General features: G+C 62.7%; 53 protein-coding genes, 2 tRNA genes and 1 pseudogene. 29 read left to right on the top strand and 27 right to left on the bottom strand.

Features of this window, described 5'->3' with window-relative positions; genetic code table 11:
- Positions 1–181: 181 nt before the first annotated feature.
- Positions 182–934, top strand: coding sequence for a 1-(5-phosphoribosyl)-5-[(5-phosphoribosylamino)methylideneamino]imidazole-4-carboxamide isomerase (gene hisA, locus FYC77_RS03710; protein ID WP_149080165.1), 753 nt, complete (start codon positions 182–184; stop codon positions 932–934).
- Between the two features lie 99 nt (positions 935–1,033).
- Here hisA and FYC77_RS03705 read toward each other — a convergent pair whose 3' ends face one another.
- Entirely contained in the window at positions 1,034–1,708 is a 675-nt protein-coding gene (locus FYC77_RS03705; RefSeq protein WP_149080164.1) for a hypothetical protein, read from the bottom strand.
- 444 nt (positions 1,709–2,152) lie between these two features.
- On the opposite strand from FYC77_RS03705, the gene FYC77_RS20925 reads away from it, so the two are divergent.
- The gene (locus FYC77_RS20925) at positions 2,153–2,557 is read left to right on the top strand and encodes a helix-turn-helix domain-containing protein (protein ID WP_338016482.1); all 405 of its coding nucleotides are present in this window, start codon (positions 2,153–2,155) and stop codon (positions 2,555–2,557) included.
- Positions 2,558–2,600: 43 nt separating this feature from the next.
- Here the strand turns inward: FYC77_RS20925 and FYC77_RS03695 are convergent, their stop codons facing one another.
- A complete protein-coding gene (locus FYC77_RS03695; RefSeq protein WP_149080163.1) occupies positions 2,601–4,130 on the bottom strand; it encodes a TrkH family potassium uptake protein in 1,530 nt (509 codons plus the stop codon).
- A gap of 87 nt (positions 4,131–4,217) precedes the next feature.
- Positions 4,218–4,484 (bottom strand): hypothetical protein, encoded by a 267-nt coding sequence (locus tag FYC77_RS03690; protein WP_149080162.1) that lies wholly within the window; start codon positions 4,482–4,484, stop codon positions 4,218–4,220.
- 284 nt (positions 4,485–4,768) lie between these two features.
- Here FYC77_RS03690 and hisB point away from each other — a divergent pair, with 284 nt between their 5' ends.
- Positions 4,769–5,356 carry an imidazoleglycerol-phosphate dehydratase HisB gene (gene hisB, locus FYC77_RS03685; RefSeq protein WP_149080161.1) on the top strand — a complete coding sequence of 196 codons (588 nt, stop codon included), beginning with the start codon at positions 4,769–4,771 and terminating at the stop codon, positions 5,354–5,356.
- A gap of 82 nt (positions 5,357–5,438) precedes the next feature.
- Here hisB and FYC77_RS03680 read toward each other — a convergent pair whose 3' ends face one another.
- Positions 5,439–6,179: a hypothetical protein gene (locus tag FYC77_RS03680; protein ID WP_149080160.1), complete on the bottom strand. Its 741-nt coding sequence runs from the start codon at positions 6,177–6,179 to the stop codon at positions 5,439–5,441.
- A gap of 209 nt (positions 6,180–6,388) precedes the next feature.
- Between FYC77_RS03680 and FYC77_RS03675 the strand changes: the two genes are divergently transcribed.
- Entirely contained in the window at positions 6,389–6,892 is a 504-nt protein-coding gene (locus tag FYC77_RS03675) for an amino acid-binding protein (protein WP_149080159.1), read from the top strand.
- Between the two features lie 86 nt (positions 6,893–6,978).
- Here the strand turns inward: FYC77_RS03675 and FYC77_RS03670 are convergent, their stop codons facing one another.
- Positions 6,979–7,386 (bottom strand): DUF7522 family protein, encoded by a 408-nt coding sequence (locus tag FYC77_RS03670; protein ID WP_149080158.1) that lies wholly within the window; start codon positions 7,384–7,386, stop codon positions 6,979–6,981.
- A gap of 154 nt (positions 7,387–7,540) precedes the next feature.
- On the opposite strand from FYC77_RS03670, the gene FYC77_RS03665 reads away from it, so the two are divergent.
- Positions 7,541–8,149 (top strand): IMPACT family protein, encoded by a 609-nt coding sequence (locus tag FYC77_RS03665; RefSeq protein ID WP_149080157.1) that lies wholly within the window; start codon positions 7,541–7,543, stop codon positions 8,147–8,149.
- A 60-nt stretch (positions 8,150–8,209) separates the two neighbouring features.
- On the opposite strand, the gene FYC77_RS03660 is transcribed toward FYC77_RS03665, so the two are convergent.
- The 5 genes from FYC77_RS03660 to FYC77_RS03640 all read right to left on the bottom strand — a co-directional run bounded on the left by FYC77_RS03660 (position 8,210) and on the right by FYC77_RS03640 (position 14,622).
- On the bottom strand, positions 8,210–8,506 hold the full coding sequence (locus tag FYC77_RS03660) for an SUI1 family translation initiation factor (protein ID WP_149080156.1): 297 nt from the start codon (positions 8,504–8,506) through the stop codon (positions 8,210–8,212).
- 98 nt (positions 8,507–8,604) lie between these two features.
- Positions 8,605–10,437 carry an excinuclease ABC subunit C gene (locus FYC77_RS03655; RefSeq protein WP_149080155.1) on the bottom strand — a complete coding sequence of 611 codons (1,833 nt, stop codon included), beginning with the start codon at positions 10,435–10,437 and terminating at the stop codon, positions 8,605–8,607.
- 26 nt (positions 10,438–10,463) lie between these two features.
- Positions 10,464–11,789 carry a hypothetical protein gene (locus FYC77_RS03650; protein ID WP_162354468.1) on the bottom strand — a complete coding sequence of 442 codons (1,326 nt, stop codon included), beginning with the start codon at positions 11,787–11,789 and terminating at the stop codon, positions 10,464–10,466.
- 5 nt (positions 11,790–11,794) lie between these two features.
- On the bottom strand, positions 11,795–13,429 hold the full coding sequence (locus tag FYC77_RS03645; protein ID WP_149080153.1) for an ATP-binding protein: 1,635 nt from the start codon (positions 13,427–13,429) through the stop codon (positions 11,795–11,797).
- On the bottom strand, positions 13,429–14,622 hold the full coding sequence (locus FYC77_RS03640) for an FIST signal transduction protein (protein WP_149080152.1): 1,194 nt from the start codon (positions 14,620–14,622) through the stop codon (positions 13,429–13,431). The genes FYC77_RS03645 and FYC77_RS03640 overlap by 1 nt, the downstream gene beginning before the upstream one ends.
- A 121-nt stretch (positions 14,623–14,743) precedes the next feature.
- Between FYC77_RS03640 and FYC77_RS03635 the strand changes: the two genes are divergently transcribed.
- The 3 genes from FYC77_RS03635 (at position 14,744) to FYC77_RS03625 (ending at position 16,995) form a co-directional block, all read left to right on the top strand.
- Positions 14,744–15,013, top strand: coding sequence for a hypothetical protein (locus FYC77_RS03635; protein WP_149080151.1), 270 nt, complete (start codon positions 14,744–14,746; stop codon positions 15,011–15,013).
- Between the two features lie 87 nt (positions 15,014–15,100).
- Entirely contained in the window at positions 15,101–16,027 is a 927-nt protein-coding gene (locus FYC77_RS03630) for an ABC transporter ATP-binding protein (RefSeq protein ID WP_149080150.1), read from the top strand.
- On the top strand, positions 16,024–16,995 hold the full coding sequence (locus tag FYC77_RS03625) for an ABC transporter permease (protein WP_149080149.1): 972 nt from the start codon (positions 16,024–16,026) through the stop codon (positions 16,993–16,995). The genes FYC77_RS03630 and FYC77_RS03625 overlap by 4 nt, the downstream gene beginning before the upstream one ends.
- Positions 16,996–17,052: 57 nt before the next feature.
- Here the strand turns inward: FYC77_RS03625 and FYC77_RS03620 are convergent, their stop codons facing one another.
- A complete protein-coding gene (locus FYC77_RS03620) occupies positions 17,053–17,502 on the bottom strand; it encodes a response regulator (RefSeq protein WP_202911767.1) in 450 nt (149 codons plus the stop codon).
- Positions 17,503–17,671: 169 nt separating this feature from the next.
- Between FYC77_RS03620 and FYC77_RS03615 the strand changes: the two genes are divergently transcribed.
- Complete coding sequence (locus FYC77_RS03615) at positions 17,672–18,637, top strand: ArsA family ATPase (protein WP_149080148.1); 966 nt, start codon at positions 17,672–17,674, stop codon at positions 18,635–18,637.
- Between the two features lie 82 nt (positions 18,638–18,719).
- On the opposite strand, the gene FYC77_RS03610 is transcribed toward FYC77_RS03615, so the two are convergent.
- The 3 genes from FYC77_RS03610 to FYC77_RS03600 all read right to left on the bottom strand — a co-directional run bounded on the left by FYC77_RS03610 (position 18,720) and on the right by FYC77_RS03600 (position 22,101).
- A complete protein-coding gene (locus tag FYC77_RS03610; RefSeq protein WP_149080147.1) occupies positions 18,720–19,517 on the bottom strand; it encodes an ABC transporter permease in 798 nt (265 codons plus the stop codon).
- The gene (locus FYC77_RS03605) at positions 19,517–20,542 is read right to left on the bottom strand and encodes an ABC transporter ATP-binding protein (protein WP_149080146.1); all 1,026 of its coding nucleotides are present in this window, start codon (positions 20,540–20,542) and stop codon (positions 19,517–19,519) included. The genes FYC77_RS03610 and FYC77_RS03605 overlap by 1 nt, the downstream gene beginning before the upstream one ends.
- 341 nt (positions 20,543–20,883) lie before the next feature.
- Positions 20,884–22,101 carry a CBS domain-containing protein gene (locus FYC77_RS03600; RefSeq protein WP_149080145.1) on the bottom strand — a complete coding sequence of 406 codons (1,218 nt, stop codon included), beginning with the start codon at positions 22,099–22,101 and terminating at the stop codon, positions 20,884–20,886.
- Between the two features lie 312 nt (positions 22,102–22,413).
- On the opposite strand from FYC77_RS03600, the gene FYC77_RS03595 reads away from it, so the two are divergent.
- The gene (locus FYC77_RS03595) at positions 22,414–22,650 is read left to right on the top strand and encodes a helix-turn-helix domain-containing protein (RefSeq protein ID WP_149080144.1); all 237 of its coding nucleotides are present in this window, start codon (positions 22,414–22,416) and stop codon (positions 22,648–22,650) included.
- A 162-nt stretch (positions 22,651–22,812) separates the two neighbouring features.
- The gene (locus FYC77_RS03590; RefSeq protein ID WP_149080143.1) at positions 22,813–23,343 is read left to right on the top strand and encodes a 50S ribosomal protein L16; all 531 of its coding nucleotides are present in this window, start codon (positions 22,813–22,815) and stop codon (positions 23,341–23,343) included.
- A 204-nt stretch (positions 23,344–23,547) separates the two neighbouring features.
- Here FYC77_RS03590 and FYC77_RS03585 read toward each other — a convergent pair whose 3' ends face one another.
- A complete protein-coding gene (locus tag FYC77_RS03585; protein ID WP_149080142.1) occupies positions 23,548–24,249 on the bottom strand; it encodes a hypothetical protein in 702 nt (233 codons plus the stop codon).
- 115 nt (positions 24,250–24,364) lie between these two features.
- Here FYC77_RS03585 and FYC77_RS03580 point away from each other — a divergent pair, with 115 nt between their 5' ends.
- Positions 24,365–25,243, top strand: a complete 879-nt coding sequence (locus tag FYC77_RS03580; RefSeq protein WP_149080141.1) for an ATP-grasp domain-containing protein — start codon at positions 24,365–24,367, stop codon at positions 25,241–25,243.
- 119 nt (positions 25,244–25,362) lie between these two features.
- Here the strand turns inward: FYC77_RS03580 and FYC77_RS03575 are convergent, their stop codons facing one another.
- Positions 25,363–25,764, bottom strand: a complete 402-nt coding sequence (locus FYC77_RS03575) for an Hsp20/alpha crystallin family protein (protein ID WP_149080140.1) — start codon at positions 25,762–25,764, stop codon at positions 25,363–25,365.
- Between the two features lie 50 nt (positions 25,765–25,814).
- On the bottom strand, positions 25,815–26,882 hold the full coding sequence (locus FYC77_RS03570; RefSeq protein ID WP_149080139.1) for a type II glyceraldehyde-3-phosphate dehydrogenase: 1,068 nt from the start codon (positions 26,880–26,882) through the stop codon (positions 25,815–25,817).
- Positions 26,883–27,143: 261 nt separating this feature from the next.
- On the opposite strand from FYC77_RS03570, the gene gap reads away from it, so the two are divergent.
- The 3 genes from gap to FYC77_RS03555 all read left to right on the top strand — a co-directional run bounded on the left by gap (position 27,144) and on the right by FYC77_RS03555 (position 30,632).
- Positions 27,144–28,217 (top strand): type I glyceraldehyde-3-phosphate dehydrogenase, encoded by a 1,074-nt coding sequence (gap, locus tag FYC77_RS03565; protein WP_149080138.1) that lies wholly within the window; start codon positions 27,144–27,146, stop codon positions 28,215–28,217.
- Between the two features lie 45 nt (positions 28,218–28,262).
- A complete protein-coding gene (locus tag FYC77_RS03560; protein ID WP_149080137.1) occupies positions 28,263–29,474 on the top strand; it encodes a phosphoglycerate kinase in 1,212 nt (403 codons plus the stop codon).
- 210 nt (positions 29,475–29,684) lie between these two features.
- A complete protein-coding gene (locus tag FYC77_RS03555) occupies positions 29,685–30,632 on the top strand; it encodes an aminopeptidase (RefSeq protein WP_149080136.1) in 948 nt (315 codons plus the stop codon).
- A 98-nt stretch (positions 30,633–30,730) separates the two neighbouring features.
- On the opposite strand, the gene FYC77_RS03550 is transcribed toward FYC77_RS03555, so the two are convergent.
- Entirely contained in the window at positions 30,731–31,561 is an 831-nt protein-coding gene (locus FYC77_RS03550) for a class I SAM-dependent methyltransferase (RefSeq protein ID WP_149080135.1), read from the bottom strand.
- A gap of 185 nt (positions 31,562–31,746) precedes the next feature.
- A complete protein-coding gene (locus tag FYC77_RS03545) occupies positions 31,747–32,571 on the bottom strand; it encodes a helix-turn-helix transcriptional regulator (RefSeq protein WP_149080134.1) in 825 nt (274 codons plus the stop codon).
- A 124-nt stretch (positions 32,572–32,695) separates the two neighbouring features.
- Here FYC77_RS03545 and FYC77_RS03540 point away from each other — a divergent pair, with 124 nt between their 5' ends.
- The 3 genes and pseudogenes from FYC77_RS03540 to FYC77_RS03530 all read left to right on the top strand — a co-directional run bounded on the left by FYC77_RS03540 (position 32,696) and on the right by FYC77_RS03530 (position 34,724).
- On the top strand, positions 32,696–33,355 hold the full coding sequence (locus FYC77_RS03540; protein WP_149080133.1) for an HVO_0476 family zinc finger protein: 660 nt from the start codon (positions 32,696–32,698) through the stop codon (positions 33,353–33,355).
- Between the two features lie 190 nt (positions 33,356–33,545).
- A pseudogene (locus FYC77_RS03535) lies at positions 33,546–33,859 on the top strand (protein-L-isoaspartate O-methyltransferase family protein); the annotation flags it as partial.
- 118 nt (positions 33,860–33,977) lie between these two features.
- Positions 33,978–34,724 (top strand): protein-L-isoaspartate O-methyltransferase family protein, encoded by a 747-nt coding sequence (locus FYC77_RS03530; protein ID WP_149080132.1) that lies wholly within the window; start codon positions 33,978–33,980, stop codon positions 34,722–34,724.
- A gap of 130 nt (positions 34,725–34,854) precedes the next feature.
- Here the strand turns inward: FYC77_RS03530 and FYC77_RS03525 are convergent, their stop codons facing one another.
- The 4 genes from FYC77_RS03525 to FYC77_RS03510 all read right to left on the bottom strand — a co-directional run bounded on the left by FYC77_RS03525 (position 34,855) and on the right by FYC77_RS03510 (position 38,308).
- A complete protein-coding gene (locus tag FYC77_RS03525; RefSeq protein ID WP_149080131.1) occupies positions 34,855–36,966 on the bottom strand; it encodes a bacterio-opsin activator domain-containing protein in 2,112 nt (703 codons plus the stop codon).
- A gap of 80 nt (positions 36,967–37,046) precedes the next feature.
- Positions 37,047–37,463: a group I intron-associated PD-(D/E)XK endonuclease gene (locus FYC77_RS03520; RefSeq protein WP_149080130.1), complete on the bottom strand. Its 417-nt coding sequence runs from the start codon at positions 37,461–37,463 to the stop codon at positions 37,047–37,049.
- A gap of 380 nt (positions 37,464–37,843) precedes the next feature.
- Positions 37,844–37,916: transfer RNA gene (locus FYC77_RS03515), tRNA-Asp, on the bottom strand.
- Between the two features lie 319 nt (positions 37,917–38,235).
- Positions 38,236–38,308, bottom strand: a tRNA-Asp gene (locus FYC77_RS03510).
- A 322-nt stretch (positions 38,309–38,630) separates the two neighbouring features.
- Between FYC77_RS03510 and FYC77_RS03505 the strand changes: the two genes are divergently transcribed.
- Genes FYC77_RS03505 through FYC77_RS03480 form a run of 6 tightly spaced genes read left to right on the top strand, consistent with a single transcriptional unit; the run spans position 38,631 to position 46,829 of the window.
- Positions 38,631–38,858, top strand: a complete 228-nt coding sequence (locus FYC77_RS03505) for a DNA-directed RNA polymerase subunit H (RefSeq protein WP_149080129.1) — start codon at positions 38,631–38,633, stop codon at positions 38,856–38,858.
- The gene (locus FYC77_RS03500) at positions 38,859–40,436 is read left to right on the top strand and encodes a DNA-directed RNA polymerase subunit B'' (protein ID WP_149080128.1); all 1,578 of its coding nucleotides are present in this window, start codon (positions 38,859–38,861) and stop codon (positions 40,434–40,436) included.
- A gap of 4 nt (positions 40,437–40,440) precedes the next feature.
- Positions 40,441–42,270, top strand: coding sequence for a DNA-directed RNA polymerase subunit B (gene rpoB, locus FYC77_RS03495; protein ID WP_149080127.1), 1,830 nt, complete (start codon positions 40,441–40,443; stop codon positions 42,268–42,270).
- Between the two features lies 1 nt (position 42,271).
- Positions 42,272–45,193 carry a DNA-directed RNA polymerase subunit A' gene (locus tag FYC77_RS03490; RefSeq protein WP_149080126.1) on the top strand — a complete coding sequence of 974 codons (2,922 nt, stop codon included), beginning with the start codon at positions 42,272–42,274 and terminating at the stop codon, positions 45,191–45,193.
- Positions 45,186–46,382 (top strand): DNA-directed RNA polymerase subunit A'', encoded by a 1,197-nt coding sequence (gene rpoA2, locus FYC77_RS03485; protein ID WP_149080125.1) that lies wholly within the window; start codon positions 45,186–45,188, stop codon positions 46,380–46,382. The genes FYC77_RS03490 and rpoA2 overlap by 8 nt, the downstream gene beginning before the upstream one ends.
- Before the next feature lie 3 nt (positions 46,383–46,385).
- Positions 46,386–46,829 (top strand): NusA-like transcription termination signal-binding factor, encoded by a 444-nt coding sequence (locus FYC77_RS03480; protein WP_149080124.1) that lies wholly within the window; start codon positions 46,386–46,388, stop codon positions 46,827–46,829.
- 126 nt (positions 46,830–46,955) lie between these two features.
- Here the strand turns inward: FYC77_RS03480 and FYC77_RS03475 are convergent, their stop codons facing one another.
- Complete coding sequence (locus FYC77_RS03475; protein WP_149080123.1) at positions 46,956–47,534, bottom strand: hypothetical protein; 579 nt, start codon at positions 47,532–47,534, stop codon at positions 46,956–46,958.
- A gap of 419 nt (positions 47,535–47,953) precedes the next feature.
- Here FYC77_RS03475 and FYC77_RS03470 point away from each other — a divergent pair, with 419 nt between their 5' ends.
- The 3 genes from FYC77_RS03470 to FYC77_RS03460 all read left to right on the top strand — a co-directional run bounded on the left by FYC77_RS03470 (position 47,954) and on the right by FYC77_RS03460 (position 49,545).
- Complete coding sequence (locus tag FYC77_RS03470; RefSeq protein ID WP_149080122.1) at positions 47,954–48,382, top strand: 30S ribosomal protein S12; 429 nt, start codon at positions 47,954–47,956, stop codon at positions 48,380–48,382.
- Position 48,383: 1 nt separating this feature from the next.
- Complete coding sequence (locus FYC77_RS03465) at positions 48,384–48,992, top strand: 30S ribosomal protein S7 (RefSeq protein WP_149080121.1); 609 nt, start codon at positions 48,384–48,386, stop codon at positions 48,990–48,992.
- A gap of 166 nt (positions 48,993–49,158) precedes the next feature.
- Complete coding sequence (locus tag FYC77_RS03460; RefSeq protein WP_149080120.1) at positions 49,159–49,545, top strand: hypothetical protein; 387 nt, start codon at positions 49,159–49,161, stop codon at positions 49,543–49,545.
- Positions 49,546–49,696: 151 nt separating this feature from the next.
- Here FYC77_RS03460 and FYC77_RS03455 read toward each other — a convergent pair whose 3' ends face one another.
- Positions 49,697–50,452, bottom strand: a complete 756-nt coding sequence (locus tag FYC77_RS03455) for a DUF5781 family protein (protein ID WP_149080119.1) — start codon at positions 50,450–50,452, stop codon at positions 49,697–49,699.
- 344 nt (positions 50,453–50,796) lie between these two features.
- Between FYC77_RS03455 and FYC77_RS03450 the strand changes: the two genes are divergently transcribed.
- Positions 50,797–52,983: an elongation factor EF-2 gene (locus tag FYC77_RS03450; RefSeq protein ID WP_149080118.1), complete on the top strand. Its 2,187-nt coding sequence runs from the start codon at positions 50,797–50,799 to the stop codon at positions 52,981–52,983.
- 150 nt (positions 52,984–53,133) lie between these two features.
- Complete coding sequence (locus tag FYC77_RS03445; RefSeq protein WP_149080117.1) at positions 53,134–53,385, top strand: hypothetical protein; 252 nt, start codon at positions 53,134–53,136, stop codon at positions 53,383–53,385.
- Positions 53,386–53,500: 115 nt separating this feature from the next.
- On the opposite strand, the gene cofH is transcribed toward FYC77_RS03445, so the two are convergent.
- Complete coding sequence (gene cofH, locus FYC77_RS03440) at positions 53,501–54,883, bottom strand: 7,8-didemethyl-8-hydroxy-5-deazariboflavin synthase subunit CofH (protein WP_149080116.1); 1,383 nt, start codon at positions 54,881–54,883, stop codon at positions 53,501–53,503.
- A gap of 333 nt (positions 54,884–55,216) precedes the next feature.
- Positions 55,217–56,110 (bottom strand): methyl-accepting chemotaxis protein (locus tag FYC77_RS03435; protein ID WP_238386779.1); only part of this gene is annotated, 894 nt, incomplete at its 5' end.

The raw sequence follows: 56,110 nt of genomic DNA, 5'->3' as shown, positions 1-56,110 counted from the left end.
AGTAAGTACTGGAGTTACCTGCACCGTCTCTGTCGGTTATCCACATCCTAACCGCCTCGTTCATGCTCCCGTGACCAGACTGTCCTCCCAGCGACCGCGGTTCTCCCACCACTCGAGCGCCGCGTTCACAAGAGGTCACGAAACCGTCGCCTTTACTCCCGTTGGACGCACTCACACGCGTATGAACGACTCGAGCGAGAACTCCATCGGCGAAGGCGGATTCGACGTGATTCCGGCGGTCGACGTACAGGACGGCGAGGTCGTCCAGCTCGTCCAGGGCGAGCGCGGAACCGAGAAGAGCTACGGCGAACCCGTCGAGGCCGCCCGGCGATGGATCGACGCCGGCGCGTCGTCACTCCACCTCGTCGACTTAGACGGCGCGTTCGAGGGCGAACGGGAAAACGCCGAAGCGATCGATTCCGTCGTCGAGGAAGTCGACGTTCCGACCCAGCTCGGCGGCGGTATCCGGACCGTCTCGGACGCCGTCGATCTGCTCGAGCGCGGCGTCGATCGCGTCATCCTCGGGACGGCGGCGGTCGAAGAACCCGAAATCGTCGCGGAGATCAGCGAGGAGTACCCCGGTAGTGTCGTCGTCAGTCTCGACGCGAAAGACGGCGAGGTCGTCGTCGAGGGATGGACCGAAGGGGCGGGAATCTCGCCCGCTGACGCCGCGAACCGATACGAGGAACTGGGCGCAGGCGCGATCCTCTTTACGAACGTCGACGTCGAGGGAAAACTCGAGGGGGTCGCGACCGAGCCGGTCCGAGAACTCGTAGAGGCGACCGAGATCCCGGTGATCGCGAGCGGCGGCGTCGCGACCCTCGATGACGTCCGGGCGCTTGCCGACGCCGGTGCGGCGGCCGCCGTCGTCGGAAGCGCACTCTACGAGGCCCAGTTTACGCTCGCGGAGGCACAGGACGCACTCGAGGACTGACCAGGGTCGGCTGGTCGGTGGTGGGCCGACGACTCTCGTCCTGGCAGGACGCTTGCGTTCCGGCCCCGACGTCTCGATCTCGAGCGCTCGGGGCCTGAGTCACGTCGTGGGTGCGAACCGCGGCCCGTACGTTCGGGTCGCGTAGACGATGAGCGGCACGCCGACCGCGGTCGGGCCCAGCCACCGGACCAGCGGCGGAATCATCGTCAAATTGACCGTGACCGTGGCGGTCACGGTCGCGATGTAGGCACCGCCCATGAAGCCGATATGCCAGTTAATCCACGGCGTGCGTTCGCCGGGTGGCGATCGAAACTCGAGCAGAGTGAATACGGCGAACCCGGCACCGATCCCGCCGAAGACGGCCAGCGCCGGTGCCAGTCCCGGGGGACCGGTGACCGTCTGCCACCCGCCGAAGACGACCATCAGGCCGCCGACAGCCAGCATCGAGCCGTGTCCCGAGTAGTCGACCGGCGTCGGTGCGCTCAACCCGGCGCGTCGGCGGGCGATCACGCGGTAGCCCCCGAAGACGAGATAGCCGCTGAAGACGGCGATCGCGAGCAGGAACCAGTTCGCCGTCCAGACCGCCAGCGGAACCGCCGTGACGACCACGACCGCCATCGACAGCGCGTACGCCTTGCCGGCGACGTTGTGGCGACGGCCCCCTTTTTTCGTGACGATCGCAGCGAGTCCCGCGGCCAACGCGAGGACGCCCGCGAGGACGTGAATCCAGAGGGTCGGGTCAGCGAGCCACCAGTCTGCGCTCGAGTCGATCACGCTGTCATCACCGTCTCTCCTATCGGTTGTCTTCCCGTCGTCTCAGTGTCCATACTTCGATCTGGGCGAACTCCACCGAATAGCCTTCCCCAACACGTTGGGGTCGGCCGAGAGAGACGCTCGAGCAGACGGAACACTACGAGGGGGCGAAAAACGTTGGTGGGTTCCTCCCGTCCTCGAGGACGATCGGATGATCACCGCATCGTTGCGTATTCGCCTATCCGAAGACGCGTGGGTCGCCGAACTCTCTCAGTCGTTTCCCGACGCGACGTTTCGGTTGCTCGCGGGAACGCAGACGGACGAGACGGCCGTCAAAATGGGCGAAGTCGTCGCTGCCGATCCTCACGAAGTCGCGGACACCGTCGCCGCCCATCCGTCGATCGTTCGGTACAGCCGTCTCGAGTTGGCCGAGGATCGCTCGCGAAGTACGAGACGACCGATACGATGTTGTACGGGTTCGTCGAGGAGTCGGCGTTCCCCCTCGAGTTCCCTATCGCCGTCGAGAACGGCCGGTACGAGCTTGATTTTACCGGGACGCGTGCGGAGTTCGACCGATTCCAGGCGATTCTCGATGCGACCGAGTACCCCTACGAACTCCAGTCGCTCGTCGAATCCGGGACGTTGGCAGCGTTGTTCACCGACAGACAGCGCGAGCTCCTCGGGACAGCGCTTCGCGAGGGCTACTTCGACGTGCCGCGAAACTGCACGCTCGCGGAGCTCGCGACGAACCTCGGGATCGACAAGTCGACGGCGAGCGGAATCCTTCGACGCGGCGAGCGGCGCATCCTGGTGCAGGCACTGACGGGCGCGACCGGCGAGCGGTTTCGCGATCCGAACCGCAGGGGGTGATCTCGGCTCGAGCCCGCGTCGAGAGACACGACGGCGAACCAGCCTACGAGCGCCAGAACGCCGGTAACAACAGGACGAGGACGGGGACGATCTCGATGCGGCCGATCCACATCATGACGATCATGACGGCTCGAGAGCTCGTGGGGAAGCCGGCGTAGTTGTCCATCGGCCCGGCCATCCCGAACGCGGGTCCGATGTTGAGGAAGATGGAGGCGGCGGCACCGAGCGCCTCGAACTCGGTGACGAACTCGCCGGCTCGAGCGGCGTCGACGACCAGGAAGATGGTGAGCACGAAGAAGATGACGATGGCGAGCATGACGTAGCCGAAGATGTCGTTGATCGTCTCCTCGTCGACGACGCCGCCGCTGACCCGAAGCGGGCGGACGGCGTCCGGGTGAACCGCAGTGAAGAGGTTGCGTTTGAACGCCTTGAGGACGACTAGCCAGCGCAACGACTTGATCGAACAGGTCGTGCTGCCGGCCATCCCGCCGAGGAACATACAGAGGAACAGCATGTGTTTCGCGCCCGGCGTCCAGAGGTTGAAGTCCGTCGAGGCGTAGCCGGTCGTCGTCACCAGCGAGACGACGTTGAACAGGCCGTGGCGGATCGTGGGCTCGAGTCCCAGCTCGATGTCGGGATCGAACGCGAGGATTGCGACGACGACCGCGCCGAAGAACGCGAGCGTGGCCAGGTAGAATCGGAGTTCCTCGGAGTTGACGGGGCGGTCGAACTCGCCTTGCGTGATGTAGTACAACAGGACGAAGTTGGTCGAGCCGACGATCATGAACGGTATGACCGACCACTGGACGATCGGCTCGAACGCACCGATGCTCTGGGGCTCGGGCGAGAATCCGGCGGTAGCGACGCTCGTCAGCGCGTGCGAGACGGCGTTGAACAGCGTCATGTTCGGGGCGAGCCCGAGCAGGTGGAGACCGTAGAAGACGACCACCGCCAACACCGTGATGCCGACGTAAATGGTCCAGATGAGCCGCGCCGTCTCGGAGATGTGCGGTCGAAGCTTCCTGACGTTCCTGGTCTGCGTTTCGGTCTCCATCAGCTGTGCACCACCGACCATCAGGTGCGAGAGGAGTCCGATCGCGACGATCAGAATGCCGAGTCCGCCGAGCCACTGGATGAGTTGCCGCCAGAGCAGGATCGATCGCGGCTGGTTCTCGAAGTCCCAGCCGTTCATGATCGTCGCGCCGGTCGTCGTTAGACCGCTCATACTCTCGAAGAGGGCGTTGACCGGTCCGTCGACGACCCCTGCAAACGACGACTCGCCGCCCGAGCCGAGGCCGGCGAGGAAAAACGGGATCGCGCCGACGAACGCGACGCCTAACCAGGTCAACGCAACCATCAGAAACGACTCGCGTTGCCCGAGTTCGCGCTCGGCACTGAGTTGCTCGAGGCCGATCCCGACGACGATGGTCACCGCGATGGCGACGACGAACGGGACCGGATCGCCGCCGTCGAGCAACGCGAGCGCAGCGGGAGCGAGCAGCGGGACGGCGAGCCACTTCAGTACCGTCCCGGTGAGACTACAACTCGAGCGCCAGTCGACGCGTACCCTCATCGATTACCGAGTGTCGTCGCGGGAGTAAAATAACTGACTCGGAGTCGGTTCGCCGCTGGCGCCGGAAAATCGGTCCCGCAATCGGGCTCACTCTCGATTGTGGCCGTGACCGACGTACAACGCGAGGACGTTGACTGTCAGGAGAGCGAGGAACGCGACGGTAATTCGTCGGTCACCGAGACCCTGTGCGAGAAGCGGCAGGTGGACGAACGGGAGCGTGATCGCGATCCAAAACGACAGGAACTGTGCGGGACCTTTGAGCGAGTGAACGAGACGACGGTATCCGGACAAGTGGTCGGTCTCGGAGCCGGACTGACCGATCGATTCGTTCGGGAGTGGAGAGTGGTTTGACATCGGTACGGAACACCGTTTCGTATACACGACATTCGTCTTTCTCATCATATAACGGCGAGAATATTGGCTGCGTTTCGATCCGTTTCACCGGAGTAGGCCGTGATGGATCACGTTTCGAGACGCTTCTAGATCACCATAGACGTTTCATAATTCAATCTGAGCGTATTTCTCTCTATCCTATACGATCGTTCGTATCGGTTGGTGAGTGGCCGAACGAGACGTCTCCGAGCGGCGCGTCGGCCACGAGCGCAACCGCCTTGTATCGGTGGTGCGATCGGTTCGACATGAGCGAGCGTACGGCGACCGTAACGCGCGAGACGGGAGAAACGTCGATCGAGTGTACGATCGCGATCGACGGCGACGGAACTGCGACGGTCGAGACGGGGATCGGCTTCTTCGATCACATGCTGACGTCGTTCGCCAAACACGGCCTGTTCGACCTCGAGATCGACTGCGACGGCGACCTCGAGATCGACGACCACCACACGGTCGAGGACGTCGCGATCGTCCTCGGAACGGCGATCGACGAGGCGCTCGGCAACCGGTCGGGAATCGTCCGCTACGCCGATCGGCGAGTGCCCTTGGACGAGGCCGTCGCCAGCGCCGTCGTAGACGTAAGCGGGCGGCCGCGGTTTTACTTCGACGGCTCGTTCTCCCAGGACGCAGTCGGCGAGTTCACGAGCGATATGGCGAGACACTTCGGCGAGTCGCTCGCGATGAACGCTGGAGTGACGCTTCATCTCGCGGTCGACGGCGAGAACGCCCACCACGAGGTCGAAGCGCTGTTCAAGGCGCTCGCGCGGACGCTCGACGACGCGACCCGGGTCGACGAACGCCGCGACGGGACGCCCAGTACGAAGGGGACGCTGTAGCACGCACTCGAGGCACGATCGCTGGGAAACGCGTCGTGCGCAGTTTTCGCCCGCACATTCCGGTTCGCGACGCGCGGGTTCGCTACGAGCGGTGAAGCGTTTCGCCGCGCTCAAGGAACTCGTCGTTCTCGAGTGCGTGGTCGACGATCTCCGCCGTCTCGTGGGACTCGAGGTCGTACGCGCCGGCGATTAGTGTTTCGACGGCCTCGCGCTCCATGGGGAATTCGCGGTTTCGGAGCAGTCGAATCGCTTTTGCGTACCCTTGTGGCGGTCTCGCTCGTTCGTCCGACCCTCCCGTTGCCGCCTGCGCGACGTTCGCTGCCGACTCGCTCGACGCTGTCGTCGATGTCGGCTCGCGTTCGTCGGACTCGGCTGCGTCCGGAGACGGTCGTTCACCCGATTCGGTTGCGTTCGGAGACGGCCGTTCGCCCGATTCGGTTGCGTTCGGAGACGGCCCCTCGTCTCGATCGTTCGCCTCCGACGTCGACTCCACTGACCGTTCGCCACCGGCACTGCCACCGCTGTCGCCTTCCGGTTCGTTCACGTTGGAGCCGGTCTCGTCGTCACGCTCGAGTACGATCCCGTCTCGAGAGTTGCTGCCTACCTCGCCACCGTTGCGTTCGTTCCGGGCCTCCCCGCCGTTTTGGGTGGCGCCCGCGTAGACGAGGAGTGGTTCGAGCAGCGTCTCGAGGCGGTTCCGGCAGTCGGTACAGAGGACGACGCGGCGTTGTTCGTCCTCGCTCGGCTCGAGTTCCGGCGGAACGATCTCAAAGGTCCCGACGGCGTCGGCTCCACAGAAATCACAGCGTCGAAGTGCGCGCATGGCCGGCGATACGATTCGACACCGTAAAAACGTCAGTCATACGGTCTGCTGTCCGTCATTCCCGCCACACCCGGAGAACGGGTCCGAATGCAGCGGTAAACCGGTACAGCATCCGTCTCAGACCGTGATCGGCTGACGATCGTCGACAGGGCGGAGCGGATCGACGTCAACCACCGACCATTATAAGCGCGAACCCGTACATCCTACAAATGTTCGACGAGATTATGGAGAAGTTCGAGGGCTCGCCGAGTCAGCAGGCGGTCATCCGCCTGTTGCTCGAGCGGGGCTTCTCCGTCAACGACGAGGGTCGGGTCGTCTCCGGTGGTATCGAGATTCCGAACACGGGTATCGCCCGCGAAATCGACGTCGATCGCCGGGTCGTCGACTCGACGACCGACGTCATCCTCGAGGATTCCGAACTCCGCAGGATCTTCCAGAACATCTCGCAGGTGCCGAGCCTGATGGACCTCGCACCCGTCCTCGATCTGACCGTTCTGTCGATTGCCGTCTCCGATCCGGAACAAAAGGGGGTCGTCGCGACGGTCACCGGAACGCTCGCGGACAGCGACATTTCGATCCGCCAGACGATCAGCGAGGACCCGGAGTTCACCGACGAACCGCGCCTGTATATCGTGACCGACGAGGACCTCCCTGGCAAGGCCATCACGAAGCTACGAAACCTCGAGTTCGTCCGAAAGATCGAGATTCAGTAGTCGGTTTCCGTCGTTGCACTCTGGCTCGCACCAGCGGCCGCCGTGGTCGGCGCTGGGCGCTTGCATACGAGTGGGGGAGAATCGGTTCATCGACTCCTGTCGCTGTCGGTCGTGTGGTCTGCCTCGTCGAGGATCGACGCGAGCACGCTCGAGAGTTCCTCAAATCGCTCCATCGAGAGATCGTCCGTCGTCACCCAGACGCCGTGGCCGTCCCGGATAACTCGGCTCAGGTAGCCGTTCTCGAACATCCGTATCGTCGCCCCGTAGCCGCCGAGTTCGGTGTCCCGATAGGCCGACTGGGAGCGAAAGCCCAGCCGTTCGTGATCGGCGAACCCGACCAGATCGGCCGTCTGCTCGAGGTCGGATCGAAGATACAGCTGTTCGACGCCCGCTTCGGTGAAGTACGTGATACTCCGTAGTTCGTCGCCGACTGTCGCCCGACAGGCCCCAATCAGTTCGTCTACGAACGCGGACTCGAGTGTGAGCTCTCCCATGGTATATGCTAGCGCCTAGTGTATAAATAGCGTGGTGGCCCAGGCGGGCTACCGGAGTGCTCTTTTCGCGGGCTGTCGTACTCGCCGATATGATCGGCGACTCGATGCCGAAAACGACGAGACGTGACGGTCGACCCGTCGGTGACCACCGGTCGTGAGTCGAACGTATCGAACGCTCGAGGGACCGGCGACGGCCGAGTTCGTCGTCCAGGGATCCGAGTTTCTCGGCCACGCACGTCCGGTCGACGGCGTCGACGCTGCCGAGTCGTTCGTCGACGCGATCCGTGCGGAGTACGCCGACGCGACGCACAACGTTCCAGCCTACCGTGTGCGGGCCGACACCGACGGCGATCTCCTTCGCGAGTACTCGAGTGACGACGGCGAGCCGACGGGCTCGGCCGGCAAACCGGCGCTGAACGTGCTCACACAGCGCGACCTCGAGAACTGTGCGGTCGTCGTCACCCGCTACTACGGCGGAACCAACCTGGGCGTCGGCGGACTCGTCCGGGCGTACTCGACGGCGGTGAAAGACGCCGTCGACGAGGCGGGCGTGGTCGAACGGCGACCCCACGAGACCGTCTCGATCACCGTCGAGTACGACGATTCGGGAACGGTTCGCTCGATCCTCGAGAGCGAGGGCTGGGCGTTCGACGCCGACTACCAGGCCGACGTCTCCTTCGCCGTCCGCGTCCCCGTCGCCGAAAGCGAGGCGCTCCGCGATCGCATCCGGAGCGCGACGAGCGGGCGAGCACAACTCGAGTGAACGAACCGGCCAGCGAATTCTTCGGAGACGCCGGTCGTGACCGACGGCTGGCGAGGCCGGTCAGTCGCGAACGTCGAACCCGCGCTCGCGAAGCAACGGCGGCACGCGGGTACGGTGATCGCCCTGGAGTTCGATCCGACCGTCGTCGACTGTTCCACCGGTCCCCATCGCGCTTTTCAGATCAGACGCCACCGATTCGATCTCCGATTGCGGGAGGTCGAATCCTTCGACGATCGTCACTGGCTTCCCGTACCGTCTGCTCTCCATGCGAATCGATAACGCTTGCTGGGCGGTCTCGAGGTCGCGCTGGCTGTCGAGTTCCTCGAGCAGATCGTCGAGCGAGTCGTCGTTTGACACGATTTAACAGACGGTCCCGAGCTACATAGCCCTGTTCGTGGGGCGATCGCCGAATCACGCGACGGCCGACCCCGATCGTCGGCGTTCGGAGCGTCGTGCTACAGCCGTGATTTGATCGTCGCCGCGGTCTTCTCGCCGACGCCGGAGACGCTCTGGAGATCCTCGAGACTCGCCTCGCGGACGTTCTCGACGCTCCCAAAGCGACCCAGCAACCGCTTTCGCGTCTCCGGGCCGACGCCGGGGACGTCGTCGAGGACCGTCTTCACCTCGTCACGGACGGTTCGGTGGTACTGGACGGCAAAGCGGTGGGCCTCGTCGCGGACGCGCTGGAGGAGATGCAGGTGTGGCGCATCGTCGGGCCACGAGTACTCCCGTTCCGGCGTGATTACCCGCTCGTCGGCTTTCGCTAACGCGATCGCGGGGACGTCCCAGTCCACCGCCGCGAGTGCGTCGCGGGCGGCCTCGAGTTGCCCCTCGCCGCCGTCGATCACGAGCAGGTCGGGATCGGGCCTGTCGTCTCGCCCCTCGACCGCTCGGCGTGCGCGCCACTCGAGAAGCATCCGCATGTTGGCGTAGTCGTCGTTTCGGTCGTCGAGTTTCTTGCGTCGGTAATCGGCCGTCTCCGCGCTTCCGTCGACGACGACGACGTTGCTGCCGACCGCCGAACTACCCTGTGCGTGGCTCACGTCGAACCCCTCGATCCGGCGGGCGGTGTCGATCTCGAGAGCGTCGGCGAGCATCCCGCACTCGTCGCGCCCGCCGACGTTTTGCCGGGCGTTTTTCAGCGCGAGTTCGACGAGTTTCGCCTCCCGACCCGCGCCGGGTACCCGCACGGAGACGCCTTCCGCCTCGAGCCAGGCCGTGACCTCCTCGTCGCCGTGACGTTCGGGGAGCAACAGCGCGTCCGGGAGGTCTCGCTCGGCGTAGTACTGGACGAGAAACGCCGCGAGGACGGCCGGGACGCCTCCCCGCTCGCGGTCGCCTTCGTCGTTGCTGTCGGTCCCTGTCGACCCCCTGCTCGCGGACGGAGGCGTCGCCGGCCCCGGTGCCTCGAGCGTGTGTCGCTCCCGATCGACCAGTTTACCGCTCTCGGCGCGGAGGCGGGCGACCGTCGCCGTTTCGCCCTCGATGGCGACCCCAAGCACGTCTACCGCTCGCTCGTCGCCGACGGACTGGACGGCCTCGCCGCCCTCGCCGTGGAACGCCTCGACGGTCGCCAGGCGGTCTCGTAGGTTGGCAGCCCGCTCGAAGTTCCGGTCTTCCGCGGCGGTTTTCATCTCTCGGCGCAGCGGGTCGGCGAGGATCCCCGCCTCGCCCTCGAGGAACCGTTCGACGGCGGTGACGTCCTCGCGGTAGCGCTCGAGGTCGATCTCGCGGGTACAGGGGGCGGTACAGAGCCCCATCTCGTAGTCGAGACAGGGTCTGTCCCGGCCTGCGTACTTGTGATCGGAACAGCCACGAACGCCGTAGACTTCCCGGAGGGCCTTCACGACCGTCTCGACCCGCCCCATGTTCGTATACGGGCCGAAGACCGTCGCCGCCCCGTCCCCACCGCTTGCGGTCCCTGCTCTCCGACCGTCGGGATCTCGAGTCACCTCGATGCGCGGGGCCTCGTGGCCGGTCACCTGGACCATCGGGTACGATTTGTCGTCTTTGAGCCGGACGTTGTACCGCGGCTGGTGGCGCTTGATCAGGTTCGCCTCGAGCAACAGCGCCTGGGTTTCGGTGTCGGTGACCGCGATCTCGAGTCCGTCGGCGCGGTCGACCATCCGCCGAATCCGGCCGCTTCGCGGGTCGGCGTACGACCGGACGCGACTGTGCAGGTCGACGGCCTTTCCGACGTAGAGCGTCGTCTCCCCCTCCTGAAACTGGTAGACACCGGGCTCACGCGGCAACGATCGCGCGCGTTCGCGAACCCCCTCAGTGTTCATCGGCGGCCCTAGGGAGTCGGCGGCTTTTAGGTTGACTCCTCGCGCTCGTCTTCAGCGTTGTCGCCATCTCCGTCATCGTGGCTCTCGTCGCCATAACCGTTGCCACCACCCTCATTGCGGTTTCTCTCGTCGCCATCACCTTCGTCACCATCTCCTTCGCCACCATCTCCCTCGTTGCGGTTTCTCTCGTCACCGTCTCTTTCGTCGCCATCTCCCTCGTTGCGGTTTCTCTCGTCACCATCTCCTTCGTCACCATCCCCCTCGTTGCGGTTTCTCTCGTCACCGTCTCTCTCGTCGTCGGTCCACCACCGTTCGGTCTCGAGAGTTCGCTCTGGCTCGCTCCTCTCCTCCGAGCCAGATCCCGCGAGGGGGTCCCAGTCGAAGGCGTCGGTCGACCCCTCGTCATCGAGACCGGCGGTACGGGAGTCCGCTTCGTCGATAGGGGGCACCTCCGGCTCGAGTGAGGTGGGATCTGCTGACTCAGGAAACTCCGCCGTCGGCCCACGACTGTCCGCCGACTCCCCCGACTCGAGCGAGCCACGTTCCCGCGGGCCGTCGCTCCGCGAACCACGTCCCAGTGGACTGTCGTCCAGCGATCTCCGTTCGTTCGAGCCGCGATCTTGTGAAGTACGTTCGACGGGGCTGTCGCCGTGTTCCCGGACCGTTCGGTGGCGATCGTCCACCGTCGGATGCCCCTCGAGTCGGTCGCGATCCGAACCGGTGGGCCCCCCGAGGGCACCGACCGAGGGTTCGGGTCGGATCGCCTCCTCGAGTTCGACGACGGCCGTCCCGACGTCGTCTGCTCCCGTCACGGGGAGTTCGACGTCGTCGTCACCGCGGACCTCGATCACCAGCCGGCGTGAACGAGATCTGACGTACAACAGTGCGAACACGGCGGCGATCCCGATCGACAGGACGCCGGTCGCGACGACTGCGAGATCCACCAGCGCGAGCGTCGACTCGACGGCATCCAGAACGCCGGTGGCGGGGGTGGCTGGCGCGTCCGACTCGCCGCCCTCGAGGTCGGGGTCCGGAACCAACTCGACGAAGCTCACCGCCGCACTCGTCAGGACCAACCCGATCCCGAGAATCGCGGCGACGATCGCCCGAATCAGGTGGGCGAACCGTCCCTCGCGCCGGAGGTCGACCGCGCCGACGTTCGGCAGATCGACGTATCGGTACGCCGGCCCGCCTCTCGAGTCGACGAACGCGAGCAGTCGATGGCTGGTGACGACGACCGTTGCTGTCGAGACCTCGAGGCGGCATCTGACGCGTTCGCCGTCGTACAGCAACTGATCGACGCGGTCGGCCCAGCCCATCCGTTCGATACCGACTCTGTGGGCGAAGACCAAGTACGTCAGGGCCGACTCCCGACGGAGATACCACGAATTTCGAACCTCGCGCCGCCGTCGATCCCTTCGCCGACGTCGATCGCCCAGCCGTGGGCGTCCGCGATCGCCTCGACGATAGCCAGGCCGAAGCCGGTCCCGTCCGCGGACGTCGTGTAGCCGTGATCGAAGACGTTCTCGCGTTCGTCCGCCGGGATCCCCGGACCGTCGTCCTCGACGAACAGGACGCCCTCGTCCCACCCCACGTGAACCGTGCGTTCGCCGCTTTCGTCGGTGGAGTCACCGGCCACGTGTTCGACGGCGTCTGCAGACCCGTCAGCTCCGGCATGGCTCGTTGAACCGTGCTCCACGGCGTCTTCGGGAGTTTGCGACCGAGGGCTCGTCGAACCGTGCTCCACGGCGTCTTCGGGAGTTTGCGACCGAGGGCTCGTCGAACCGTGCTCCACGGCGTCTTCGGGAGTTTGCGACCGAGGGCTCGTCGAACCGTGCTCCACGGCGTCTTCGGGAGTTTGCGACTGGGGGCTCGTCGAACCGTGCTCCACGGCGTCTTCGGGAGTTTGCGACCGAGGGCTCGTCGAACCGTGCTCCACGGCGTCTTCGGGAGTTTGCGACCGAGGGCTCGTCGAACCGTGCTCCACGGCGTCCTCGGGAGTTTGCGACTGGGGGCTCGTCGAACCGTGTTCGACGGCGTTGCGAAACAGGTTCTCGAATAGCTGTGAGAGCCGATCGCCGTCGGCCTCGATCGTCAACCCGTCGGGGAACGTCTCGACGAGTTCGACGTCCGCCGTCTCGACGTAGCGCCAGGCGTTCGAGACGACGTCCTCGAGGACGACCGACCGAGGATCGTCGACGGTCCGCCCCTGACTGGCAAGCGCCAGCAGGTCCTCGACGAGCTGTTCCATCCGTTCCTGGGCGTCGATTGCGTCCTCGAGGCGGGTGGCGACTTCGGGGTCGTCGTTCAGCTGACGTGCAAGGTCGACGTTTCCCTGGGCGACGGTCAGCGGATTCCGAAGGTCGTGGGAGACGACGCTGACGAACCGCTCGAGCTGTTCGTTCTGGCGCTCGAGGGTTCGTTCCCGACGCTTTTCGTCTGTGATATCCGTATAGATACCGTAGCCTTCGATCTCACCCCCGAACCCCGAGACGACGACCGGCTGGAACAGAAACGTCCGTCGCTCGCCGTCGTCGGTCAGCCGATCGAGTTCCGTCCCACGTCCGTCGTCCGACCGAAACCAGACGTCGAGCGGGTCAGTGCGGTCGTCCGCCGGCACGATCAACGCCGGCAGCGACCGCCCGACTGCGTCCTGGCCGTACCCGAACGTCGCCTCGAACGCCGGATTGTATCCGGTGACGATCGGGGTCGACTGGTGAAACGAGACCGCCACGACGGGATCGGAGAGCTCCTCGATAAGCGCGTCGAAACGACGCTGGGCTCGCTCCCGAACGCGGATCTCGGTCGCGACGATCTCGAGGTAGCCGTCGGTGTCTCGAGCGATCGTCTCACAGATGTCGGCGACCTCGTGACTGGAGTACGACTTCGCCTGCTCGAGGCCGAGATCGTCGAGTGTGTCCTCGAGTAACGACTGGGCTTTCTCTACGCCGACGGTTTCGCCGAACGTCGAAACGAGGTCGTCGTGGTCCATCACTCGGGAAGTAACAGGGCGACGGTCGTCGTGTTGTGATAGCCGCTGAACTGTCCTGGACCCATACAGATCTCGCCGTACGTTTCGAAGCCGACGAACGGGACCGAAAGCTCCGAGGCCATCTCCTCGACGGCACGTTCGAACTCCTCGCCGAGAACGATTCCGCGACACGCACAGTCGTAAACGAACGCGCCGGCCATCCGTACGTCGCCCGCGTCCGAGAGTGCACGGCGGATCGTTTCACCGGCGGATTCGATCTGGGCCTCGGGCCGGCCGTGCATCACCCGTACCACCGTTCCTTCGGGGACGTCGACGGTAAACTGCATCGAGCCCTCGTCGTCTTCGATCCACGGCCAGCGCATCTTGTACTGGTCGCCCTGGTTGATTCCGAACTCGAACTCACAGAGGATCTCCTGGAGGAGCCTCGAGTCGGCGTCGAGATCGTCGATATCGACGTCGAACTCCTCGGCGACGGTGTCGCGGACGGCGTCCTTCCAGACGTCGAACGCCGGCTCGCCGTCGAGTTCGTAGACCGTCGGTCCGTCCGCACGTGTCACTTCGACCGGTTCTGACAGCGGTTCGTGGCCGTGTGCGACCGCGACCACGGGTCGCTGTTTCGCACCGATGAGGGCGACGACGACCCCATCGTCGACGATTTCGTCGTCACAGAACACGTACGTCGCCTCGAGTCGATGGTTGTCGGCCGCCGAGCCGCCCGCGATGGACACCTCGGGCCCGAGTTTCTGTTGACAGCTCAACGCGAGCTTCTCGCCGACGCCGCTGAGGCCGTCGTGGAGCGTAATCGCGGCGGCGTAGGGATGATCGTCGACCCGTTCGGGCAGATCGCCGATCGCCTCCCGGACGGCTCGAGAGACGTTCTCACGCAGTCCGGTACCGAGACCGGTGTAAAACGAGAGCGTGTCGCTCGCGACGAGACCGACCGCAACTCCGTCTTCGACCACGTCGCGCGTGAACGTGCCGTTCGCCGAACAGCCGACGAGTTTCGCGTTCGGTCCGATAACGTTGCGTATCCCCGTAATGATCCGATCGAAATCGTAGTCGACCGGACAGAAGACCTGACAGAAGTCCACCCCCTCCCCCGGAAGCTGTGCAAGCGCCTCAGTCGCTGCACGCTCACCCGGATTTTCGTCCGAGACGTCGGTTATCAGTGCCGTCCCAACGGATGTGGACATGAGACACAGTGAGCCGTCTCAGTAATTGAATGTTTGGTTCATCACAATCGACTATCACGTCCGAACGGACGGGCACGTAGAGAGCGGTACATTTTCGGCGACCGATCCGCTATATTCGCCGATGAGTGATGCGCCGGTACAGTGCTGGTTCGTCGAACGGGAGTTCGGCGACCGCAACGTCGTGACGATCGTCTACGCGACTCCCGACGGATCGCGCTATCAGCAGCGAGAGCGCTCCTCGGCGTCTCTTCGAACCGGCTCGCCCGTCACCGCCGCGGTCGAGATCCCCGAATCCGCACTCGAGCCAGTCGACGACGAGGAGACGCGAACTCGGTACGCGACCGAGGCCGAACGGACCGCAAACCGGTACGCACCGGACGACCCGGTGTGAGACCGTCGTTTTTTCCCGCCACCCGATAGCGTATATTTTTGGTCGCGAGTGACAAACCTTATCGGGAAACGGTGTGTCCACACAGCTATGCCCGCTCTTACAGTCGACAACCTGACCAAATCGTACGGTCAGACGCTCGCGCTCTCCGAACTCTCCTTCGAGGTGGAGGAAGGGGAGGTGTTCGGGTTCCTCGGGCCGAACGGGGCCGGGAAATCGACGACGATCAACGTCGTCCTCGATTTCATCCGTCCGACGGCCGGCCAGGTGGAGGTACTGGGGATGAACGCCCAGACGCACAGTCGCGACATTCGCGCACGAACTGGCGTTCTCCCGGAAGGCGTCGAAACGTACGACCGCCTCACCGCGAGAGAACACCTCGAGTTCGCGATCGAGTCCAAGGGGTCGATGGACGATCCCGAAACCCTTCTCGAGCGCGTCGGTCTGCTCGATGCGATCGACAGGAAAGCCGGCGGCTACTCCAAGGGGATGTCCCAGCGACTCATGCTCGCGATGGCGCTGGTCGGCGAACCCGACCTGCTGATCTTAGACGAGCCCTCCACCGGTCTCGACCCGAACGGCGCACGCGAGATGCGCGAAATCGTCCGCGAGGAGAACGACCGCGGCGCGACGGTCTTTTTCTCGAGCCACGTCATGGAACAGGTCGAGGCAGTCTGTGACCGCGTCGGCATCCTTCGGGACGGCGAGATGGTCGCCGTCGACTCCGTCGAGGGACTTCGCGACTCGGTCAGCGAGGGCGAGACCCTCCGCGTCACCGTCGATCGGATCGACGACGACGCCCTTCAGGCGGTTCGCTCGCTCCCCGACGTCTCGAACGCGGCCGTCGACGGCGAGAACCCACCGCAACTCGTCGTCCAGGTCGAGGGATCGAAGACCGCCGTCCTCGGCGAACTCGAGGAACGCGGGATCGAGATCGAGGACTTCTCGACGACGGAGGCCTCGCTCGACGAGGTCTTCCAGACGTACACCGCGAGCAGGGAGGTGCAAGCGCAATGAGCACCGAAACCGCAGGCGGATCGGCACCGACTTCGCCCTCGAGTTCGATCAACCTCGAGAGCGTCCGCGCCATCGCGAAGAAGGATTTCAAGGATTCGTTCCGCTCGTGGGTGTTCTGGGGGCTGAGCATCTTCTTTTTCACACTGCTGGTCGTTTTGACCGGCCTACTCTCGTATTTCGACGAGGTCTTCTTCGGCGTGAGCGCCGCCGAAGCCGGCGTCACGACCGAACTACTCGTGGTCGCTGCCTCGTTCGTAACGAGGCTCGTGATCCCGCTGATCGCGCTGGTGTTGGGCTGGAAGGCGATCTCCGGAGAGCGCGAATCCGGGAGTATCAAGGTCTTGCTCTCGCTTCCCCACTCGCGAAAGGACGTTATTCTCGGCAAACTCATCGGCCGATCCGCGGTACTGTCGGTCTCGTTGATTGTCGGGTTCGTCTTCGCCGCGGTTGTGGTGGCCGCGTTGATCGGCTCGTTCGACGTCGTCGACTACGTCGGACTGCTCGCGATGTCGATCCTCTATGGGATCGCCTACACGAGCCTCGCCGTTTCGATCTCGTCGCTGACCCGGTCGACGACAATCGCCGGGGCAGCGCTGTTCGGCGTCTTCTTGCTGTTTTACGTCGTCTGGAACGCGATCATCGAGGCCATCGATCTGCTCATGGCCTTCGATTACATCTCCGGTGTTCCCTACACCGTCGAGACGGACCAGGGGACGATCGAACTCGAGCGCATGCCCGACTGGGCGTACTTCATCGAGTCGATCGACCCGGGTTATGCGTACAACAACGCCCTCTCCGTGGCCACCAGCGCCGCCGAGAGCGAACTCGGCGTCGCGATCGAAGAGATCATGTTCGACGGCAGCGTTCCGTTCTTCTTACAGGATTGGTTCTCGTTCGTCGTCTTGCTGGCCTGGATCGTCGTCCCACTCGCGATCGCGCTCTACCGATTCGATCGCGTCGACCTCTGATCTGGCCGCGTTCTCCTCTTCCCGATCGCCAACCCCGTCTCGCCCGTTGACACCCGCTCACGACGGCGCTGGCGGATGCTGTGCCGACTCGATCCAGAAATCCTCGATCGCCTGGGCCAGCGAATCGAACTCGTCCGGACTCCGTGGTTTGGTGAGGTAGGCGTTCGCGGCGCGTTCGTAGCTCTCGCGGATGTCCGATTCGGTCTTCGAACTCGAGAGGACGAGCACCGGCGGCGGCGGGTAATCGAGGTCACGTTTCAGGTGCTCGAGAAAGGTAAACCCGTCAACGCGGGGGAGGTTCAGATCGAGGAGGATGATATCCGGGTGGATTTCGAGTGCGCCGTCATCTCGATCGACGTACTCCGCTGCCTCCTCCCCGTCCGTGACGGTGTGAAACTTGATCTCGCTGTCCGTCGACTCGAACGCTTCCAGGGTGAGGCGGACGTCTCCCGGGTTGTCTTCGACGAGCAGGATGTTCACGGGCTCGTCAGGGGAATATTCATTCATGAGACTCGTCTCGAGGCTAGCGACTCGGGCGTCTAAGGCTGGTCCCTACACACGTGGTGGGTGCCTGCGGCTTCGTGGTGTTATTTTCGTTTCGTTCGCGTTCGCCTCCGGTCGGGTCTGCAGTGACCGGCAGTGGCTACTATAGGCCGCTGGCACGTACTCGAGTGTCATGACCGAGTGTCTCCTCTACGGCGGCAAAGGTGGCGTCGGCAAGACGACCTGTGCGGCGGCGACCGCGCTCGAACTCGCAGACGCCGGTCGACGGACGCTCGTCGTTTCGACGGATCCCGCTCACTCGCTGTCGGACTCGTTCGAAGTCGACCTCGGGCCGGAGCCGATCGAACTCGAGTCGGCCGTATCCTCCGGCGACGGCGCCCTCTGGGCCGTCGAGATCGACGCCGAAACCCAACAGGAGCGCTATGAACGCATCGCGAGGGCGCTCGCGGCCGACCTTCGGAGCGCTGGCATCCGGCTCTCGGACGAGGAGGTCCGACAGATCTTTGCCTCCGGTGCGCCGGCCGGGAGCGACGAGATCGCCGCCCTCGACCTGTTAGTCGAGTACGTCGACGAGGGCGACTGGGACGTCGTCGTCTTCGACACCGCGCCCACGGGTCACACCTTGCGGCTGTTCGACATGCCGGAGGTGATGGGACTCGCCCTCGAGACGACCCGCTCCCTTCGAACGCAGGTTCGCCGGATCGGCACCGCCGCAAAAAGCGCGGTGCTCGGACCGATGTCGGTGATGACCGGCTCGAGCAGTGGGACGGACAATCTCGCGGCCTTTCAGGATCGACTCGAGCGCGCTCGCGATCTGCTGGTCGATCCCGACACGACGTCGTTCAGGGTCGTGGTGATCCCCGAGCGGATGGCGATCGCCGAGTCCGAGCGATTGACCGAGCGGCTCAATGAGGTGGGCGTTCCGATCGAGCGGATCGTCGTCAACCGCGTGTTCGAGACCCCCGAAGACGACTGTTCACGCTGTCGATCTAGATACGAGCGTCACGAACGCCGAGTCGCAGAGATCCGCGAGACGTTCCCGAATCTCGAGGTCACGACGGTCCCCGACCGAGAGGGCGAAGTTCGGGGACTCGAGGCGGTGCGGTCGGTCTCGACGCGGCTCCCGCCACCGACGTAGCGGTGGGAAACGCGAGCGATGGAACGTGGTCGACCCGTGTTGGACTCTCGAGTGTAATAGGATGCCGAGAGTCGTCTCCGGATCAGTCGGTCAACCCGTAGCCGATCTTGAACAGGTAGATATCGACCGCGAGGACGACGACCGTAAGCGCCGTCAAGACGCCGAGTGAGACCAGCGGTGCAACGTCCGCGAACGCCGCCGGCGCGACCTCGAACATATCGGAGTAACCGAGCAGGCCGTACCGGACGCTATCGACCATGTAGACCATCGGATTCAACAGCGAGACGTACTGCCAGATGGGGTCGAGCATGGTCAACGAGTAAAAGACCGCACCGAAAAACACCAGCGGCCGGAGGATGAACTGGTTCATGACGGTCAGATCGTCGAAATCTCGAGCGACGAGCCCGCCGATGATCCCGAGCCCGGCGAAGAGAGCGGCGATGACGATCATGGTCGCGACCAGAAAGAGCCCGTTTGCGATAGTGATCGGGACGAACAGGCGACCGATAACGGCGATAATGACGCCGACGATTAGGCCGCGAACCGCGCTCGCACCGACGTAGGCGAACACCATCTCGGCGTAGGAAAGCGGCGAGGTGAGCGTCTCGTGGATGTACTCGTTCCACCGACCGTGGAAGATCGAGAACGACGCGTTCTCGAAGGCGTTCGAGATCGTTCCCAACACGACGAGCCCCGGGACCAGAAAGAGGATGTAGCCGATACCGGGGACAGGTTCGTCGATCCGTCCGCCGAGGATGAGCCCGAAGACGGCGAAGTAGAGCACGTTCGTGATCGCCGGCGGCATGAACGTGTTCTTCGGCCGACGGACGAACCGCAGGATCTCGCGCCGAAACAGCGCGCGAAAGCCAACCGACAGCATCAGGCGACCCCCTCCTGTTCACGCTCGGGTTCGCGTTTCGATGCCGATTCTTCCGCGCCGTCGTCCGCTCCACCGCTCGAGTCCGATGCGGACGACCGCGTCACTGTCCGGTCCTCGCTTCTGGTGAGGTCGACGAAAATTTCCTCGAGTGACGTCCGTGAAATCTCGAGGTCGGCGATCTCGTGGCCCATCGCCTCGAGGTCGTGCAACAGTTGCGGCGCGGTCGCACCGCCGTCGTCGACCCGAACCTCGAGTTGGTCGCCGGAGAGCGAGACGCCGTGGGCGTAGCCGTCGAGGGCAGGTGCGGTCGCCGCCGACGACTCGAGGCGGACGGAGATCGTATCGGTGCCACGGGTTTTCAGGTCGTCGGGCGTCGCGACGGTCACCTTCCGGCCCTCGTTCATGATCGCGACGCGGTCACAGAGGCGTTCGGCCTCCTCGATGTAGTGGGTGGTAAGCAGGATCGTCGTTCCCTCCTCGTTGAGTTCGGTCACCAGTTCCCAGAGGTCGTGGCGAAGCTGGACGTCGACCCCGGCGGTCGGTTCGTCCAGAATCAGGAGGTCGGGATCGGTGACCAGCGCCCGTGCGAGCAGGAGTCTGCGTTTCATTCCGCCGGAGAGCCAGTCGAACCGTTCGTTTCGCTTGTCGTAGATACCGACGCGCTTGAGGACTTCGTCGGCGCGTTCCGCGGCCTCCTCCTCAGAAATCCCGTGGTAACCGGCCTTGTGCATCAACACCTCGCGAATGGGGAAAAAGCGGTCGACGTTGAACTCTTGGGGGGCGAGCCCGATCGCATCGCGGGCCTGCTGGTACTCGGTTTCGACGTCGTAACCGAACACTTCCGCCGTACCGCTGGTCTTGCGGACGAGTCCAACCAGCGTGTTGATGAACGTTGTCTTCCCCGCGCCGTTGGGCCCGAGGAGGCCAAAAAATTCCCCTTCCTCGACGGTCAACGACAGCTCCTGGAGGGCACGTAAATCCCCGTACTCCTTGACGAGATCCGTCGTTTCGATGGCCGGTGGCATCGGCGAATCCTCGGCCCCGGTTGCGGTTAAGAATGTTGGTATCGGTACTCGAGGCGGCCGTTCCGTGCCGTTTTCTCGGCTCGAGCGAACGTCGATCACTCGGGGCCCGTAGATCGATGTGACTGTGGTCAGTACGCCGAAAATAGAACCGTCCGTTGGCACCCAGGTGTGGAACCGTCATACGGTCTGCAATGACTGATTGCCGATCGGTCGCCCGCCGGTCTGTGATCGACCGGTATCGACTCATCGCGGTCCGTCTCATACGGATTGCTGTAACTATTTACCGGGGCAACCGCAAGGCGAGGCGCGGTTGCCCCGGTAAGGACTTATAGCAGTCAGTATCAGTCCGCGGCCGGCGACTGCCCTGACGGATTGATTGCACCGCTTTTTTGGACGATATCGAAGGCAGTCATCAGGTCGGACCGCGAGATGATGCCGATGAGGTCCCCGGGCTCTCCGTCCGACGGCTCGCCAGCGGTCCTCGAGTCCTCGACGACCAGCAATCGACCGATGTTGTTCTCGCGCATGCGCTCGATCGCGGTCATCGCGTCCGAGTCGGGCGTGATCGTCTTCAGGTCCGTCGTCATCACGTCCTCGACCGTGTACGCGTCCCGTTCGACTGGCTCGATCTCTCGAGCGTCCGACAGCGTGACGAGCCCGATCAGCCGCCCGTCACCGAACGCATCGCTGTCGACGACCGGGAATCCCGTGTGACGCTCGGTGAACATCCGCTGGATCAGTTCGGCGATGGTCGTCCCGGGGGAGACGGTGTCGAGGTCGTTGACCGGCGTCATGATGTCGGCGACGGTGACGTCCTGGAACGCGGCTTTCATCGTCACCTGCTGGGCCTCACTCGAGGCCGCAATGTAGACGAAGAAGGCGACGCCGATGAGGATGATGTTGAACTGTGCGAGCAGTCCGAACAGGCCCATGAGGATCGCCAGAAACTTTCCGACGGTTGCGGCCTGCTGGGTGGCCTTCGCGTACGGTTTCGAGCGCGCGAGAAACGCACGGAGCACCCGGCCACCGTCCATCGGAAACGCCGGTAACATGTTGAATCCGGCGAGGGCAATGTTCAGTATCGCCAGATATGCGAGGACGAACCGCGCGCCATCCAGACTCGCCGGGGTCACGAGAAAGAGCGCGTAGGAGCCGATGCCGACGAGCACGGAGACGATCGGGCCGGCGATGGCGATGGTGAACTCTTGTCGCCAGTCTTCGGGCATCTCGGAGAGCGCGGCGACGCCGCCGAACAGCCAGAGCGTGATCGAGTCGATCGGAAACCCGTACCGCTGGGCCGTCAACGAGTGACCGAGTTCGTGGAGGACGACGCCGACGAACAGTCCGATCGCGGCGGCTAACCCGAGTATCCACGGCATCGAACCCTGGGTGACGGCCCCCACGTCGATTCCCGCACCCAGTGTGAGGTTCATGACCTCCGCGACCTCCCCGAGCTGTACCCCGATGAGATACGCGAACAACGGCAGCACTAGCAAGAACGTGAGATCGAGTTTGATCGGGATCCCAAACAGCGACCCGATCCGGAAACTCCGTATCATGCGAATTCATTTCGGTGGAACGGCCTTAAGCGCGCCGCCGACTCGCCGCGTCTGGGCGTCTCACTCCGAGCCGGATTGTGTCGTGTCATTACATCTAATACTACCTCGAGGCTCCGGGATGTTCCTTATCAATCGTGTAAAGCAACGAGCCGAAATTCGCATACAGGCGTCGAAACCCACCTTACTGGATCCCACGCTCGACATCTGGCTCGTGGGATCGAATGTCAATACATATAATGCCAATATTATCACTTAGATAGTATCAAGTTCCTGCACCACAGATTTATACAGGTATTCGGCGTCGTCCGTACTATGATAGAACAGCAACCCGCGACCGAACGGATCGACGACCTCCCAACCAACATCGAGTCACCGCAGGGAAAGCTCGTCTACCTCTATCTCGAGGCGGCCGACGGCGCGACGGTCGACGACCTCAACCGCACGCTGGCGATGAACAAGATGTCGGTGCTGAGCGTCCTCGAAACCCTCTCGAGTCAGGGACTCGTCCGGAAAACCGGCGGCGAGTACACGGTCGGCGTCAGCCGGTGAAAGCGACCACACGCTTTTGTTCTCGAATACGATTCCAGACGCGGTCACCGGCCGTCCTCTCGAGCAGTGCCATCCGCCCCGTCTCGCGGTCTTCGATCCGAATCCGTGGTTCGAAGCCTTTATCCGCTCGGTAGGCCTCCGTTTTCGTAAGTAATCACAACCATGTCCGATAAACCCGCCTCAATGTACCGGGACATCAGTAAGCCGGCCTACACGCGCCGCGAGTACATTACTGGCATTCCCGGATCGAAGATCGCACAGCACAAGATGGGCGACATCCGTGCCGAGCCCGACGACTATCCGGTTCAGATCAGTCTCGTCACCGAAGAGGAGGTCCAGATCCGCCACGGATCGCTCGAGGCCTCCCGGCTCTCCGCGAACCGCCACATGCTCAAAAACGCCGGCGAGGGCAACTACAAGATGATCCTGCGCAAGTTCCCCCACCACGTCATCCGGGAGAACAAGCAGGCAACCGGCGCGGGTGCGGACCGTGTCTCCGACGGAATGCGCCAGTCGTTCGGCAAGATCGTTGGCACGGCCGCACGGATCGACAAGGGCGACCGAATCTTTACGATCTGGTGTGACGTCGACGACGCCGACTTCGGGAAGGAGGCGTTCCGTCGTGCGTACAACAAGATCACGCCGCCGTGTCGGATCGTCGTCGAGAAGGGCGAAGAGCAGTTGATCGCCTAACTCCGATAGGAACAACTGCACCTATTTACACACTGATCGCCGAAACATCTGGCGATCAGGTCGCAATGACGTGCAGTGGCACCTATAGACATCTCTCGTTTTCGTTCCAAACGAATGCGATACATTCCATCGAGTCGGCCTCGAGTGGTGATGCCGTCAGAACGACCCGCGACAATCACCCCGCTCTCCCAAACAGAACGGTGATCAGAACGACTGACAGTCCATCTCCGGCGTCTCGATCGGGTCAACGTCACCCCACGAGTGAAAGTCCATGGTGCCGTCTTCGAACTCGGCGCGACGCAGGTAGCCGGTTTCGACACTGACGTAGTACGTGATCGGTTCGCCGTCGTCGATCTCGAAGACGGTCATCTCTTCGCCGTCGATCGATTCCGTTCCAACGGCCTCGAGTTCGGGATGCGTTCCGGTGAGATCCTCGTGGCTTTCGAAATCAGCGGTCTCGTCTGCGTCGACGTCGCCGATCGGCCCCCCCTCCGATCCGGAGCCTTCGATGCACATCCCGTCGGTGACCATGTAGTGGTCGCCGTCGACGTGGTAATTCTCTACTTCCTGACCGTCAACGATCGAACGCTGATAGTAGTCTCCCCGATAGTACCGGCCGGTGATTTCGACGGTCCTCGCCGCGTCGTCCATCTCGAACTCGCTGAGCTCCATCGCGTAGGAGTTCTCGAATCGAACGTCTCCGAACGTCGCGATCTCACCCCCGGTTTCGCTCCCGCCTCCAGATCCACCACTCCCGTCGTCGCTCCCGCTGGCGTCGCCCGCCTCGCCGCCGTCCCCGTCGCCGTCGCCGGTGATGGGATTGTCGTCGAGACACCCAGCCAGCGCACCCGCAGTCACCCCACCACACAGTTGTATCCATCGCCGTCTCGAAACGTCACGACTCATGCCGGTTCATTCGAGCGAATCGACGTAAGTACCGTCTTACGTCACGGTAACTGCGTAGGTTACGTCCGGGTCCGCTGGTCGATACAGTATTCCGTGCTCACGGGTATCTACGAGTATGATCGATCTGGCCGTCGCAAACGCCGAGGAGACGTTCCAGCGGATGCGCGAGCCGCTCGAGAAGCGGGGCGTGCAAGTACATCACGTTCCCGCGAGCGAGCGCGTGATAGATCTGTCCGCGCCGCCGTGGGAGCCCGACGAGTACGACATCGGCTTCGTCTACCCCGGCCGACTCATGGAAGGCGGCGTCGCCGACGCCCTCCTCGAGATTCCCTGGCTCAACGACCACGAGGCGGTGCTCACCTCGCGGAACAAAGCGGAAGTGGTGGCGCGACTCGGGCGAGCCGACCTGCCGGTTGCGCGATCGGTGTACGTCTCGAACGACGTGAGCGAAGCTACCTTGGCGGACGTATTCGGGCGGTTCGAGCCGCCAGTTGTGGTCAAGCCTAACTCGACGACGCGGGGCGTCGGCGTCGCGAAAGCCCACGATCTGGACTCGTTTCTCGGGATCTGTGATTACCTCTCGCTCGTCCACGACTACCGGGCGACGGGCGACCGCTCGTTTCTGATTCAAGAGTACCTCCCCGACGCAATCGATTACCGGGTGATGGTCCTCGAGGGCGAGTACGTCGGCGCGGTCGAGCGCCGACTCCCCGAGGAGGCTGTTGCGGAGGGCCAATGGAAACACAACGTCCATCGCGGAGCCGAAGCGACCGGGGTCGACCTTCCAGCACGGCACCGCGAACTGGCCGAAGCCGTCGCGTCGGAACTCGAGATCCCGTTTCTGGGCGTCGACGTACTCGAGACCGAGGATCGACTCGTCGTCAACGAGACGAACGCACGGCCGACGATCGACGAGGAGACGAAGTACGAACCCGGGTTTTACGATCGGCTCGTAGAGGCGATCCGATCGACGGCGGACCGATTACCCCGATAGCTCGTCCGTTCGATACGCCACACGACTATCTCGCGGCGTTCGGTAGACGCCACTCCCGGATCGGCGGCCAGGCTCGTCACGGTTAGATGACAAAAACGGCTATGACCGCGACGGTCGAGTTATTCGAGGCTGATATCGGACGATTCTTCGGCGGGTTCGAAGACGACCTCGAGGACGCCGTTGTTGTACGTCGCCGAGGCCGTGTGTTCGTTGACCCGCTGGGGCAGGGAGATGCGCTCGTCGTACTGGTGGTGGTCGCTACCTGCAGAGATCGTCAGCGTTTTGCCGTCACACTCGAGGTCGATGTGGTCTTTCTCGACGCCGGGAAGGTCGGCGACGACGCGGATCTCGCTGTCGGTTTCGTGGATATCGACGTGGGTGTCCATTCCGAAGCCGTTCTCGGCGGTGTTCGCGGAGTCGAAGTTGACGTTCGCGTCCGCTCCGTTCATCATCTCGTTCATCATCCGTTCGATCTCACGGAAGAGGTCGTCGAACGGTTCGTCGCGGTCGTCTCGTCGCATGGGTGTGGGTAAGGAGGGGAGGTGCAAAAACTTTCCGCGCGCGAAAACGATTAGTCCGCCGTCTGTCGATCGAGCGTTCGACTCTCGCGGCCGTCGAGTCGGCTGAAGCCGATGCCGAGGGTCTCGTTCGTGAGCGAGCGGCTTTCGGGGCCGGTGAGATGTCCCGAGAGGGCGCGGATCGCGTCGACGTTCTCTGGAACGACGTCGGACTCCTGGTGGATCGCCTGCATACAGTAGAGATCCCTGCCGCGAAGGGTGATCGACTCCTCCCAGACGCAGTTCTCCCAGATGTCGCCGCGGGGGCGACCGGCGTCGAGTGCGAAGTCCTTCAGGGTCCCCGCGCCGTCGATGCCGGCGTAATCGGGGATCGTGAGAATGCGATCTTCGGATCGGAGTCGGTCGCGAATCTCGGTGACGTCGTCGGGTTCGTTCTCGAGGGTGACGTTGACGGTGTGGAGGTGCATCATCGTCGTCGGTACCTTCAGCCCGATGGTGTCGATGTCCAGTTTCGGGAAGATGGTCTGGACGTCAGGGCCGTGGTGTGAGGGAATCGAAATCGGATCCGGAACCGCGTCGTTGATCGGCCCTCGTCCGGTCTGGTCCGGATCGCCGCCGCGGCGAACCAGCGTGACGCGGGCCTTCTCGATACCGTAGTTCTCGTAGAGTGGTGCGAGAAACCGGGAGAGTCCGGTCGTGTTACAGGAGACGACACGCACGTAGTCGGCGTCCTCGGCCTCGTCGTAGTTGACGCGGGCGTTGAAACTGACTTCGGCGACGGTGGCATCCTCGCCACCCTGGAAGAGTGCGGGGGTGTCGTGGTGTTCGTAGAGCGGACGGTTCTCAGCACCGACGCCGGAGGGTGTCGCGTCGACCACGACATCGCTTTCGGCGACGAGTTTGTCGACCGATCCAGCGAGGTCGATGCCGGCGGCGGCGAACTCGTGAGCACGGTCGTCGTCGGCAGCGTAGACGGGATATCCCGCTTCAGTTGCGCCGACGGCGACGTAGTTCGGACTGCGTTTCGCGACGCCACAGACCTCCATATCGGGTTGTGCACGGACCGCATCGGCGACGCGTTTACCGATGGTTCCGTATCCGTTGACTCCGACCCGTATCATACGAGTTACTCTCCACCGCCGACGCCCATAACCGTTTCGCAAATAATTTACAGATGTTAACTCGAAATCGAGTAACATGGGAAAAACTGGCAGAAGAAGGCGGCAAAGATGGAAAATAGTATTTACACATATGTATTTGAATTATGTTATTTTTTCGTTACTCCCGCTTCGGATACCAGGTTTCGAATCGTCTGTGTGGACCGTTCATCAACGTTTTGGATTGGACAACAAATTTAACGGCGGGGGGCATAGAACTCGTATATGAGTGAACATTCTTACGAGGGAGAGAACGGAAAGGAGAACTCGTTGCGTATCGGTCTCAACGGATTCGGGCGTATCGGACGGAACGTACTACGAGCCTCACTCGAGTACGACAACGTCGAGATCGTCGCGATCAACGACGTGATGGCCGACGACGACATGGAGTATCTCGCCCAGTACGATTCCGTCCACGGCCGACTCGATGACGTTTCCCGCGACGGTGACGTGCTCTCGGTCGGCGACCACGAGATTCAACTGCTCTCCGAGCGCGATCCCACCGATCTTCCGTGGGACGACCTCGACGTCGACGTCGCGTTCGAGGCAACCGGCCTGTTCCGCACACACGACGACGCGGCCCAGCATCTCGAGGCCGGTGCCGAGAAAGTGATTATCTCCGCACCGCCGAAAGGCGAGAGGGAGGTCCAGACGATCGTCTACGGCGTCAACCACGACGAGTACGACGATGCAGATATCGTCTCGAACGCCTCCTGTACGACAAACTCCGTCGCGCCGGTCGTTAAGATCTTAGACGAGGAGTTCGGCATCGAGTCCGGCCTCCTGACGACCGTCCACGCTTACACCGGCACGCAGAACCTGATCGACGGCCCGCTTGGCAAGCGCCGCCGCGGCCGTACCGCCGCCGAGAACATCATCCCGACGTCGACCGGCGCCGCCATCGCTACCACCGAAGTGCTCCCACAACTCGAGGGGAAACTCGACGGGATGGCGATGCGCGTCCCCGTCCCCAACGGCTCGATCACCGACCTCACCGTGGACCTCGCCGAAGACGTCACCGAGGAGGAACTCGCCGACGCGTTCCGCGAGGCTGCAGACGGCGAACTCGCTGGCGTCCTCGGCTACACCGACGACGAGATCGTCTCCCGTGACATCGTCGGCCTGCCGTTTTCGTCCTACGTCGACCTCGAGTCGACGATGTCTCTCGACGGTGGCCTCGTGAAGATCCTCACCTGGTACGACAACGAGTTCGGCTTCTCGAACCGGATGCTCGACCTCGCGACGTACATCGCCGCCGAATCCGAGGACGTCGGCTCCGAGGAAGCGCTCGCTCACTAACTCGTTCTTTCACGTTTAAGCGATTCGATACACCAGTTATTCACAATGACGACGTTCCAGACCGTAGACGACCTCGAGTGCGGCCAGCGACTGCTCGTTCGCATCGATATCAACGCCCCCGTCGAAGACGGGGTCGTCCAGGACAACCGCCGGTTCGCCCGTCACGCGGAGACGATCGCCGAACTGCTCGCCGAGGACCACGCCGTTGCCATCCTCGCCCACCAGGGACGACCCGGCCGGGAGACGTTCGTTCCGCTCGAGGGCCACGCCGAGATCCTCGCCGACCACCTCGGCCGCGAGGTCGGCTACGTCCCCGACACCTTCGGTGAGGAGGCCCTCGAGGCGATCGACGACCTCGACTCTGGCGACGTGCTCGTCCTCGAGAACGCCCGAATGTGTGAGGAGGAACTGCCCGAGGAAGACCCGGAGGTCAAGGCGGAGACGGCGTTCGTCCGGACGCTCGCATCCGAGTTCGACGCCTACGTCAACGACGCTTACTCGGCGGCCCACCGCTCGCACGCCTCGCTCGTCGGCTTCCCACAGGTAATGGACGCCTACGCGGGCCGTGTGATGGAAGCCGAGTACACCGCGAACTCCGCGATCCAAGAGCGCGAGTTCGACAGCCCCGTCACCATGGTGCTGGGCGGCACGAAAGCCGAGGACCTTATCCCCGTCATCGAGCAGGTCGACGACACCGTCGACCGGTTCTGTCTCGGCGGCATCGTCGGCGAACTCTTCTTGCGCGCCGACGGTCACGACGTCGGCTACGACGTCGACGGCACCGACTTTTTCGACCACCAGTGGGACGACCATCGGGAGACGATCGAACGCGTTCTCTCCGAGTACGGCGACCGTCTCCACCTCGCGAGCGACCTCGCCTACGAGGACGCCGAGGGCGAACGCGCCGAGAAAACTGTCGAAGAGATCGAGAAGGCGACCTCCTATCTCGACGTTGGAGGTGAGACCACCGGCGAGTACGTCGATCTCGTCGGCGACTCGGAGGCCGTCTTCGTCAAGGGCGCACTCGGCGTCTTCGAGGACGAACGCTTTGCCGACGGCACCGTCGACGTCCTCTCGGCGATCGCCGAAACGGACTGTTTCTCCGTCGTCGGCGGCGGCGACACGGCCCGCTCGATCGAGATGTACGACCTCGATGAAGACGACTTCTCGCACGTCTCGGTCGCCGGCGGTGCCTACGTCCGTGCACTGACCGGTGAGGGGTTGGTCGGCGTCGACGTCCTCGAGCAGGCCGACTGAGCGGGGCTGTTATCGGCGACCGATCTTCCGGTGATCTCATAGGGGTTATCGTAGCCTACCGAGGGTCTCGAAACCGGACCTTCGGCACTGACTCTCGGTTCTCCAGCGAGAAACTCTGAACTTCTACGATAACCCCTATCACCGGTACAACACTCCCCCTGTACGGAGTCGAAGGGAAGACCTTTCGTTCGTCCTCCCGGATGCACGCGTATGTCCGAACTCCGAGCCGCCGCCGAAACGGCCGTCCAGGAGTGTCTCGAACTCGCATCCGAGGAGTCCTGCGTCGTCGTGACCGACGACGAGCGCGAGCGCATCGGCGAGGCACTGTACGAGGTCGCACGCGAGATCACCGACGACGCCACCGTCGTCCGGTACCCGCCGGGCGAGCAACACGGTGCCGAACCGCCCGCACCCGTGGCCGCCGCCCTCGGCGGTGCCGGCGCCTTCCTCGCGCCGACGACCAAGAGTTTGAGTCACACCCGCGCACGTTCCGACGCGACCGACGACGGGGCTCGCGGGGCGACGCTCCCGGGAATTACCGAGGAGGTGTTCGTCGCCGGTCTCGATGCCGATTACGACCGAATCAACGAGGAGTGTGAGCGGACGCTCGAGCGGGTCTCCGGCGCCGACGAGATTCGCGTGACGACCGATCGAGGCACCGACATCACGTTCGAGCTGGGCGACCGCGAGTGGTTCGACGACACCGGCGACGTGAGCCAGCCGGGATCGTTCTCGAACCTCCCTGCCGGCGAGGTGTTCATCAGCCCCGAATCGGCCGACGGCACCTACGTCGTCGACGGCACGATGCGCCCACACGGCCTGCTCGAGGCGGGCCAGGAACTCGAGTTCGTCGTCGAGGACGGCTTCGTCACCGAGATTTCGGACGACGAGATCCGCCAGCAGGTCGAGGAGGCTGCCGAAGACGCCGGCGATGTGGCGTACAATCTCGCCGAACTCGGCATCGGGACGAACGTCGGCGTCACCGAACTCGTCGGCTCCGTCCTGTTAGACGAGAAGGCTGCAGGTACCGTTCACATCGCCATCGGCGACAACGCCGGCATCGGCGGCGAGACCGACGCGCCCCTCCATCTCGACGGAATCATCCGCGAGCCGACGGTGTTCGTCGACGGCGAGGAACTCACGTTGCCGTCAGCGTAGGATCGAACGCCGATCCGGTCTCGAGGCGATATTTCTGTTCTCGCTGGTTCTCGCGACTGTACAGTATCGAGGTCGGGGTTGGGGCTACTGGTGGTCTGTCAGTGCTCCCCATCGACCACGACGACGTACGATTCCATCGGTGAGACCACTCCGTCGTCGTCGCGATACGTCTCCAACGCATCCTCGAGCGCCTGGATCAGTTCGTCCCGCACCGCTTGCTCGATAGCGGCGATCGATTCGGCGACGGGCGAACTCGCCGCCTCCCGGCGGACGAACTCCGCAACCGACGGGTATCGGACCGATCCGATCTCGATGGTGACCGACACGCCGTCGAATCCCGCGTCCAGAACGAGCGCTCGGAGGTCTTCTCCGTCCCACGGGGGGAACGGAGAGCGCATCACCGCCCCAGCCTCGTCGTCGATACGTCGCTCGAGGGCGTCGGCCAACGCCACGTACGCGGGCTGGTACTCGAGCGATCGCCAGACGAAAAGCGCCAGACACCCGTCCGATGTGAGAACCCGACGCATCTCCTCGAGTGCCGCGACGGGATCGTCGAAGAACTGGAGGGCCTGTTGACAGCAGACGACGTCGAACGTCCCATCGTCGAACGGCAGATCGGTGGCGTCTCCCGTTCGCCACTCGATCGACGACTGGACGTCTGTGGCAGTTTCTTCTGCCACTGCGAGCATCCCCTCGTTGACGTCGAGGCCCACGACGGAGCCACTATCGCCGACCGACGGCGCCACACGACGCGCCACAATGCCGGTCCCGCAGGCGACGTCCAGGACTCGATCCCCCTCGTGGACGTCACTGACCTCGACGAGCCGATCCGCCCAGGGCGCGAAAATCGGCGGGACCAGATACCGTTCGTATGCTTCGGACGCGTTCTGTTCGATCTGCCAGCCGGATTGACGAGTGGGATTACTCACGTGCGTTCACCCGAAATCGAGTACGCCGCGATCAGACGTATACATGTCTAGTGAAATATTTCACGCCGTGAAAGCCCGATCCTCGAGACCGATTTCTTTGGACCGCCGATCAGTGGACTGATACGGTTTACTGTACGTTATTCCGGCGCAACCGCGACCCGGACGGCGGTTGCGCCAGTACATCGTTACAGTAATCCGCATGACTCGAGCGAGCGGACGTCGTCTGCGTCCTCGAGCGGTCGGGCGTCGTCTCGGAACTGCTCGTAGTGGGACTTCGCCCACGTACGCATCTCGTCGCTTCCGGTGTCGACCATCGACCGTAACGCTCCCGTCTCCGGGTCGTAACAGCAGATGCAGACCCGCTCGTCGAACAGACTGATGCCACACCGATCGTCGAGCGGAAGCTCGTCGTGTACCAAGACGGTGTAGTTGGCACGCGTCGCCGTCTCCGCGACCGTTCTTTCGTCCCACGAGAGGAGCTCCTCGAAAACCGCAGGCGGGTAGATGTACTCGCAATCGAGACCATCCTGGATGTGGTCGAAAAACGGCTCCAGGTTCCCCGATTTGAGCAGCGCCATGCCGAACCCGTACATCGTCTCCGACTCTGCGAGCAGTTCAGCGAGACGGTCGATGGGCTCGTACGGATATCCGGGCCCTGGCTGGGAGACCACCACGTCGGTGACCGAGCCAACGGTGAACCCGTCGATCTCGTGTGGCAGCCACGGCCAGACCTCCCGGAGTCGCCGCTGGTACGCCATTGCGTCCCTGAACTCCTCGAACCGGGCGGCCACGAACTCACCCAGTTCGGTGAGCTGATACGTCCGTCCATCTCGTCCGATCCACCGGCGATCCTGGAAATCGGAGAGGATTCGTCCCATCGTCGGTGAGGACGCGCCAGTTGCAACGCGCAGGTCATCCCGGTCACACGAACCCTTTGCCAGTGTAGAGAGCACCCCGACGCGATGGGTCGAACTGACGAGGAACTCGATGTCGTCGTGTGTCCCGTCCATAGTCGTGTTAGGTGTTGGCACACAATAACCGTATGGCTAAAGGTCTCGTTGATGGTGAATCGCGCCCATTCTCACCGGCGTCCAGTTCAATCGTCTTTTACGCACGTAGCGTCTACGACGCGGTATGACTGATATTCCGGACCGCGTCCCGACGCCCTGTCCGTCGTGTTCGCCGGACCTCGAGACGGTCCACGAGGTGCTCACCACGACCGAGGGTGGCGGAACTGTCACCGTCCGCTGTAGCGAGTGCGGGCACGTTCACAAGGTCCAGCCCGAACGGACCCGTGAGGTCACGCTCGACGTCGTCGTCTCCCAGGAGGGCGAGTCGTTCACCGCGAACGTCACTGTTCCCGAAGAGGAGACCCTCGAGGTCGGCGACGAGTTTATCCTCGAGACCGACGAAGTGCTCTCGACCGTCCGCGTCACCAGCCTCGAGTTGGACCGACAGCGCCGCACCGAGGAGGCCGACGCCGACCGGATCGAGACGGTCTGGAGTCGCGAAGTCGACAACGTCGCGGTCAACGTCACCGTCCACCCACAGGACGGCTCGAGAGACGACAGTCGCTCGATTACGGTCCACGTTCCCGGCGACTACGAGTTCGAAGTCGGCGCGGTCGAGAGCTTCGGCGACGACGAGTTCGAGATCGATGCCGTCGTCGTCCGCGACGACGCCTCGGGCTACCACCGCGACCGCTACGAGATGGAGGGCGATACGGTCCTCGCGAAGGACACGAATCGCGTCTACGCCTACGACGAGACGAGCAGCGCGTGGTCAGCCTGGTAGTTGTCACCGTCTCCATCCTCGTGACGATTCTGACAGCCACGACTCGTCCCCGTCGCTGCCGTCGACCGCCCGACACACTCCGAAGACGACGAGCGCCCCACAGCCTTCTGCCGGCGAGGGAGTAGCCACTGACATGTTCGATCGGTTCGGCTCCGACGACGTCGACGACTACGGGGCTGCCCGGAAGCGGATGGTCGCGGTCATGGCCGACACACTCGGCGTCGAATCCGTCGACGAGGTCCTCGAGATCGGAACCGGCTGTGGCTACCACGCCGGCGACGGCGGTCGTGGCTGGAACGAGCACGCGCCGTACGACGCCGCGTACGCCACCTGCGCGATGGCCGAGTTCCCGGACCGAGTCGTCTCCCAGGTTCGTGTCGGCGGCGAGTTGCTCGCGCCGATCGGGCGGGGACGCCAGACGATCGTCCACGCGACGAAACGCGAGGGCGGCACCTAGACCGCAGCGAACACGGCGGCGTCCGGTTCGTCCAGATGCGCGGGTGACGGCTGCGAGCGACGACGACCTCGTCCTCGATCGGTTCGAGCTACGACAGGATCGGACCGCGGTCAGCCACGTTCGAGCAAGCGCGCCATTGATACCGACGGAGGGGATAGCTCAGGTATGGACCCTGCGGTACTGCGGGCGGATATGGTCGACGGGCTCGAGTCCCCGCCCAGAGACGCCCTCTCCGACGACGCCATCGCCACTGCGATGTGTACGGTTCCCCGCCACGAGTTCGTCGGCGACGAGCGAACCGCGTACGCGGACCGCGACCACGATGTCCTGGGAACTCGTGTGCTCTCCCCGAGTACGGTCGCCCGACTGTTCGAAGCTCTCTCAGCAACGGACGGCGATACTGTTCTGATCGTCGGTGCCGGCGTCGGCTACACCGCCGCGGTCGCAGCCGAACTCGTCGGCGAGACGAACGTCCACACGGTCGACATCGCGCGCCCGCTGGTGTTCGAGTCACGGGCGAACCTCGCCGAGGCCGGCTACGACGGCGTCCTCGTCGATTGGCGAGACGGCGCCGACGGTCTCCCCGAGTACGCCCCGTTCGATCGTATCCTGCTCGAGGCCGCCGCAGTCAGACCCCCGCGCAGGCTGGTGGAGCAACTGACCAACGGCGGTCGACTGGTCTTTCCCTGTGGAACCCACCGACAACGACTCGAGGCGGTCTCGAGCGACGGCGACCGGGACCGATTCGGTGCGGTCTCGTTCGACCCGCTACTGATCGACGGCGAACAACACGGGGCCGTCGAACGAAACCGCACCGCTCGCGAGGATCGGGAACACGCGAATCGAAACGCCCAGTCTCGACGCGGATGGCAATTCGAGTGGATCGAGTGGGAGTCGTCTCTAGGGAGGTAACGTTCGGAAAGTGGGGGTGGGGGGATTGGGGGTGGCGACAGTCTACCGTCGATCGCCATTTCTTCGTACTGCCTGCCGGGGATTAAACATACTCTTTATTTGTTTAGCAACGTCAGAATCGTTCCTCTAATTATTTAGTATCGGCGTCGAACACCAGCGAGACGAGCGTCCGTTCCGCCGCCCGAAGGTGATAGTGGTACGTGGGCGGGGAGATCTCGAGTGCATCCGCGATGTTCTCTCCCGTGGTCTCACGGGGCCACTCGAAGAACCCGCTGTAGTGTGCGGCTTGCAGCGCTTCGAACTGCTTGTCGGTCAACAGATCCTCGAGTCGGGTGTCGAGTCGACCCACCGACTGCGTGCTCGTCGTCTCGCGGCGGGCGAGCAGTTCCGTCTCGGGGTGTGCCTCCTCGATCGCTTCGATTACTGACCGTGCTTCGACGCTCTGTGGGAGCTCGAGGACGAGCGTCGACGTTCCGCCGTCGGCAGTCGCGGCGCGCAATCGCACGTCGTACGTCCGAAGTACGTCCAGAAGTGGCGACGACGTGATCGTCACCTCGAGGAGACTCCGACTCTCGCCCTCGGAGACGACCGATGCCGTGTCGATCGACGCCCGCTGATCCTCGAATTCGGCCAGCTCCGCCGGCGACGGTGTGCCGACGATCGCGACGACGGTCTCTCCTCTGTCGATCAGCCCCTCGAGCGTGATCCGGTCGCCGACGGTCGACGAGAGCCGGTTGAACAGGAGTCGCGAATCGTGACACTCGAGTTCGATCTCGATGCGGCTGTCGGTGAGCATCGCGCGCGTCCGTTCGACCATCCGAATCGCGTGACCGATCGTCTCCCCGAGTTCGGCGAACACTTCACGCTCCCCATCGCCGATCGAATCGACGCCGCTGACGTGGACGAGCAACACGCCGTAGTGGCGTTCGTCGTCGACCAGCGGGACCGCCAGCACTGTCTGATAGCCGTACGTCAGTGCTTCCGTTCGACGGCGGTCCCAGCCATCGGCCTCGAGAACGTTCTCGACGACTCGAACCTCCTCGCGCTCGAGGGTTTCGTCGACGAGAACTGTCTCCGGCGCTCGCTCACCGTCGGCGCGGATCCGATCGATGTACACCGCTTCGATCCCTGCCCACTCGGCCGGCACCGGTGGATCGCTCTCGCTGTCGGCGATCCAGGCGAATCGGTATCGCTCCGTATCGGCGAGCCGTTCACAGACCGTTCGCTCGATCTCGGCCCGCGTCGAGGCGCGCGTCACGCCCTGGTTGATTTCGCGAATCACTCCGTTGATGTGATTCAACCGCGTCAGCTCCTCGTTCTGCCGTGCCAGCGTTCGGTCGTGTTCACGAACTAGCTCCTCGCGCTCCGCACGGTCGAGTGCCGTCTCGGTGTTGGCTCCCAGAATGTGTACCAGTTCGATCATCGTCTCGTCGAAGCCGTCGCCGTCTTCCGTTCCGACGACCAACACGCCGTGTGATCCCAGCGGCTCGATCAGTTCGCTTCGACAGTACGAGTTCATCGTAATTCCGTCCGCGCTCGGTAGGTCGCCGTGGTAGACGCTTTCGCCCGCGGAGAACGCATCCCAGACGTGCCCATCGCCGCGTTCGACCGTCGACGTCGAGTCGACGAGTTCCCGTCCCGTCCCTGCAGCGGAGACGTACTCGAGAACACCCTCGTCCGGCTCGAACACGTACGCTGCCGCCACGGCGACGTCGAGAATCTTCGCCGCCGTCTCGACCGCCTCCTGATAGATCTCCCGTTTCGTTCCGGCTCGCATCAGATTCCGGGTCGTCTCGTGGAGTGTCGCCAGCGTCCGCTCGTACCGTCGCTTGTTCTCCCGAAGCTCGATCTCGGTCCGATACTGCGAGACAGCGTTCGTGATCTGATTCGCCAGCAGCGTGTACTGTTCGTTTCCAGTCCCCTTCTGGAGATACTGGGTTACGCCCGCAGCGATCGCCTCACTCGCGACGTCCTCCGATCCTCGTCCGGTAAAGAGGATAAACGGAAGCTCCGGATCGGTCGAACGAACCCGCTCTAACAGCTCGATCCCGTTCCGTTCGGGCATCTCGTAGTCACTGACGATGCAGTCGACCTCCCGGTTGTCGAAAACCTCGAGTGCCTCGTCGGCACTCGTCGCGGGTACCGAGACGATCGGGTCGTGTTCTCGCTCGAGCATTTCGCCGGCCAACTCCGCGAAGCCGGGTTCGTTGTCGACGACGAGGACGGTGATCGGGTTCGCCATAGTGAGGTGTTGGTCTGCTCCCGGTGGAGCGATACTCGAGCGAATACTAAATGATTAGTGCTATCGAAACCGTCTTCTATTCAGTTCGGAATGGTGTCGGTAAACTCGTACGCATCCGCCCAATTTATCGACGGGTGATCAATCTCAGACTCGAATCGCAACTCCATCTTCTGGTTGTTCGAATCGGTCGCGTCGATCCAGTAAAACGTCTCGTTAGGTAGGTGGTATACGAAAAACGCGTCTATCTCTCCGCGGTACGTTTCCTCGTGGTACGCACCATCTTTCGTCGTTTGGGTGTGCGTATTAAACCGAATCGTCCGTTCCTTGTTCGACCACGCAGTCTTACACTGGAGCCGATACAGTCGAGAGCCGTCATCGACGACGAGATCGTACTTGTCGTTGTCCCCGAACGGGATCGATACACTGTATCCGTTCGCAACGAGTTTCGAAACCGCCCTCGCCTCGGTTTGGTCACCGATATCCTTCGAGTTGCGCATGCTGATCGTGGAACCGTTTTCAGTGAAAAAGGCGAGGACGATCGACGCAACGATGCGTTTGATTACACTCGAGGGACGATGAACCCACCCCGAAAACCGTCTAAAGAGTCGCCAAGAATGGGAGTTGGACCACGGTCGCACAAAGCTCCTCCCTGATTCAAACCCCTGTGGGGGTTCTCTCGATTTCGGCCTTCGTTCGCCACAGAGGCACCTCGCTCAGGAGTCGGAATCGAGAGAACGATCGGAGCGGGATGTGAACCACCTGAACTTCGCTCACTGCGTTCGCTCGTTCCGTCGTTCAAATCCCTCGTTACCGCTCTCGGAATTCAGGATATTCGCAACCAGTAAGCTGGTTGCTTATGGGATTAAATTCCGAGAAGCGCCCGGAGCGGGATTTGAACCCGCGTCACAACCGTGACAGGGTTGTATGATAGGCCACTACACCATCCGGGCTTGCAACCCAGCGTTTCCCGGTGACGGTATTAAGGGTTTTGCTCTGCTCGTCTCACAGCGCTCGATAGTGCCAATGGAATTATAGATGTCACGCCCGGTGAGCTTCGTCGGCGTTACGCTGTCGTCGCCGTTCGCTCGTTACGACACTCCGTGGTCACGAACTGACGGCAGCAGAAAGGACCGGAGCGGGATGTGAACCACCTGAACTTCGCTCACTGCGTTCGCTCGTTCCGTCGTTCAAATCCCTCGTTACCGCTCTCGGAATTCAGGATATTCGCAACCAGTAAGCTGGTTGCTTACGGGATTAAATTCCAAGAAGCGCCCGGAGCGGGATTTGAACCCGCGTCACAACCGTGACAGGGTTGTATGATAGGCCACTACACCATCCGGGCTTACAACTCTTAGTTCCCCGGTCGAAGTATTAAGGCTTTCCAATCGGAGCCCGTGTGGTACGGTGAATCGGGCCACGACGGCCGGCGATTCGACCGCCAAGATCGTGTCACTGTCTTGCACGACCCACAAGGAATTTAACCGAGAATTGGGTACTGCTAGGTGTGATCGGCAATCCCGGTCAGGGACGCCCGGTCGGTTAGCCCCGCTTCTGGCTCGAGTTAGTAACCGTTAAATGCGTGCCGCCGTTAGCACCCTGTAGTATCTCGTGACAGCCACTTCTCTCCCAATAGCCCGCAGGCACATCGACACTCACACCGACACATGGTAGACGTAAGCCAACACGAACTCGTTCCGGAGCATACGATCCTCGAGGAGGAGGTCCTTGAGGAGGTGCTCACGGAGTACGACATCGATCGCACAGACCTTCCCAAAATCAAACGGACCGATCCCGCGATTCCGGACGACGCGGAGACCGGCGACGTCATCAAGATCGTTCGCAACTCACGGACGACCGACCAGGCAGTCGTATATCGACTTGTGGTGGAATAAATGGCAATGGAACTCGACCGCGACAAACGACGGGACATTTCACGCGAATATTTCTCGAAGGAACGGCTCGCAGAACACCACTATCGGTCCTTTAACGCCTTCCTGAATCGGGGTATGCAGCAGGTCGTCGACGAGAAGGAGACGATCGACACCGACATCGGTGATAAGGAAGGCGAGGAGCCGGTTCACGTCGAACTCGGCGACGTCCGTGTCGTCACGCCACGCGTTCGCGAGGCTGACGGCTCGGAGGAACTGCTGTATCCACAGGAGGCACGACTCCGAAACATCACCTACTCCGCGCCCGTCTTCATGGAGATGTCCATCGTCAAAGGCGAGGAGGGCGACGAACGGGTCGTCGACTCCACCGAGACGAAGATCGGCCGGATGCCGATCATGGTCGGCTCCGAGAAGTGTAACATCGCCGGTTTCTCCGACGAGGAACTCATCGAGATCGGCGAAGACCCCGCCGACCCTGGTGGCTACTTCATCGTCAACGGCTCCGAGCGAGTCCTGATGACCAGCGAGGACTTGGCACCGAACAAGATCCTCGCGGAGTACGACACCAAGTACGGCGACGAGATCCAGGTCGCCAAAACGTTTTCACAGCGGCGCGGGTATCGGGCGCTCGTGCTCTGTGAACGTACCCGCGACGGCTTACTCGAGGTCTCGTTCCCCTCCGTCTCCGGCAGCATCAACTTCGTCACGCTCGTGCGTGCGCTTGGCCTCGAATCGGACGAAGAGATCGTCCACAAGGTCTCGAACGACCCCGAGGTCGTCAAGTACATGCTCGAGAACTTAGAGGAAGCGGACGTCCAGACCGAAGAGGAGGCCATCGAGACGCTCGGGAAGCGCGTCGCCTCCGGGCAGGGAAAGAACTACCAGCTCAAACGAGCGAACTACGTCATCGACCGCTACCTCCTGCCACACCTTCACGAGGACGGCGTCGACGAGGAAGACGTCCGGATCAACAAGGCACACTATCTCTGTCGGATGGCAGAGGCCTGTTTCGAACTCGCACTCGGACGCCGCGAATCGGACGACAAAGACCACTACGCAAACAAGCGTCTGAAGGTCTCCGGGGATCTGATGAAAGACCTCTTCCGAACGGCGCTGAACAAGCTGGCCCGGGACGTCAAATACCAGCTCGAGCGTGCGAACATGCGAAATCGGAACCTCTCCGTTTCGACCGTGGTTCGGTCGGACGTGCTCACGGAACGCTTAGAGCATCCGATCGCGACGGGTAACTGGGTCGGGGGTCGTTCCGGCGTGAGCCAACTGGTCGACCGGACCGACTTCATGGGTGTGCTTTCACACCTGCGCCGACTGCGCTCGCCGCTTTCGCGCTCACAGCCTCACTTCGAGGCACGGGACCTCCACGCGACCCAGTGGGGGCGCATCTGTCCCTCGGAGACACCCGAGGGGCCGAACTGTGGGTTGGTGAAGAACTTCGCACAGGCGATGGAACTCTCCCAGAACGTCGAGGACGAACAGGCGCTGAAACGCGAACTCGCCTCGATGGGGGTACAGGGCATTCCGGGTATCGAGGGAATCGAACGATCGACGCCGGCAGACGACTAAACACATGAGCAGCCAACAACGAGAAGCCAAAGTCTACGTCAACGGGTCGCTGGTGGGGACCCATCCCGATCCGCACGAACTCGCAGAACAGATCCGCGAAGCGCGTCGCATCGGCGACGTCAGCGAGATGGTCAACGTCTCGGTCAAAGAACGTACCCGCGAAGTGATCGTCAACGCCGACGCAGGTCGCGCTCGTCGCCCGCTTTTGGTCGTCGAGAACGGCGAACCACGCATCTCCGAGGCGGAAATCGAGGCGGTTCGCGACGATGACCTCGAGTTCGAGGATCTCGTCTCCCACGGCTACATCGAGTTCATCGACGCCGAGGAAGAAGAGGACATCTACGTGGCGGTCGACGAGGACGATCTGAACGAGAAACACACTCACCTCGAGATCGATCCCTCGCTGATCTTCGGGATCGGTGCGGGGATGATCCCGTACCCAGAACACAATGCCTCGCCCCGCATTACGATGGGGGCAGGAATGGTCAAGCAGTCGCTGGGCCTCCCCAGTGCGAACTACCGGATCCGACCGGATACGCGCCAGCACTTGCTGCATTACCCGCAGCTATCGATGGTCAAGACCCAGACGACCGAACAGATCGGTTTCGACGAGCGGCCCGCAGCCCAGAACTTCGTCGTCGCCGTGATGAGCTACGAAGGGTTCAACATCGAGGACGCGCTGGTCATGAACAAAGCCAGCGTCGAGCGTGCACTCGCCCGGTCGCATTTCTTCCGGACCTACGAGGGCGAAGAACGACGCTACCCTGGTGGTCAGGAGGATCGCTTCGAGATTCCGAGCCAGGACGTTCGCGGCGCTCGCGGCGAGGAGGCCTACGCGCACCTCGACGAAGACGGTCTCGTGAATCCGGAGACCCGGGTCGACGAGAACAGCGTCTTGCTCGGGAAGACCTCCCCGCCACGGTTCTTAGAGGAACCAGACGACATGGGCGGGCTCTCCCCACAGAAGCGCCGGGAGACGAGCGTGACGATGCGCTCCGGAGAGAGCGGCGTCGTCGACACCGTTACACTGATGGAAGGCGAGGACGGCTCGAAGCTCTCGAAGGTCTCGGTGCGTGACGAGCGGATCCCCGAACTCGGGGACAAGTTCGCGAGTCGCCACGGCCAGAAAGGGGTCGTCGGCCACCTCGCCCCCCAAGAGGACATGCCGTTCACCGAAGAGGGAGTCGTACCGGACCTCGTCTTGAACCCGCACGCACTGCCCTCCCGGATGACCGTCGGACACATCTTAGAGATGATCGGCGGGAAACTCGGCGCGATGGAGGGTCGGCGAGTGGACGGCACGCCGTTCCTCGGCGAGGACGAGGACGAACTCCGCAACGGACTCGAGGCCAACGGCTTTGACTCCGCGGGCAAGGAGACGATGTACTCCGGCGTCACCGGAGAGAAGATCGAGGCCGAAATCTTCGTCGGGATCATCTTCTACCAGAAGCTCTACCATATGGTCTCGAACAAGCTTCACGCTCGCTCGCGCGGGCCGGTGCAGGTGCTCACCCGCCAGCCCACCGAGGGTCGCGCTCGCGAAGGTGGGCTCCGTATCGGGGAGATGGAACGGGACGTGTTCATCGGTCACGGCGCGGCGATGACGCTCAAAGAACGACTGGTCGACGAATCCGACCGCGAGGAGGTCTACATCTCGGCCGAAACCGGTATGATCGCGGTCCAGGACGTCAATCAACGTCGTGTCTACGACCAGCTCACCGGCGACGAAAGCGACATCCACCGCGTCGAAATCAGTTACGCGTTCAAACTGTTGCTCGACGAGATGATGGCACTCGGCATTCGACCACGGCTCAACCTCAAGGACGCAGTCTAATATGTCAATTCAAACACCAAAAGAAATCGACGAGATCGAGTTCGGGCTCATGGACCCGGAGACGTATCGGGACCTCTCGGTCACGAAGGTCATTACGGCGGACACCTACGACGACGACGGGTTCCCCATCGATATGGGGCTGATGGACACGCGTCTGGGCGTCATCGATCCGGGTCTCGAGTGTCCGACCTGTGGACAGCATTCGGGATCGTGTCCGGGTCACTTCGGACACATCGAACTTGCCGCGCCGGTCATTCACGTCGGCTTTACGAAACTCATCCGTCGACTGCTGCGTGGGACGTGCCGAGAGTGTTCGCGACTGTTGCTCACCGAAGACGAAAAGCAGGAGTTTCGCGACCGGCTTTCGGAAGCACACCGTCTCGGTCGTGATCCACAGGACGTACTGAAAGCGGCGATTCGACAGGCACGGAAGAAAGATCGCTGTCCTCACTGTGGGGAGGTTCAGTACGATATCGAACACGAGAAGCCGACCACGTACTACGAGGTTCAGCAGGTTCTGACCAGCGAGTACTCCCAGCGCATCGCGGCGGCAATGCAGGGCGGCGAGGACGGCGAGCGGACGACGCCGGACGAACTCGCCGAGGAGACCGACATCGACATCTCGCGGGTCAACGAAATCCTCTCTGGCTCGTTCCGGCCACGGGAGAGCCAGCGGGCGGCGATCGAATCGACGCTCGATATCGATCTCACCGAGGAGGACACGAACAAGCTGATGCCGAGCGATATCCGGGACTGGTTCGAGGCGATCCCGGACGAGGACATCGAGGTGCTGGGCATCAACTCTGAGCGCTCGCGTCCCGAGTGGATGATTCTGACCGTGTTGCCGGTTCCACCCGTGACGACACGGCCGTCGATCACGCTCGACAACGGCCAGCGCTCCGAGGACGACCTCACGCACAAGCTGGTCGACATCATCCGGATCAATCAGCGCTTTATGGAGAACCGCGAGGCAGGCGCGCCCCAGCTAATCATCGAGGACCTCTGGGAACTGCTGCAGTACCACGTCACGACGTTCATGGATAACGAGATTTCGGGGACACCACCGGCACGACATCGTTCCGGACGTCCACTCAAGACCCTCTCCCAGCGTCTGAAGGGGAAGGAAGGTCGCTTCCGTGGCTCGCTGTCCGGAAAGCGCGTGAACTTCTCGGCCCGAACCGTCATCTCGCCGGACCCGACGCTCAGTCTGAACGAGGTCGGCGTCCCGGACCGCGTGGCCAAAGAGATGACCCAGACGATGAACGTCACCGAGCGCAATCTCGAGGAGGCCCGTCGGTACGTCTCCAACGGTCCCGAGGGTCATCCCGGTGCGAACTACGTTCGCCGACCCGACGGCCGCCGACTGAAGGTGACCGAGAAGAACTGCGAACAGCTCGCAGAGAAAGTCGAGGCTGGCTGGGAGGTCAACCGCCATCTGGTCGACGGCGATATCGTCATCTTCAACCGCCAGCCCTCGCTCCATCGGATGTCGATCATGGCCCACGAGGTCGTGGTCATGCCGTACAAGACGTTCCGACTCAACACCGTCGTCTGTCCGCCGTACAACGCCGACTTCGACGGTGACGAGATGAACATGCACGCCCTCCAGAACGAGGAGGCCCGCGCAGAAGCGCGCGTCCTCATGCGTGTCCAGGAGCAGATCCTCTCGCCGCGATTCGGGGAGAACATCATCGGCGCGATCCAGGACCACATCAGCGGAACGTACCTGCTCACCCACGACAATCCGCGGTTCAACGAGACGCAGGCGCTGGATCTCCTGCGTGCGACGCGGATCGACGAACTACCCGAACCGAGCGGCGTCGACGACGAGGGTGATCCGTTCTGGACCGGTCACGACGTCTTCAGCGAACTGCTGCCCGACGACCTCAACCTCGAGTTTACCGGGACGGTCGGCGACGACGTGATCATCGAGGACGGCCAACTCGTCGAGGGGACGATCGCCGAGGACGAAGTTGGAGAGTTCGGCGGCGAGATCGTCGATCGAATCACGAAGGCCTACGGCAACACTCGCTCGCGGATCTTCATCAACGAGGTGTCGACGCTCGCGATGCGGGCGATCATGCATTTCGGGTTCTCGATCGGTATCGACGACGAGACGATCCCGGAGGAAGCACAGGCCCGGATCGACGAGACAATCGAGGACGCAAACGACCGCGTCGAGGAACTCATCGAAGCCTACGAACGGGGCGAACTCGAGTCTCTGCCCGGCCGAACCCTCGACGAGACCCTCGAGATGAAGATCATGCAGACGCTCTCGCGTGCGCGTGACAACGCTGGTAACATCGCGGACGAGAACTTCACCGACGACAACCCGGCCGTCGTCATGGCTAGTTCGGGTGCCCGTGGTTCGATGCTCAACCTGACCCAGATGGCCGGCTGTGTCGGCCAGCAGGCAGTACGCGGCGAGCGGATCAACCGCGGCTACGAGGACCGCACGCTCAGCCACTACGAACCGAACGATCTCTCGGCGGAAGCACACGGCTTCGTCGAGAACTCCTACACCAGCGGACTCACTCCACGGGAGTTCTTCTTCCACGCGATGGGTGGACGCGAGGGCCTGGTCGACACCGCAGTGCGAACGTCGAAATCCGGCTACCTCCAGCGTCGGCTGATCAACGCACTCTCGGAACTCGAGACCCAGTACGACGGCACGGTTCGCGATACGAGCGACACCATCGTCCAGTTCGAGTTCGGCGAGGACGGCACCTCGCCGGTCAAAGTCTCTTCCGGCGAGGAGAACGCGATCGACGTCGGCGAAATCGCCGGCCGCGTCCTCGACTCGGAGTTCGCCTCCGAAGAGGAACGACGTGAGTTCCTCGGTGAGCGGCGTGAGGTGACGAACCTCTCCGAACACGCGGACGATCGTCTCGTCGAGGGTGCGGAGGTGACCTCCGATGACTGAAGTCACATACGACGTCGACGACGATACGATTGCGGTCGTCGAGGATACCAACCTCCCCCGACGGCTCAAAGACGACGTTTACGCGGAACTCGAGGGACGCGAGGGCGCGACCGTCGAGGACGCGGACGAACTCGCGAAGGCCGTCGAGACGCGATATCTGGGGACTCGAGTCGACCCGCTCGACCCGGTCGGCACCGTAAGTGCCCAGTCGATCGGCGAACCGGGAACCCAGCTGACGATGAACACGTTCCACTACGCGGGGGTCGCGGAGATCGACGTTACACAGGGTCTTCCCCGTCTTATCGAGCTGGTCGACGCCCGGAAGACGCCGGATACGCCGATGATGACCGTCCACCTCGAAGACGAGTACGCCACCGAACGCGAGAAGGCACACGAGGTCGTCTGGAACATCGAAGCGACGAAGATTCTGGCGCTGGGCGACGTCTCGACGAACGTCGCGGACATGCGAGTACAGATCTCGCTCAACCGCGATACGCTCGAAGAGCGGATGATCACGTCCGAGGAGGTCGCCGAGATCATCGAGGACAACCTCGGTGTAAAGACGGTCCAGAAGGGGACCGAGATCCAGTTCGGGCCAGAGGAACCGTCCTACCGCGATCTCCTCCAGCTGGTAGAGGAACTCCGTGATATCACGTTCAAAGGAATCGAAGAGGTCTCGCGGGTCGTTATCCGACGCGAGGAGATGAGTGACGATACCGAGGAGTTCGTCCTCTATACCGAGGGATCGGCCTTCGGCGACGTCTTAGAGATCGAAGGCGTCGACGCCTCGCGGACGACGTGTAACAACATCCACGAGATCCACCGCAACCTCGGTATCGAGGCGGCTCGAGAGGCCATCATCGAGGAGACGAACAACACGCTGGCCGAGCAGGGACTGGACGACGTCAACGTCCGACACCTGATGTTGGTCGCGGACATGATGACGAACAACGGTGAGATCGAGTCGATCGGGCGTCACGGTATCTCCGGCTCGAAGCAATCGGTCCTCGCGCGTGCGGCGTTCGAGGTCACGGTCAACCACCTCCTCAATGCCGCGATCCACGGCGAGATCGATGAACTCGACGGCGTCACCGAGAACGTCATCGTCGGCAAACCGATCAAACTCGGCACCGGCGACGTCGACCTCCGGATGGGGTCGACGACCTCGAGCGGTCGACAGGCAGAGTAATCGATGGACCTTACCCTCGACGACGACGCTCGCCAGCATCTCGCGCTGTTCGAAGACGTCACCGGAGCGGACGGAATCGACTGTCTGTTCGAGGACGATACTGACGGCGAACCGATCGACGACCGGTTGATCGTCGTCGTCTCGAGCGGGCAGATGGGCGAGGCGATCGGGCCCGAGGGTCGGACGATCCAACAGTACGAAGAGCGCGTCGATGCGTCGGTCCGGCTCGTCGAAGACGCCGACGACCCCGAGGAGTTCGTCGCGAACACGCTCGCACCCGCGGCGGTCTACAACGTCACGATCAGCGAAAACGAGGATATCGTCGCCTACGTCGAGGTCGCAGAAGACGACCGCGGGGTCGCGATCGGCACGAACGGCCGGACTATCGAGGCGGCGCGCAGGCTCGCGGACCGGCATTTCGACATCAGTGACGTTCAGCTGATCTAAGCGAGCGAGAGCCTAGTGGCGTTCCAAACCTGAACTGATGGGCGAAATCATGCGGTTGGTGTCGATGTCGCTCATCAGTCGACGTTTGGAACGGTACTAGTTCTCGGTCGAAACCACTCCCCGCCGTCAGAACTCGTCTTCGTCGGGCGCGTACGTTTCGTGAAACTCGTTTACCGCCGCCATCACGTCGTCGTCGCTCGCGAGTGCGGCGAACTCCTCGTCGGAATCCGTCTCGAGTATCGACCACACCTCGACGTAGCCGTCGACGTCGTCCTCGTAGGCGTTGACGTCCGTCTGTATCTCCCGTTTTTCTCTCCGGACCGACTCGAGTTCCATCTCGAGTTCGTCGTACAGCTTTCGCAGATCCATATCCACCGTGATGGGTTCCTCGTGGGGGTCCCCGAACTCGGCGTCGAACGTCTCGACGATCCCAGCCGTGTGGCGTTCGAGTTCGTTCAGCCGATCCCGGATCTCGCATAAGCTGGTTCCGATCCGATCCGCGTCGCTCTCGAGTCCCGTCGACTGGTACTCGTCGATCGCCGTCTCGAGATCCTCGTAGGCCACCTCGAGTTCGTCCCCGAGTTCGGCTTTCTCCTCGAGTCCGTCGTTGAGTTCCGTAACGACATCGTTGACGTCGTTGCCGTCGTCGCCATCGTCGGTAGCGTTCGATCCACTCGAGAACAGACGTTTCAGCGCCCCGAACATCGTTACTTTCCAGATGATCTCAAAAAAGATTAAACGTTCGGTCGACGTGCTCCCGGTGTGTGCGAGTACGACGGCTGTACAGGGCGAGGTTCGCGTCGGCGCCCTCGTGGTTCTTTGCACCCAAGTCTCTCTCATCACGACGCTCCCGTTTTCCGTTCCCGCGACAGGGGTGGAGGTCTTCGTTCACGATAGGATCCAGCAGCGTCCGCTCTCACTGACGTCTTTGGCCTCGAGCGGTGCTGACAGCCGCGTCCTCGCCCATCTTCAACTACTCCGGAAAGCGAGCGACGCGGTGAGACGGGTTCTCGAGGAACGAAACGCGCTCATATCTCTTCTTACACCCTGTTAGATCGATCTCAGACCGTCTCGAGGAACTCGAAAACGGGTCGCTTAAGTGGCTTCGTCGGATAGCGACCCCTATGGCAAACGGCAAGTACGCCGCGCGCAAGCTCAAGAAGGACCGCCAGAACCAGCGGTGGTCCGACTCCGACTACGCGCGCCGCGCACGGGGCCTTCGCGAGAAGTCCGACCCCCTCGAGGGTGCCCCGCAAGGACGAGGTATCGTACTCGAAAAGGTGGGCATCGAGGCCAAACAGCCCAACTCGGCGATCCGGAAATGCGTCCGGGTGCAGCTGATCAAAAACGGCAAACAGGTCACCGCGTTCTGTCCCGGTGACGGCGCCATCTCGTTCATCGACGAACACGACGAAGTCACCATCGCCGGTATCGGTGGGGCGAAGGGTCGTGCGATGGGCGACCTCTCGGGTGTCAACTACAAGGTCGACAAAGTCAACGGCGTTGCGCTGTTGGAACTCGTTCGCGGGAACGCGGAGAAACCGGTGCGATAACATGGCAGCAGAAGACCAACCCGACCCGGACGCCCCTGCGGGCGGTGCCGACGTCGGCGCGAAGCTGTTCGGTACGTGGGAGATCGACGAGATCGCCTACGAGGATCCCTCGACGGAACGATATATCTCGGTGACGCCGGTCGCACACACCGCCGGTCGCCACGCGAGCAAGCAGTTCCAGAAGTCCCAGATCTCGATCGTCGAGCGCTTCATCAATCGACTCATGCAGTCCGAGGAGAACACGGGCAAGAAACAACAGAACCTGAACTTCGTCCGCGAGGCGTTCGAACTCATCCACGAGCGCACCGAGGAAAACCCCGTGCAGGTGCTCGTTACCGCCGTCGAGAACGCCGCGCCGCGCGAGGAGACTGTCCGCCTAAAATACGGTGGTATCTCGGTTCCAAAAGCAGTCGACGTTGCCCCACAGCGCCGGGTCGACCAGGCGCTTAAGTTCCTCGCCGAAGGCGTCCACAACGACTCGTTCAAGACGCAGACGTCGGTCCCCGAGGCCATTACACGCCAGCTTACTGGCGCGGCCAACTACGACGTCCAGACGTACGCGATCAGTCAGAAAGAAGAAAAAGAGCGCGTCGCGGCGGCCGCACGCTAACCGACTCGACACCGTCTTCATTTCTCGACGTTACCGACCATCGAGTCCGTACTCTACGGTCTCGAGCGGACCGATCGTTCGATCGATCCAGACACGCCCGCCCGACGTGGTGCCGGTCACTCGAGGAGATGACAAGACTTTACCACTAACGGGGGATGGATGAGGTATGCCTCTCGGCATCTTCGGCTCTGGTCGACCGTTCCACAGAGCCGTGGGTCTGGTCGTCGGAGTGGCGTTCTTTCTGGTCGTCTTCGCCCTACAGGAGACGCTGTTGTTCGCTCTGGCGCTGGTGACGTTCGGCGGAACGATCACCGCCTTCGGCGGACTGATCGCGATAATTCTCGGTCGGTTGCGAATCCGGAGCGCGCTCTGCGTAACGCTCTCGCTCGTTACCGGGTCGCTGTCGCTGCTTTCGCTTCTGGCGGCGCTGGTGGGTGGCTCGCTGCTGTTCGCGTTCGTCACGATCGGCTGTGGCGTCGTCGCAGGAATCCTCTCGGTCGCGGCCTACGCGAAACCGCGAGACTCCTCCGGTCGGTTCGTCCCTCCGATCTGAGACTGACTGCTGTCCCGATGGGCCGGCGGGACCGGGAACGGTCGTGCTCTCCTCGACACTGAGCGACTGGCGACCGTCTGGGGCGCCAGCCCAGAAGCGAACCGAGTTCGTCGCGGGACTGGGCGATCGGGAATCACTGCGTTAGACGAGTTCAGTCGGCTGCTGGCCCCGGCCCACCGGCGTACGACCGGGTCGCGTCGACGAGCACCTGTCGGTAGGTACTCGAGTCGGGTTCGCGGGCGAGTTCCCGAAAGCGACGCTTGAACCCCGCGAACTCCACGTCGGGAGCGTCCATTGCCGCCGCGTGTGCGAGGTCGTACAGTCGATGATCGTCGTCGACGAGGTCGTGGCGCTCGGCGAGTGCGAGGGCAAACGCCGCGTTGACCGCCGTAATCTCGGGATCCGCGCTCGGCGAAAGCCGCTCGAGTCCCGGCCGAGTCGGGGTCTCTGACCTGTTTGCGACCGCCGCCGCGAGACCAGACTCGAGAAACGACAGCAGTTTCTCGCCGGGGCCGACCGAGAGCGTGATGTCGTCGGCGTAGATGTCTTTCATGTGGTTTGCGATCTGATAACAGTGAGAGAGCTTTCGACGCTCGACGCTTTTCCCGGCGAGTGCGAGGTAGAGCACCTCCTCGGTCGACTGGACGTGGGAGGGATGTTCCTGTTCGTGTCTGGCCATGTGGGCGAACTCGTGGAGGGCGAGTTCGCGTGCCATCGCACTCGAGGCAGCCTGTCTCGAGATATTTAAGACGTGGCGGTCGTCGTAGTGGGCGGCCCACGTTCGTTCGTCCGGGTCCTCCCGGAGCTGGACGTAGACCGGCAGGGTGAGGTCGTGTTCGGTCTCGAAGAGACCTCGAGCGCTGAGAAACGGAGCGGTCGGACCGGAGCCCTGTATTCGTATATCCATGCGTGTACGGTACTAGGTCCGTTACAGTATGTCTCTTACGCCCGTTTTCGCAGACTGTACCCACAACCGCTCGAGCGGACCTGCCCAGGTAGCCACCGGGAATGACGTACAACAGATGGTGTCACTCCGTTCGAACTCGGGCAGCCGGCGCGACTCGTGGCGGTCGCGAACTCGAGCGCGGGCGGAGGGCGATCGGCGGTTTCCGCAACGCGGCAGGTCCCGTAATCTGTGTGTTATTCACTCACTCAATAAAGAGATTACACCGCTCAACCCGGGGAAAACGCCGGATCTACGCGAGGACGAAACACTACCCTTTTGACCCCGCTGGCGGTAACAAGGTGTATATGGGCCGACGCAAGAAGATCGTCCAAGAGTGTGAACGGCTGATGGACGAACCGGAGAACATCCGGAACATCGCCATCGCCGCTCACGTCGACCACGGGAAAACAACGCTTTCTGACAACCTGCTGGCTGGTGCGGGCATGATCTCCGACGAGACTGCCGGCGAGCAGCTCGCGATGGACACGGAAGAAGACGAGCAGGAACGTGGGATCACCATCGACGCGGCGAACGTGTCGATGACCCACGAGTACGAAGATACCAACCACCTCATCAACCTGATCGACACGCCGGGCCACGTCGACTTCGGTGGCGACGTGACCCGCGCGATGCGCGCCGTCGACGGTGCGCTCGTCGTCGTCGACGCCGTCGAGGGTGCCATGCCACAGACCGAAACGGTCCTGCGCCAGGCACTCCGCGAGGGCGTCAAGCCGACCCTGTTCATCAACAAGGTCGACCGTCTCATCTCCGAGCTTCAGGAAGGACCCGAGGAGATGCAGGAGCGTCTGCTCTCGGTCATCCACGACGTCAACGAGCTCATCCGCGGAATGACTCAGGACATGGACGACGTCGACGACTGGACCGTCTCCGTCGAGGGCGGCACCGTCGGCTTTGGCTCCGCGCTGTACAAGTGGGGCGTCTCGATGCCCTCGATGCAACGCACCGGCATGGACTTCGCCGAGATCATGGAACTCGAGCGCTCCGATAAGCGCCAGGAGCTTCACGAGAAGACGCCGCTGTCGGACGTCGTCCTCGACATGGTCTGTGAGCACTTCCCGAACCCGGTCGACGCACAGCCTCGTCGTATTCCACGCATCTGGCGTGGTGACGCAGAGTCCGACCTTGCCGACCAGATGCGTCTCGTCGACGAATCCGGCGAAGTCGTCTTCATGGTTACCGACATCTCGATGGACCCACACGCCGGCGAAATCGCGTCGGGTCGTGTCTTCTCGGGTAGCCTCGAGAAGGGACAGGATCTGTACGTCTCCGGCACTGCCGGGAAAAACCGCGTTCAGTCCGTCGGGATCTACATGGGTGGAGAGCGCGAGGAAGTCGACGAAGTTCCCGCGGGGAACATCGCCGCCGTCACCGGGCTTCGCGACGCCATCGCTGGCTCGACCGTCTCGGAAACCGAGATGACGCCGTTCGAATCGATCGAGCACATCTCCGAGCCCGTCATTACGAAGTCCGTCGAGGCCCAGACCATGGACGACCTGCCGAAGCTGATCGAAACGCTGCGTCAGGTCTCCAAGGAAGACCCCACGATCCAGATTACCATCAACGAGGACACCGGCGAGCACCTCATCTCGGGACAGGGTGAGCTTCACCTCGAGGTCATCACCCAGCGTATCGAGAAGAACCAGGGAATCCCCGTCAACACCGGTGAGCCGATCGTCGTCTACCGCGAACAGTCCCAAGAGCCAAGCGCCGAGATCGAAGGCATCTCGCCGAACCGCCACAACCGCTTCTACGTCTCTATCGAGCCGATGACGGACGAACTCGTCGAGACGATCAAAATGGGCGAGGCCTCGATGGACATGCCAGAGCAGGAACGTCGTGAGGCCCTGCAAGAAGCCGGCATGGACAAGGACGACTCCCAGGAAGTCGAACACATCCACGGGACGAACATCCTCATCGACGATACGAAGGGGATCCAGCACTTAAACGAGACGATGGAGCTGGTCATCGAAGGGTTTGAGGACGCACTGGACAACGGCCCACTCGCGAACGAGCCAGTCCAGGGGACGCTCATCCGCCTGCACGACGCCCGACTCCACGAGGACACCATCCACCGTGGTCCGGCACAGGTCATCCCCGCGACCCGAAACGCGCTCCACAAGGCGCTGATCGACGGGACGATCAAGATGCTCGAGCCGATGCAGGACGTCCGTATCGACGTGCCAAACGACCACATGGGTGCCGCCTCCGGCGAAATCCAGGGTCGTCGTGGCCGCGTCGACGACATGTACCAGGAGGGAGACCTCATGGTCGTCGAGGGTATCGCACCCGTCGGCGAGATGATCGGGTTCGCCTCGGACATCCGTAGCGCGACCGAAGGTCGTGCCTCCTGGAACACCGAAAACGCCGGATTCGAGGTTATGTCCGACTCGCTCCAGCGCGATAAGATCATGGAAATCCGCGAGCGCAAAGGCATGAAACTCGAACTCCCGCCGAGTATCGACTACATTTAACGCGGTTTCGTCTTTCGAATCGTTTGTTCGTTCGCAGTGAGGTTGTTTTGCAAGTAGCTCCGTCGCCACACGTCCGACATCCACTTGTTATGAATATAAATCCAATAGTTAACAACTTTTATTAGTGCTTGGGTTATATTTGTTATTGCCGTGAAAGACGACCGATCCCGGATTCCGGATGGAATCGATACGCTGCGAGTCGGAGCTAACGCGGCGCTCATCGGTGTCTTTCTCGGCGCCGGAACTGCCGCTGTGGTCGGCGGCCCGCGAATCCTGTATCTTCTCGTCGTCGCATCGATCTCGGTGGCCGCCTGTGTCATCATCTGGCGAGGGCCCCTCGCCCTCGCTACCTGTACCAGTACCCCCAGTCGACCAGGCCTCGAGATCCGGCAACGTGATTGAGCTCTCGACCCGAGCTGCCGACAGCAATCCGTCTCATACGGGTTACTGTCAGTCGGGACCGCCGAACCCGCGACCCGTCTGCGGGTTCGCCGGGACAGTGGTACCGCAATCCGTATCAGTCGTCCGCGAGGACCGCCCGTTCGGATCGCTCCTCTCGTGTCAAAAGCGGCGTTCCGTCGGCGTTCGGCCCGAGTTCGGGTCCGAACGGCGGATCGTCGGGATCGATCGCTCGGCGACGGTCGTAGTCGGTCGATCGCTCGACCGGCGTTCGGCCGATCGACGTGATCAGGTCGACGTACTCCTCGAACGAGCGGAACTCGCCGTAAGTACCGCCGGCTCGCTTAGTAATCTCTTCGGAGAGAATCGTTCCCATGAAGTCGTCGGCTCCGCAGTTCAACATCTTCAACCCCTGCTCGTCGCCGTATTTGACCCACGAGGACTGGACGTGATCGACGTTGTCGAGAAAGAGCCTCGAGACGGCGATCATCAGTTCGTCCTCGTCGGTGCTCGCGCCGCCGGAGACGACGTCGTGTTCGAAAAGCGGTGTATTCTGATGAATAAACGAAAGCGGGACGAACTCCGTAATTGCGCCGTCGACGCGGTCCTGAAGCTCTCGAATTCGTTGTAAGTGTACCGCGCGGTGAGCCTCGTTTTCGACGTGGCCGTACATAATCGTCGCCGTCAGTCCGAGACCAACCGACGCGGCGGCTTCCATCGCCTCGAGCCACTCGTCGGTGCCGATCTTACCGGGACAGATAACGTCCCGTACTTCGTCGACGAGGATTTCGGCGGCAGTGCCGGGAACGGTGTCGAGACCGGCGTCTTGCAGCCGACTGTACACCTCCTCGTAGGTCAAGTCGGTTCCCCGGCGGGCGTGGTACCCCTCTTCGGGAGTCATCGAGTGGACGTGAACCCCGTCGACGCTCATCGCGGCCATCTGTTCGACGTAGGTCCCGGGATCGGTCTCGTACCGATCGGCCGGGATGTAGTTGACCTCCTTCGGGTTCGGGTGGCCCTCGAGGATCTCGCGATGTTCCTCGTCGAGGACGAACGCGGGGTGAAGTCCGGAGACAGAGGTGACTTCGTAGATACCGCGGTCGACTGCGTCGGCAACGATCTCCCGCGATTCCGCGGGCGTTTTGGTGAACCCCGTCATCTCACCCTCGTAATCGGCCTCGAACGTGTGAGCGGAGTCTTTGAAATTACAGAACAGACAGCCGACGTTACACGCCGTCGTGACGTTGTTGTTGAGGTTGGCGACGAAGGTGACCTCCTCGCCGACGATCTCGGCCCGGCGGCGGTCTGCAGCCTCGAGTACCTGTTCTTTTCGCCGTCGGTCGATGCCGTCGATGTCGGTTCCCGTCGTCAGGAGTTCGACGGCGTCGTCGACGGTGAGTCGATCGCCGTCACGTGCTTTCGCCAGCGCGTTCTCGAACGACTGATCGGTGTCGGGAACGCATTCGAACGTCAGATCGGCTTCGGTCACCGGTCGTTCCATCGTCACAACGATGCCGGCACAGTGAGAAAAACGTGATGGATCCGTGCAGCCGACTGCCGCGAACAGACCGCATTCGACGGCTGGCGGTCGTTTTATAATATTACCTGATTTACCACTGAAACTACAGACCGACCGCGGTTACGTGCGACTCCGTTCAAATGCTCCGTCTCGGAAGGTGTCGCTGTACGCCACAGCCGTGACGGCCACGATCCGTCTGCGAACACACTCAAAAAACCGTTCCACCGGTCCTATCATACGGTTTACTGTCAGTCGGGACTGCCGAACCCGCGACCCGTCTGCGGGTTCAGCGGTAACACGATACAGCAATCCGTATCAGTCCTCCGTGTCGGCGGTGGCGAGGTCGGTCTCCTCGTCGTGCTCGAGGACGAGGCCGGTTTCTCCCTCGTGCTCGGACTCCTCGAAGTCGCTGTGCTGGTCGCCGTCGGAGTCGCCGCGTCCGTCGACGTCGAACGCGTCGAGCGAGAGGCGGAGATCGTCGGCCATCGCCGTCAGCGACTGGGCTCCGTCGGCGACTTCGGAGATGGTCGCTGCCTGTTCTTCGGCCGCGGCGGCGACGGTCTCGGTCTCGGCTTTCGTGTTCTCGCTGATCTCGGTGGCGTCGTCGACCATCGTGACGACGCGCTCGCTCGCTCGAGCTTGCTCGTCGGTAGCGTCGTTGACCGACTGGATGCTCTCGTTTGCGGTCTCGACTCGCTCGGTGATCGCGTCGATCGCCTCGATACCGTCCTCGACCACGTCGGCACCTTCCTCGACCCGCTCGCGCATCCGATCGATCTCGTCGACGGTCTCGTCGACCGACGACTGGACGCTCGAGACGAGGGCGTCGACCTCCTCGGTTGCCTCGCCGGTCTCCTCGGCGAGGGACTTGACTTCGTTAGCGACGACCGCGAAGCCATCTCCTTCCTCGCCGGCGGCGGCAGCCTCGATAGAGGCGTTGAGCGCGAGCAAGTTGGTCTGATCGGCGATCTCGTCGATCATGTCGACGATCTCGCTGATCTCGTTCATCTCCGAATCGAGCCGTTCGACCTGCTCGGTGATCGCCTCGGCACGCGTTTCGATCTCCCCCATCTCCGCACGTATTTCGCCAGTCGCGTCGCCGGCAATGGTGGCCTGGTCTGCGGCATCGCTCGAGACGGTCGCGACGTCGTCGGCGGTCGAAGCGATCTCCTCGACGGTCGCCGAGAGGTCGTTCATCTCGCCGTAGAC

This window comes from Natrialba swarupiae (assembly GCF_008245225.1).
Lineage (GTDB): Archaea > Halobacteriota > Halobacteria > Halobacteriales > Natrialbaceae > Natrarchaeobius > Natrarchaeobius swarupiae.
The sequence above is the reverse complement of the archived record's forward strand: the minus strand, read 5'-3'. Positions and strand labels throughout refer to the sequence as shown.

Bases quoted from the DNA above. Each gene is read 5' to 3' on its own strand.
- hisA (WP_149080165.1), top strand. From the start codon at position 182: ATGAACGACTCGAGCGAGAACTCCATCGGCGAAGGCGGATTCGACGTG.
- FYC77_RS20925 (WP_338016482.1), top strand. From the start codon at position 2,153: ATGTTGTACGGGTTCGTCGAGGAGTCGGCGTTCCCCCTCGAGTTCCCT.
- FYC77_RS03695 (WP_149080163.1), bottom strand. From the start codon at position 4,130: ATGAGGGTACGCGTCGACTGGCGCTCGAGTTGTAGTCTCACCGGGACG.
- FYC77_RS03690 (WP_149080162.1), bottom strand. From the start codon at position 4,484: ATGTCAAACCACTCTCCACTCCCGAACGAATCGATCGGTCAGTCCGGC.
- hisB (WP_149080161.1), top strand. From the start codon at position 4,769: ATGAGCGAGCGTACGGCGACCGTAACGCGCGAGACGGGAGAAACGTCG.
- FYC77_RS03680 (WP_149080160.1), bottom strand. From the start codon at position 6,179: ATGCGCGCACTTCGACGCTGTGATTTCTGTGGAGCCGACGCCGTCGGG.
- FYC77_RS03675 (WP_149080159.1), top strand. From the start codon at position 6,389: ATGTTCGACGAGATTATGGAGAAGTTCGAGGGCTCGCCGAGTCAGCAG.
- FYC77_RS03670 (WP_149080158.1), bottom strand. From the start codon at position 7,386: ATGGGAGAGCTCACACTCGAGTCCGCGTTCGTAGACGAACTGATTGGG.
- FYC77_RS03655 (WP_149080155.1), bottom strand. From the start codon at position 10,437: ATGAACACTGAGGGGGTTCGCGAACGCGCGCGATCGTTGCCGCGTGAG.
- FYC77_RS03645 (WP_149080153.1), bottom strand. From the start codon at position 13,429: ATGGACCACGACGACCTCGTTTCGACGTTCGGCGAAACCGTCGGCGTA.
- FYC77_RS03640 (WP_149080152.1), bottom strand. From the start codon at position 14,622: ATGTCCACATCCGTTGGGACGGCACTGATAACCGACGTCTCGGACGAA.
- FYC77_RS03635 (WP_149080151.1), top strand. From the start codon at position 14,744: ATGAGTGATGCGCCGGTACAGTGCTGGTTCGTCGAACGGGAGTTCGGC.
- FYC77_RS03630 (WP_149080150.1), top strand. From the start codon at position 15,101: ATGCCCGCTCTTACAGTCGACAACCTGACCAAATCGTACGGTCAGACG.
- FYC77_RS03625 (WP_149080149.1), top strand. From the start codon at position 16,024: ATGAGCACCGAAACCGCAGGCGGATCGGCACCGACTTCGCCCTCGAGT.
- FYC77_RS03620 (WP_202911767.1), bottom strand. From the start codon at position 17,502: ATGAATGAATATTCCCCTGACGAGCCCGTGAACATCCTGCTCGTCGAA.
- FYC77_RS03615 (WP_149080148.1), top strand. From the start codon at position 17,672: ATGACCGAGTGTCTCCTCTACGGCGGCAAAGGTGGCGTCGGCAAGACG.
- FYC77_RS03610 (WP_149080147.1), bottom strand. From the start codon at position 19,517: ATGCTGTCGGTTGGCTTTCGCGCGCTGTTTCGGCGCGAGATCCTGCGG.
- FYC77_RS03605 (WP_149080146.1), bottom strand. From the start codon at position 20,542: ATGCCACCGGCCATCGAAACGACGGATCTCGTCAAGGAGTACGGGGAT.
- FYC77_RS03600 (WP_149080145.1), bottom strand. From the start codon at position 22,101: ATGATACGGAGTTTCCGGATCGGGTCGCTGTTTGGGATCCCGATCAAA.
- FYC77_RS03595 (WP_149080144.1), top strand. From the start codon at position 22,414: ATGATAGAACAGCAACCCGCGACCGAACGGATCGACGACCTCCCAACC.
- FYC77_RS03590 (WP_149080143.1), top strand. From the start codon at position 22,813: ATGTCCGATAAACCCGCCTCAATGTACCGGGACATCAGTAAGCCGGCC.
- FYC77_RS03585 (WP_149080142.1), bottom strand. From the start codon at position 24,249: ATGAGTCGTGACGTTTCGAGACGGCGATGGATACAACTGTGTGGTGGG.
- FYC77_RS03580 (WP_149080141.1), top strand. From the start codon at position 24,365: ATGATCGATCTGGCCGTCGCAAACGCCGAGGAGACGTTCCAGCGGATG.
- FYC77_RS03575 (WP_149080140.1), bottom strand. From the start codon at position 25,764: ATGCGACGAGACGACCGCGACGAACCGTTCGACGACCTCTTCCGTGAG.
- FYC77_RS03570 (WP_149080139.1), bottom strand. From the start codon at position 26,882: ATGATACGGGTCGGAGTCAACGGATACGGAACCATCGGTAAACGCGTC.
- gap (WP_149080138.1), top strand. From the start codon at position 27,144: ATGAGTGAACATTCTTACGAGGGAGAGAACGGAAAGGAGAACTCGTTG.
- FYC77_RS03560 (WP_149080137.1), top strand. From the start codon at position 28,263: ATGACGACGTTCCAGACCGTAGACGACCTCGAGTGCGGCCAGCGACTG.
- FYC77_RS03555 (WP_149080136.1), top strand. From the start codon at position 29,685: ATGTCCGAACTCCGAGCCGCCGCCGAAACGGCCGTCCAGGAGTGTCTC.
- FYC77_RS03545 (WP_149080134.1), bottom strand. From the start codon at position 32,571: ATGGACGGGACACACGACGACATCGAGTTCCTCGTCAGTTCGACCCAT.
- FYC77_RS03540 (WP_149080133.1), top strand. From the start codon at position 32,696: ATGACTGATATTCCGGACCGCGTCCCGACGCCCTGTCCGTCGTGTTCG.
- FYC77_RS03530 (WP_149080132.1), top strand. From the start codon at position 33,978: ATGGACCCTGCGGTACTGCGGGCGGATATGGTCGACGGGCTCGAGTCC.
- FYC77_RS03525 (WP_149080131.1), bottom strand. From the start codon at position 36,966: ATGGCGAACCCGATCACCGTCCTCGTCGTCGACAACGAACCCGGCTTC.
- FYC77_RS03520 (WP_149080130.1), bottom strand. From the start codon at position 37,463: ATGCGCAACTCGAAGGATATCGGTGACCAAACCGAGGCGAGGGCGGTT.
- FYC77_RS03505 (WP_149080129.1), top strand. From the start codon at position 38,631: ATGGTAGACGTAAGCCAACACGAACTCGTTCCGGAGCATACGATCCTC.
- FYC77_RS03500 (WP_149080128.1), top strand. From the start codon at position 38,859: ATGGCAATGGAACTCGACCGCGACAAACGACGGGACATTTCACGCGAA.
- rpoB (WP_149080127.1), top strand. From the start codon at position 40,441: ATGAGCAGCCAACAACGAGAAGCCAAAGTCTACGTCAACGGGTCGCTG.
- FYC77_RS03490 (WP_149080126.1), top strand. From the start codon at position 42,272: ATGTCAATTCAAACACCAAAAGAAATCGACGAGATCGAGTTCGGGCTC.
- rpoA2 (WP_149080125.1), top strand. From the start codon at position 45,186: ATGACTGAAGTCACATACGACGTCGACGACGATACGATTGCGGTCGTC.
- FYC77_RS03480 (WP_149080124.1), top strand. From the start codon at position 46,386: ATGGACCTTACCCTCGACGACGACGCTCGCCAGCATCTCGCGCTGTTC.
- FYC77_RS03475 (WP_149080123.1), bottom strand. From the start codon at position 47,534: ATGTTCGGGGCGCTGAAACGTCTGTTCTCGAGTGGATCGAACGCTACC.
- FYC77_RS03470 (WP_149080122.1), top strand. From the start codon at position 47,954: ATGGCAAACGGCAAGTACGCCGCGCGCAAGCTCAAGAAGGACCGCCAG.
- FYC77_RS03465 (WP_149080121.1), top strand. From the start codon at position 48,384: ATGGCAGCAGAAGACCAACCCGACCCGGACGCCCCTGCGGGCGGTGCC.
- FYC77_RS03460 (WP_149080120.1), top strand. From the start codon at position 49,159: ATGCCTCTCGGCATCTTCGGCTCTGGTCGACCGTTCCACAGAGCCGTG.
- FYC77_RS03455 (WP_149080119.1), bottom strand. From the start codon at position 50,452: ATGGATATACGAATACAGGGCTCCGGTCCGACCGCTCCGTTTCTCAGC.
- FYC77_RS03450 (WP_149080118.1), top strand. From the start codon at position 50,797: ATGGGCCGACGCAAGAAGATCGTCCAAGAGTGTGAACGGCTGATGGAC.
- cofH (WP_149080116.1), bottom strand. From the start codon at position 54,883: ATGGAACGACCGGTGACCGAAGCCGATCTGACGTTCGAATGCGTTCCC.